The organism is Streptomyces sp. NPDC042102 (genome assembly GCF_055582305.1).
On the sequence record NZ_JBVJDL010000014.1, the window covers coordinates 1 to 57,671 of the forward strand.

30 protein-coding genes and 1 pseudogene are annotated in these 57,671 nt (G+C 74.3%); 21 read left to right on the forward strand and 10 right to left on the reverse strand.

Translation table 11 applies throughout. From position 1 onward, the window contains the following. The 7 genes and pseudogenes from ACZ6KO_RS31580 to ACZ6KO_RS31610 form a co-directional block, all read left to right on the forward strand. On the forward strand, positions 1 to 2,114 hold a 2,114-nt coding region (locus ACZ6KO_RS31580; RefSeq protein WP_469307409.1), incomplete at its 5' end, for an acyltransferase domain-containing protein. Between the two features lie 46 nt (positions 2,115 to 2,160). After that, a pseudogene (locus ACZ6KO_RS31585) lies at positions 2,161 to 7,092 on the forward strand (type I polyketide synthase); the annotation flags it as partial. 59 nt (positions 7,093 to 7,151) lie between these two features. Beyond that, positions 7,152 to 18,461 (forward strand): type I polyketide synthase, encoded by an 11,310-nt coding sequence (locus tag ACZ6KO_RS31590; protein WP_469307410.1) that lies wholly within the window; start codon positions 7,152 to 7,154, stop codon positions 18,459 to 18,461. 31 nt (positions 18,462 to 18,492) lie between these two features. Next, positions 18,493 to 25,398, forward strand: coding sequence for a type I polyketide synthase (locus ACZ6KO_RS31595; RefSeq protein ID WP_469307411.1), 6,906 nt, complete (start codon positions 18,493 to 18,495; stop codon positions 25,396 to 25,398). 235 nt (positions 25,399 to 25,633) lie between these two features. After that, positions 25,634 to 26,020, forward strand: a complete 387-nt coding sequence (locus tag ACZ6KO_RS31600) for a nuclear transport factor 2 family protein (RefSeq protein WP_219667159.1) — start codon at positions 25,634 to 25,636, stop codon at positions 26,018 to 26,020. 66 nt (positions 26,021 to 26,086) lie between these two features. Then, positions 26,087 to 26,869 (forward strand): thioesterase II family protein, encoded by a 783-nt coding sequence (locus ACZ6KO_RS31605; protein WP_469307412.1) that lies wholly within the window; start codon positions 26,087 to 26,089, stop codon positions 26,867 to 26,869. Positions 26,870 to 26,935: 66 nt separating this feature from the next. Further along, positions 26,936 to 27,757, forward strand: coding sequence for a class I SAM-dependent methyltransferase (locus ACZ6KO_RS31610; protein WP_469307413.1), 822 nt, complete (start codon positions 26,936 to 26,938; stop codon positions 27,755 to 27,757). Positions 27,758 to 27,894: 137 nt separating this feature from the next. Here the strand turns inward: ACZ6KO_RS31610 and ACZ6KO_RS31615 are convergent, their stop codons facing one another. Then, complete coding sequence (locus ACZ6KO_RS31615; RefSeq protein WP_469307414.1) at positions 27,895 to 28,140, reverse strand: ferredoxin; 246 nt, start codon at positions 28,138 to 28,140, stop codon at positions 27,895 to 27,897. A 25-nt stretch (positions 28,141 to 28,165) separates the two neighbouring features. Beyond that, positions 28,166 to 29,386: a cytochrome P450 gene (locus ACZ6KO_RS31620; protein WP_469307415.1), complete on the reverse strand. Its 1,221-nt coding sequence runs from the start codon at positions 29,384 to 29,386 to the stop codon at positions 28,166 to 28,168. A 239-nt stretch (positions 29,387 to 29,625) separates the two neighbouring features. Between ACZ6KO_RS31620 and ACZ6KO_RS31625 the strand changes: the two genes are divergently transcribed. Next, positions 29,626 to 30,576 (forward strand): ABC transporter ATP-binding protein, encoded by a 951-nt coding sequence (locus tag ACZ6KO_RS31625; protein ID WP_469307416.1) that lies wholly within the window; start codon positions 29,626 to 29,628, stop codon positions 30,574 to 30,576. Then, positions 30,573 to 32,201 carry an ABC transporter permease gene (locus tag ACZ6KO_RS31630; protein ID WP_469307417.1) on the forward strand — a complete coding sequence of 543 codons (1,629 nt, stop codon included), beginning with the start codon at positions 30,573 to 30,575 and terminating at the stop codon, positions 32,199 to 32,201. Before ACZ6KO_RS31625 ends, ACZ6KO_RS31630 begins: the two co-directional genes overlap by 4 nt. Positions 32,202 to 32,298: 97 nt before the next feature. Here ACZ6KO_RS31630 and ACZ6KO_RS31635 read toward each other — a convergent pair whose 3' ends face one another. Together ACZ6KO_RS31635 and ACZ6KO_RS31640 are read right to left on the reverse strand one after the other, a co-directional pair. Then, entirely contained in the window at positions 32,299 to 32,748 is a 450-nt protein-coding gene (locus ACZ6KO_RS31635; protein WP_469307418.1) for a nuclear transport factor 2 family protein, read from the reverse strand. A gap of 22 nt (positions 32,749 to 32,770) precedes the next feature. Continuing rightward, positions 32,771 to 33,214, reverse strand: coding sequence for a nuclear transport factor 2 family protein (locus ACZ6KO_RS31640; RefSeq protein ID WP_469307419.1), 444 nt, complete (start codon positions 33,212 to 33,214; stop codon positions 32,771 to 32,773). 273 nt (positions 33,215 to 33,487) lie between these two features. Here ACZ6KO_RS31640 and ACZ6KO_RS31645 point away from each other — a divergent pair, with 273 nt between their 5' ends. The 9 genes from ACZ6KO_RS31645 (at position 33,488) to gdhA (ending at position 48,216) form a co-directional block, all read left to right on the forward strand. After that, positions 33,488 to 34,909 carry an NAD(P)/FAD-dependent oxidoreductase gene (locus ACZ6KO_RS31645; protein WP_469307420.1) on the forward strand — a complete coding sequence of 474 codons (1,422 nt, stop codon included), beginning with the start codon at positions 33,488 to 33,490 and terminating at the stop codon, positions 34,907 to 34,909. Positions 34,910 to 34,920: 11 nt separating this feature from the next. Then, positions 34,921 to 35,751 carry a metallophosphoesterase family protein gene (locus tag ACZ6KO_RS31650; protein WP_469307421.1) on the forward strand — a complete coding sequence of 277 codons (831 nt, stop codon included), beginning with the start codon at positions 34,921 to 34,923 and terminating at the stop codon, positions 35,749 to 35,751. A gap of 128 nt (positions 35,752 to 35,879) precedes the next feature. Then, positions 35,880 to 38,993, forward strand: coding sequence for a helix-turn-helix transcriptional regulator (locus ACZ6KO_RS31655; RefSeq protein WP_469307422.1), 3,114 nt, complete (start codon positions 35,880 to 35,882; stop codon positions 38,991 to 38,993). Between the two features lie 91 nt (positions 38,994 to 39,084). After that, positions 39,085 to 41,091, forward strand: coding sequence for an APC family permease (locus tag ACZ6KO_RS31660; RefSeq protein ID WP_469307423.1), 2,007 nt, complete (start codon positions 39,085 to 39,087; stop codon positions 41,089 to 41,091). Positions 41,092 to 41,242: 151 nt separating this feature from the next. Beyond that, a complete protein-coding gene (locus tag ACZ6KO_RS31665; RefSeq protein ID WP_469307424.1) occupies positions 41,243 to 42,004 on the forward strand; it encodes a thioesterase II family protein in 762 nt (253 codons plus the stop codon). Between the two features lie 121 nt (positions 42,005 to 42,125). Continuing rightward, positions 42,126 to 43,754: an acyl-CoA carboxylase subunit beta gene (locus tag ACZ6KO_RS31670; RefSeq protein ID WP_469307425.1), complete on the forward strand. Its 1,629-nt coding sequence runs from the start codon at positions 42,126 to 42,128 to the stop codon at positions 43,752 to 43,754. 25 nt (positions 43,755 to 43,779) lie between these two features. Further along, positions 43,780 to 45,681, forward strand: coding sequence for a 2-oxoacid:acceptor oxidoreductase subunit alpha (locus tag ACZ6KO_RS31675; RefSeq protein ID WP_469307426.1), 1,902 nt, complete (start codon positions 43,780 to 43,782; stop codon positions 45,679 to 45,681). A gap of 40 nt (positions 45,682 to 45,721) precedes the next feature. Further along, entirely contained in the window at positions 45,722 to 46,723 is a 1,002-nt protein-coding gene (locus tag ACZ6KO_RS31680; protein ID WP_469307479.1) for a 2-oxoacid:ferredoxin oxidoreductase subunit beta, read from the forward strand. A 143-nt stretch (positions 46,724 to 46,866) separates the two neighbouring features. Then, positions 46,867 to 48,216, forward strand: coding sequence for an NADP-specific glutamate dehydrogenase (gdhA, locus tag ACZ6KO_RS31685; RefSeq protein ID WP_469307427.1), 1,350 nt, complete (start codon positions 46,867 to 46,869; stop codon positions 48,214 to 48,216). Between the two features lie 5 nt (positions 48,217 to 48,221). On the opposite strand, the gene ACZ6KO_RS31690 is transcribed toward gdhA, so the two are convergent. The 3 genes from ACZ6KO_RS31690 to ACZ6KO_RS31700 all read right to left on the reverse strand — a co-directional run bounded on the left by ACZ6KO_RS31690 (position 48,222) and on the right by ACZ6KO_RS31700 (position 50,782). Next, the gene (locus ACZ6KO_RS31690) at positions 48,222 to 48,941 is read right to left on the reverse strand and encodes a MerR family transcriptional regulator (RefSeq protein ID WP_469307428.1); all 720 of its coding nucleotides are present in this window, start codon (positions 48,939 to 48,941) and stop codon (positions 48,222 to 48,224) included. Between the two features lie 33 nt (positions 48,942 to 48,974). Further along, complete coding sequence (locus ACZ6KO_RS31695) at positions 48,975 to 50,414, reverse strand: serine hydrolase domain-containing protein (RefSeq protein ID WP_469307429.1); 1,440 nt, start codon at positions 50,412 to 50,414, stop codon at positions 48,975 to 48,977. Between the two features lie 149 nt (positions 50,415 to 50,563). Beyond that, on the reverse strand, positions 50,564 to 50,782 hold the full coding sequence (locus ACZ6KO_RS31700; protein ID WP_469307430.1) for a DUF5988 family protein: 219 nt from the start codon (positions 50,780 to 50,782) through the stop codon (positions 50,564 to 50,566). A gap of 191 nt (positions 50,783 to 50,973) precedes the next feature. On the opposite strand from ACZ6KO_RS31700, the gene ACZ6KO_RS31705 reads away from it, so the two are divergent. Beyond that, on the forward strand, positions 50,974 to 52,305 hold the full coding sequence (locus ACZ6KO_RS31705) for an AMP-binding protein (RefSeq protein WP_469307431.1): 1,332 nt from the start codon (positions 50,974 to 50,976) through the stop codon (positions 52,303 to 52,305). 100 nt (positions 52,306 to 52,405) lie between these two features. After that, positions 52,406 to 53,353: an NAD-dependent epimerase/dehydratase family protein gene (locus ACZ6KO_RS31710; RefSeq protein WP_469307432.1), complete on the forward strand. Its 948-nt coding sequence runs from the start codon at positions 52,406 to 52,408 to the stop codon at positions 53,351 to 53,353. Positions 53,354 to 53,394: 41 nt separating this feature from the next. On the opposite strand, the gene ACZ6KO_RS31715 is transcribed toward ACZ6KO_RS31710, so the two are convergent. The 3 genes from ACZ6KO_RS31715 to ACZ6KO_RS31725 form a co-directional block, all read right to left on the reverse strand. Continuing rightward, a complete protein-coding gene (locus ACZ6KO_RS31715) occupies positions 53,395 to 54,159 on the reverse strand; it encodes an SDR family oxidoreductase (RefSeq protein WP_469307433.1) in 765 nt (254 codons plus the stop codon). A 127-nt stretch (positions 54,160 to 54,286) separates the two neighbouring features. After that, positions 54,287 to 55,537: a cytochrome P450 family protein gene (locus tag ACZ6KO_RS31720; protein ID WP_469307434.1), complete on the reverse strand. Its 1,251-nt coding sequence runs from the start codon at positions 55,535 to 55,537 to the stop codon at positions 54,287 to 54,289. Between the two features lie 94 nt (positions 55,538 to 55,631). Then, positions 55,632 to 56,588 (reverse strand): ScbA/BarX family gamma-butyrolactone biosynthesis protein, encoded by a 957-nt coding sequence (locus ACZ6KO_RS31725; RefSeq protein WP_469307435.1) that lies wholly within the window; start codon positions 56,586 to 56,588, stop codon positions 55,632 to 55,634. Between the two features lie 165 nt (positions 56,589 to 56,753). Here ACZ6KO_RS31725 and ACZ6KO_RS31730 point away from each other — a divergent pair, with 165 nt between their 5' ends. Then, positions 56,754 to 57,446 carry a ScbR family autoregulator-binding transcription factor gene (locus tag ACZ6KO_RS31730; RefSeq protein ID WP_469307436.1) on the forward strand — a complete coding sequence of 231 codons (693 nt, stop codon included), beginning with the start codon at positions 56,754 to 56,756 and terminating at the stop codon, positions 57,444 to 57,446. Positions 57,447 to 57,671: the final 225 nt, after the last annotated feature.

Consider the following 57,671-nt stretch of genomic DNA (forward strand, 5'->3'; position numbering starts at 1 on the left):
GTGAGCGGCTGGCGCTGGCCTCGGTGAACGGGCCGAACTCCACGGTCGTCTCCGGTGATCCGGAGGCGCTGGACGAGCTGATGGCGGCCTGCGAGGCGGACGGAGTCCGCGCCCGCCGTATCAATGTGGACTACGCCTCGCACGGTCCGCAGGTGGAGTCGATCCGGGACGAGGTCGTCTCGGCGCTGGCGGGGATCGAGCCGCGGACGGCCGAGGTGCCGTTCTTCTCGACGGTCACGGGTGACTGGGCGGACGGCGCGGAGCTGGACGCCCAGTACTGGTACACCAACCTCCGGCAGACGGTCCGTTTCCAGGAGGCGGTGGAGGGCCTGCTGGAGCGCGGGCACGGGCTGTTCGTCGAGTCCAGTGCGCATCCGGTCCTCACCGTGGGGGTCCAGGAGACCATCGACGCCGCCGGTTCGCAGGCCGTCACGCAGGGCACCCTGCGCCGTGACGAGGGCGGTCCGCAGCGGCTGCTGGCCTCGCTCGCCGAGGCGTGGACCCACGGCGCCACCGTCGCCTGGCAGGCCGTCCACGCGGGCCGGGAGCCCGCCGGCGCCGAGCTGCCGACGTACGCCTTCCAGCGCGAGCGCTACTGGCTGACCGTCACCGGCTCCGGCGGCTCCGGCGACGTCTCCGCCGCTGGCCTGCTGGCCGCCGACCACCCGCTGCTCGGCGCCGCCGTGCGGCTCGCCGAGGGCGGGCAGACCGTCCTCACCGGCCGCCTGTCGCTGCGCAGCCACCCCTGGCTGGCCGACCACACGGTGGCCGGGGCCCGGGTGCTGCCGGGGGCCGCGTTCGTCGAACTCGCCGTCCGCGCGGGCGACGAGGCCGGCTGCGACACCCTCGAGGAGCTCACCCTGGAGGCGCCGCTGATCGTGCCCGACGAGGACCCCGTACAGCTCCAGGTCGTCGTAGGGGCCCCTGAAGGCGCCGCGGCCCACCGCCCCGTGGCCGTGTACGGCCGCCCGGGCACCGGGGACGGCCCCTGGACCCGCCACGCCCAGGGCTTCCTGGCCCGCGCCGAGGAGCCCGCCGAGGGCCGCGCGCTCGCCGCCTGGCCGCCCGCCGGGGCGCGCCGCGTGGACCTCGACGGCTTCTATGAGGGGCTCGCCGGGTCGGGGTACGGGTACGGCCCGGCCTTTCAGGGGTTGGCCGAGGTCTGGCTCGCGGGCGACGGTGTCGGGGTGTACGCCGAGGTGGTGCTGCCGGACGAGCAGCAGGAGGAAGCGGGCCGGTTCGGCCTCCACCCGGCCCTGCTGGACGCCGCGCTGCACGCGCTGGCCGTCAGCGGGCCGGAAGCGGAGGACGGGACGGCCTGGCTGCCGTTCGCGTGGAGCGGAGTGCGCCTGCACGCCGCCGGCGCCTCGCGCGTGCGCGTGCACCTGACCCCGGTCGGCCCCGACGAAGTGGCCCTCCACGTCGCCGACGCCACCGGCGCGCCGGTGGCCTCGGTGGCCTCGTTCGCCTCGCGGCTGGTGTCCGCCGAGGAACTGGCCGGTGCCGCGGCCGCGGCCGGTGGCGCCACGGACGCCACCGCCGCGCCGCGCACCCCGGCCCGCCGGACCGCCGCCTCGCAGGACGCGGCCGAGGCCCGGACGTTCGCCGAGAAGCTGGCCGCGCTCTCCCCGCAGGAGCAGGAGCGCACCGTCACCGACCTCGTACGGACCCGGGTCGCCGCCGTCCTCGGACACAGCGAGACCGAGTCCGTGGAGGCCGACCGGGCCTTCCGCGAGCTCGGGTTCGACTCGCTCACCGCGGTGGAGCTGCGCAACCGGCTCACCGCCGCGACCGGCCTGACGCTGCCCGCCACGCTCGTCTTCAGCCACCCCACCCCCCTCGCCCTGGCCCGGCACCTCCTCGACCAGCTGGGCACCGCCCAGGCGGCCGAGGCGCCCGGGATGCGCGAACTGCTCGCCCTGGAAGCCGTACTGGCGGATGCGGCACCCGGCGACGAGGACCGCGACACCGTCACCAAGCGCCTGGAGGCGCTGCTGTGGAAGTGGCGCGCGACCGGCGGGACCGAGCCGGGCGTGCTCGACGGCGAGGCGCTCGAGTCCGTCACGGACGACGAGATCTTCGCCCTGATCGACAAGGAATTGGGAGCTTCCTGACCTGCTCCTGTCCCATATCCACTGAGGAGTACCGAGCATGTCGACGAGCAACGAAGAGAAGCTCCGCGAATACCTCAAGCGCGTCACGGCGGACCTGAGCCGCACCAGGCAGCAGCTGCGCGACGCGGAGGACGCCGGGCACGAGCCGATCGCCATCGTCTCGATGGCCTGCCGCTTCCCGGGCGGGGTCACCGACCCCGAGGGCTTCTGGAACCTCGTTGCGTCCGGTACGGACGCGATCGGCCCGTTCCCGGCCGACCGCGGCTGGGACACCGACCTGTACGACCCCGACCCGGACACGCCCGGCAAGACCTACGTCCGGGAGGGCGGCTTCCTGACCGGGGCGACCCTCTTCGACCCGGAGCTGTTCGGCATCTCGCCGCGCGAGGCGGCCGCCATGGACCCGCAGCAGCGGCTGTTCCTGGAGACCGCCTGGGAGACCCTGGAGCGCGCGGGCCTGGACCCGCTGTCGCTGAAGGGCACCGACACGGGCGTCTTCGTCGGCGCCGTCGCCTCCGACTACGCCTCCCGGCTGGACGCCCTGCCGGACGGCGTGGAGGGCTACATCGGCACCGGCACCATGGCCAGCGTCCTGTCCGGCCGCGTCGCGTACACCTTCGGCCTGGCCGGTCCGGCCGTCACCGTCGACACCGCCTGCTCCTCCGGCCTGGTGGCCCTGCACCAGGCCGTGCAGTCCCTGCGCCAGGGCGAGTGCTCGCTCGCCCTGGCCGCCGGGGTGGCCGTCATGGCCAGCCCGGCCGCGTTCGTCGAGTTCAGCCGCCAGCGCGCGCTGGCCGCCGACGGCCGCTGCAAGGCCTTCGGCGCCGAGGCCGACGGCACCACCTGGTCCGAGGGCGCGGGCGTGCTGCTCGTCGAGCGGCTCTCCGACGCCCGCCGCAACGGGCACGAGGTCCTCGCGGTCATCCGTGGCTCCGCCCTCAACCAGGACGGCGCCTCCAACGGCCTGACCGCGCCCAGCGAGCCCGCTCAGCAAGAGGTCATCCGCCGGGCCCTGGCCAACGCCCGCCTCACCCCCGGCCAGGTCGACGCCGTCGAGGCGCACGGCACCGGCACCTCCCTCGGCGACCCCATCGAGGCCCAGGCGCTGCTCGCCACGTACGGTCAGGAGCACCCCGCCGAGCGGCCCCTGTGGCTCGGCTCGGTCAAGTCCAACATCGGCCACGGCGGCCCCGTCGCCGGTATCGCCGGCGTCATCAAGATGGTGCAGGCGCTGCGCCACGGCGTCCTGCCCCGGACCCTGCACGCCGAACAGCCCTCCCCGCACATCGACTGGACCTCCGGCGGCGTGCGGCTGCTGACCGAGGCCCGCGAGTGGGCGCGCGGCGAGGAGCCGCGCCGCGCCGGCGTCTCCTCCTTCGGCGTCAGCGGCACCAACGCCCACGTCATCCTGGAGGAGGCCGACGCCGAGGCCGGTGCCGGGCACGAGGTGTTCGCCGCCGACGAGGACGGCACCCCGGTGCCGTGGATCCTCTCCGGCCGCACCGACGCCGCCCTGCGCGACCAGGCCGCCCGCCTGCTCGCCCACGTCCGCGGCGGCGCCGCCCCCGCCTCCACCGGCTTCTCGCTGGCCACCACCCGTACCGCCCACCCGGTGCGCGGCGCCGTCGTCGCCGCCAAGCACGAGGACTTCCTCGCCGGACTCACCGAGCTGGCCTCCGGCGACACCACCGGCGCGACCCCCGCGCCGGGCGCCGACCGCCCCGTGTTCGTCTTCCCCGGCCAGGGCTCGCAGTGGGCCGGCATGGCGGTCGAGCTGTACGCGTCCTCGCCGGTGTTCGCCACGCGCCTGGACGAGTGCGCGGCCGCCCTGGCGCCGTACACCGACTGGTCGCTGCTGGACGTGCTGCGCCAGAAGGACGGCGCGCCCGGCTTCGACCGCGTCGACGTGGTCCAGCCCGCCCTGTGGGCCGTGATGGTGTCACTGGCCGAGCTGTGGCGCTGCCACGGCGTCCGGCCGGCCGCGGTCCTGGGCCACTCGCAGGGCGAGATCGCCGCCGCGGCGGTGGCGGGTGCGCTGTCCCTGGAGGACGCCGCCAAGGTGTCCGCGCTGCGGAGCAAGGCGATCGTCGCGCTGGCGGGCAAGGGCGGCATGGTGTCGGTCGCCGCCACCGCCGACGCCGTGAAGGAACGTATCGCCGCATGGGGCGAGCGGCTCTCCCTCGCCTCCGTCAACGGTCCGAACTCCACCGTCGTCTCCGGCGACCCCGAGGCACTCGACGAGCTGCTGGCCGCCTGCGAGGGCGACGGGGTCCGGGCCCGCCGCATCAACGTCGACTACGCCTCCCACTCCGCCCAGGTCGAAGCCATCCGCGACGAGGTCCTCGGCGCACTGGAGGGCATCGAGCCGCGGACGGCCGAGGTGCCGTTCTTCTCCACCGTCACCGGGGACTGGGCCGAGGGCTCCGAGCTCGACGCCGCGTACTGGTACACCAACCTGCGCACCACCGTCCGCTTCGAGGACGGCGTCCGCGCCCTGCTCGCCTCCGGCCACGGCCTGTTCGTGGAGTCCAGCGCCCACCCGGTGCTGACCATCGGAGTGCAGGAAACCATCGACGACGCTGCCGCCGCCGCGGCCGTCACCCTCGGCACGCTGCGCCGCGACGAGGGCGGCCCGCAGCGCTTCCTCACCTCGCTGGCCGAGGCCTGGACCCGAGGCGCCACCGTCGCGTGGCCCACCGTCTTCCCCGAGGGCGTACGCCGCGTCGAGCTGCCGACGTACGCCTTCCAGCACCGCCCCTACTGGCTGGAGGCCGCACCCGTGGACGCTTCCCGTACCGTCTCGCCGCAGGGCGGCGACGAGGTCGACACCGCCTTCTGGGCGGCCGTGGAGAGCGGGAACCTCGAACCCCTCGGCGTGGGCGCCGACCAGCCGCTCGGCGAGGCCCTGCCGGCCCTCGCCGCCTGGCGCCGCAGCAGCCGCGAGAAGTCGGCCATCGACTCCTGGCGCTACCGCACCGTGTGGACGGTCGCCGAGACCGCCGCCCCCGAACTCACCGGTACCTGGCTGATCGTGGAGCCCGAGGGCGCCGCCGACGAGCTCGCCGCGGCCGCCGCCGAGCAGCTGGCCGCCCACGGCGCCCGCACCGTCCGCATCCCCGTCGACGTGTGGGCCTCCGACCGCTACACCGTCGCCCAGCAGCTGCACGAGGCGCTCGCCGCCGAGGGCGAGGACACCGTCCGCGGCGTCCTGTCCCTGCTCTCCCTGGACGAGCGCCCGCACCCCGACCACCCGGCGCTCCCGCTGGCGCTGGCCGGCACCGTCACCCTGATCCAGGCCGTCCTCCAGGTCCGCGAACTGGCCGAGTTCGACGCGCCCGTGTGGTCGCTGACCCAGGGCGCCGTCTCCGTCGGCGACTCCGACACCCTCACCAGCCCCCTCCAGGCCACCGTCTGGGGCCTGGCCCGCGTCCTGGTCCAGGAGCACCCCCGGCTGTGGGGCGGCATCGTCGACCTGCCGCAGCAGGCCGACGCGGAGGCCTGGGGGCGCCTGGCCGGCGTGCTCGCCGAGCCCGGCGACGAGGACCAGCTCGCCGTCCGCTCCTGGAACGTCCTGGTCCGCCGCCTGGTCCGGGCCCCGCTCGGCGACACCGAGCCCGCCCGCCACTGGGAGCCGGCCGGCACCGCCCTGGTCACCGGCGGCACCGGCGGCCTGGGCGCCCAGACCGCCCGCTGGCTCGCCCGCGCCGGCGCCGAGCACATCCTGCTCGTCAGCCGCAGCGGACAGGAGGCGCCCGGCGCCGCGGAGCTGGTGGCCGAACTCACCGGCCTCGGCGCCCGCGTGACCGTCGCCGCCGCCGACGTCTCCGACCGCGCCGCGCTCGCCGGCGTCCTCGCCGAGATCCCCGCCGACGTACCCCTGACCTCCGTCTTCCACACCGCCGCCGTCCTCGACGACGGCATGGTCGACTCCCTCACCCCCGAGCGGATGGAGCGGGTCCTGGCCGTCAAGGCGCAGGGCGCCCGCCACCTGCACGAACTGACCGAGGGCGCGGACCTGACCGCCTTCGTCCTCTTCTCCTCCTTCGGTGCCGCCTACGGCTCCGCGGGCCTGGGCAACTACACGCCCGGCAACACCTTCCTCGACGCCTTCGCCGAGCAGCGCCGCGCCCAGGGCCTGCCCGCCACCGCCGTGGTCTGGGGCACCTGGGAGGGCAGCGGCATGGCCGACAACGGCGTCGGGGAGCGCGCCCGCCTCCAGGGCGTCTGGGAGCTGCCCGCCGACCTGGCGACCGCCGCGCTCCAGCAGTCCCTCGACCACGAGGAGACCGGCCCCGTCATCATCGACATCCGCTGGGACAGCTTCTCGCTGGGCACCAACACCGAACGCAACAGCCCCCTGTTCGAGATGGTCCCCGAGGCCGCCCGGCTGCTCGCCGAGGCCGAGGAGAGCGCCGCCGCCGAGGCCGCGCAGGCCGACGGCGCCCCCGAGGCCCTGCTGCGCCGGCTCACCGGCATCCCGGCCACCGAGCAGGACCGCATCCTGCTCGACCTGGTCCGCAAGCAGGCCGCCTCCGTGCTCGGCCACGGCACCGCCGGCCCCGAGGCGCTCGCCGCCGTCGGCCCCGAGCGCGCCTTCCGCGAGCTGGGCTTCGACTCCCTCAGCGCGGTCGAGCTGCGCAACCGGCTCGGCGCCGCCACCGGCCTGAGCCTGCCCTCCACCCTGGTCTTCGACCACCCCACGCCCGTCCTGCTCGCCGCCCTGCTGCGCAGCGAACTCCTCGGCGACGAGGACGGCGTGGAACCGCTGCTCGACGAGATCGACCGGCTCGGCAACGCCCTGACCGGGGCCGACGGGGCCACCGCCGAGGAGCGCGCCCGTATCACCGGCCGCCTGCAGGCCCTCCTGACGGCCTGGAACGGCACCGCCGCGGCCGCCGGGCCCGCCGACGCCGACCTCGACGCGGCCTCCGACAGCGAGCTGTTCGACCTGCTCGACGACGAACTGGAGACGCAGTGACCCCGCGCTCGCAGCGCCCGCGCCCTGTTGGCTTCCCGTTCCCGGTAGGTGAGTAGACGTTGAGCACGAGCAATGAGGACAAGCTCCGCGAATATCTGAAGCGGGCCACGGCCGATCTGCGCAACGCGCGGCGGCGCGTGAAGGAACTGGAGGAGCCCGAGCCGATCGCCATCGTGCGCATGGCCTGCCGCTTCCCCGGCGACGTCGGCTCGCCCGAGCAGCTGTGGGACCTGGTCGCCGCCGGCGCGGACGGCATCGGCGGCTTCCCCGAGGACCGCGGCTGGGACCTCGACGCGCTGTACGACCCCGACCCCGACCGGATCGGCACCTCGTACACCAAGGAGGGCGGCTTCCTCCAGGACGTGCCGCGCTTCGACGCGCAGCTGTTCGGGATCTCCCCGCGCGAGGCCCTCGCCATGGACCCGCAGCAGCGGCTGCTGCTGGAGACCTCCTGGGAGGTCCTGGAGCGCGCCGGGTACGACCCGACCTCGCTGAAGGGCAGCCGTACGGGCGTGTTCGTCGGCGCCTCCTCCTCCAGCTACGCCACCGACCTGGACTCCGTCCCGGACGACGTCGAGGGCTACCTCGGCACCGGCAGCGCGGCGGCCGTCGTCTCCGGCCGCCTGGCCTACACCTTCGGCCTGGAGGGCCCGGCCGTCACCGTCGACACCGCCTGCTCCTCCTCCCTGGTCGCCCTCCACCTCGCCGTCCAGGCGCTGCGCGCCGACGAGTGCTCGCTGGCGCTGGCCGCCGGCGTCACCGTGATGTCCACGCCCGGCCTGTTCGTCGAGTTCAGCCGCCAGCGGGGGCTGGCCGCCGACGGCCGCTGCAAGGCCTTCGCCGAGGCAGCCGACGGCACCGGCTTCGCCGAGGGCGTGGGCGTCCTGCTGCTGGAGCGGCTCTCCGACGCCCGCCGGGCCGGCCACGAGGTCCTCGCGGTGATCCGCGGCAGCGCCGTCAACCAGGACGGCGCCAGCAACGGCCTCACCGCCCCCAACGGCCCCTCCCAGGTCCGCGTCATCCAGCAGGCCCTGGCCAACGCCCGCCTGACCCCGCAGGCGATCGACGCGGTCGAGGCGCACGGCACCGGCACCACCCTCGGCGACCCGATCGAGGCCCAGGCCCTGATCGCCACCTACGGCCGGGGCCGCCCCGACGGGCGGCCGCTGTGGCTCGGCTCGGTCAAGTCCAACATCGGCCACACGCAGGCCGCCGCGGGCATGGCGGGCGTCATGAAGATGGTCATGGCCATGCGTCACGGCCTGCTGCCGCGCACCCTGCACGTGGACGCCCCCAGCAGCCAGATCGACTGGTCCGCCGGCACCGTCCGGCTCCTGGAGGACGCCGTCGAGTGGGCCGCGCAGGACGGCGGCCCGCTCCGCGCGGGCGTCTCCGCCTTCGGCGTCGGCGGCACCAACGCCCACGTCATCCTGGAACAGGACCTCGCCCCGGCGACCGCCGAGGCGGACACGACGAGCGAGGCCACCCCCGGCGCGACCGCCGCCGGGCAGGCCGGCTCCGGCGCGACGGCCGCCGACCAGGCTGCCGCCGTACCCGCCGTCCTGGACACTCCGTTCGCCGCCTGGCCGGTCTCCGGCCGGACCGCCGGCGCGCTGCGCGCCCAGGCGGACCGGCTGCGGACCTTCGCCGCCGGCAGCCCCGCCCCCGCCGCCGACATCGCCCACTCCCTCGCCACCACGCGCGCCGCGCTCGAACAGCGCGGGGTCGTCGTCGCCGACGACGGCGCCGGCGCCGCCGGCTTCCTGCCGGGCCTGGCCGCCCTCGCCGACTCCGCCCCCGGGGCCACCTCCGTCGTCCAGGGCAGCACCCTGCCCGGTACCGGCGTGGTCCTGGTCTTCCCCGGGCAGGGGTCGCAGTGGGCGGGCATGGCGGTGGAGCTGTACGACTCCTCACCGGTGTTCGCCGCCCGCCTGGACGCCTGCGCGGCGGCCCTGGCGCCGTACACCGACTGGTCCCTCCTCGACGTCCTGCGCCAGGGCGAGGACGCGCCCGGTTTCGACCGTGTCGACGTGGTCCAGCCCGCGCTGTGGGCCGTGATGGTCTCGCTCGCCGAGCTGTGGCGGGCGGCCGGGGTCGAGCTCGCGGCCGTGATCGGGCACTCGCAGGGTGAGATCGCCGCTGCGGCCGTCGCGGGCGCGCTCTCCCTCGAGGACGCCGCCAAGGTGTCCGCGCTGCGGAGCAGGGCGATCGTCGCGCTGGCCGGCAAGGGCGGCATGGTGTCGGTGGCCGACACGGCGGAGGCGGTGCGGGAACGTATCTCCGGCTGGGGCGAGCGGCTCGCCGTCGCCTCCGTCAACGGTCCGAACTCCACCGTCGTCTCCGGCGACCCCGAGGCGCTCGACGAGCTGATGGCGGCCTGCGAGGCCGACGGGGTGCGGGCCCGCCGCATCAACGTCGACTACGCCTCCCACTCCGCCCAGGTCGAGGCCATCCGCGAGGAGGTGATCGGCTCGCTGGCCGGCATCGCCCCGCGCACCACCCGCGTCCCCTTCTTCTCCACCGTCACCGCCGACTGGGCCGAGGGCTCCGAGCTCGACGCCGCGTACTGGTACACCAACCTGCGGACCACCGTCCGCTTCGAGGACGCCGTACGCGCCCTGCTCGCCGAGGGCCACGGCCTGTTCGTCGAGTCCAGCGCCCACCCCGTGCTGACCGTCGGCGTGCAGGAGACCATCGACACCACCGCCTCCGCCGCCGTCACCCTCGGCACGCTGCGCCGCGACGAGGGCGGCCCGCGCCGCTTCCTGACCTCGCTGGCCGAGGCCTGGGTGCACGGCGCCCGCGTGGACTGGCCGGCCCTGGTCGCCCACCGGGCCCCGCGCGCCGTCGAGCTGCCCACGTACGCCTTCCAGCAGCAGCACTTCTGGCTGGCCGCGCCGGCCGCCGACGAGGAGGCCGCCCCGGTCCTGCCCGCCGACGTCGCCGAGGCCCGCTTCTGGGACGCCGTCGAGCGCGAGGACCTCGAATCCCTCGCCGACACCCTCGACCTGGAGGAACGCCGCTCGCTCGGCGAGCTGCTGCCCGCCCTGTCCTCCTGGCGGCGCCGCCGCCGCGAGCGCTCCACCGTCGACTCCTGGCGCTACCGCGTCGCGTGGGACCGCCTGGCCGACCTCGCCGCCGCGCCCCTGACCGGCACCTGGCTCGTCGTCCTGCCCGCCGGCACCGTCCACGAGTCCCTCGCCGCCGACTGCGCCGCCGCCCTGGCCCGGCACGGCGCCGCCACCGTCACCGTGCGCACCCCCGGCGCCGACCGCGCCGCGCTGGCCGAGCTGATCCGTACGGCCGTCGCCGGCAGCGACGTGACCGGCGTCCTCTCCCTCGCGGGCCTGGGCACCGACGGCGCCCTGCACACCCTCGTCCTGGCGCAGGCGCTCAGCGATGCCGGCCTCGACGCCGCCCGCACCTGGACCGTGACCCGCGGCGCCGTGGCCACCGGCCGCTCCGACGCCGCCCCCGACCCCGCCCAGGCGCAGGTCTGGGGCCTGGGCCGGGTCGTCGCCCTCGAACAGCCGCGCACCTGGGGCGGTCTGGTCGACCTGCCCGAGGCCGTCGACGAGCGGGCCCTGACCCGCCTGGCCCAGCTGCTCGCCGGCGGCGCCGGCGACGAGGACCAGGTCGCGCTGCGCGGCTCCGGCGCCTTCGGCCGCCGGCTGGTCCGCGCCGCCCTCGACGACCGCGAGCCCGCCCGCGACTGGCGCCCGCACGGCACCGTCCTGGTCACCGGCGGCACCGGCGGCGTCGGCGCCCACGTGGCCCGCTGGCTCGCCGCGGCCGGCGCCGAACGCCTGCTGCTGGCCGGCCGCCGCGGCCCCGACGCGCCCGGCGCCGCCGACCTCGTCGCCGAACTGCGCGACCTGGGCGCCGAGGCCGAGGCCGTGGCCTGCGACGTCGCCGACCGCGACGCGGTCGCCGCCCTGCTGGCCGCCGTACCCGCCGACGCCCCCCTCACGGCCGTCGTGCACGCCGCGGGCGTCCCCCAGTCCACCGTGCTGGAGGACGTCACCGCCGAGGAGTACGGGCGGATCCTCGCCGGCAAGGCCGCCGGCGCCACCCACCTCGACGAGCTGCTCGGCGACACCGCCCTCGACGCGTTCGTGCTGTTCTCCTCCAACTCCGGCGTCTGGGGCGCCGCGGGCCACACCGCGTACGCCGCCGCCAACGCGCACCTCGACGCGCTCGCCGAGCGCCGCCGCGCCCGCGGCCTGACCGCCACCTCGGTCGCCTGGGGCGCCTGGGGCGGCGGCGGCATCATGGAAACCGCCGGCGCGCAGGAGTACATGAGCCGCCGCGGCGTCCTGGAGATGGACCCGGTGACCGCCCTGTCCGCGTTCGTGCAGGCCGTCGAGCACGACGAGGCGTTCGTCGCCGTCGCCGACGTCGACTGGACCCGTTTCGCGCCCGGCTTCACCGCCACCCGGCCCAGCCCCCTGCTCACCGGCATCCCCGAGGCCCGCGCCGCCGTGGCCGGCAGCGCCACGCCCGAGCCGGACACCGAGGGCGACGGCCCCGCCGCCGACCTCACCCGCAGGCTGCGCGGGGCCACCCCGGACGAACGCGACACCCTGCTGCTCGACCTGGTCCGCCGCGAGGCCGCCGCCGTGCTCGGGCACGCCTCCCCGGAGGACATCGAGCCCGCCCGCGCGTTCAAGGAGACCGGCTTCGACTCCCTGACCGCCGTCGACCTGCGCAACCGGCTCACCGCGGCCACCGGCCTGACCCTGCCCTCCACCCTGGTCTTCGACCACCCCACCCCGCAGGCGCTGGCCGCGCTGCTGCGCACCGGCCTGCTCGGCGACGAGGACACCACCGACGGCCCGGCCGGCACCCGCGCCGCCTCCGCCGCCGCCTCCGACGAGCCCATCGCCATCGTCTCGATGGCCTGCCGCTACCCCGGCGGCATCGCCTCGCCCGAGGACATGTGGCAGCTCGTCGCCGAGGGCCGCGACGCCATCGGCGGCTTCCCCACCGACCGCGGCTGGAACCTCGACGGCTTCTACGACCCCGACCGCACCCGGTCCGGCACCAGCTACGTCGACGAGGGCGGCTTCGTCGACACCGCCACCCACTTCGACCCGGGCTTCTTCGGCATCTCCCCGCGCGAGGCCCTCACCATGGACCCGCAGCAGCGCCTGCTGCTGGAGACGTCCTGGGAGGTCTTCGAGCGGGCCGGCCTCGACCCCGACACCCTCAAGGGCACCAGCACCGGCGTGTTCATCGGCGCCGGCTACCCCGGCTACGGCCACGATGTGCAGATGCCCGAGGGCTCCGACGGCCAGATGCTCTTCGGCGCCTCGGCCGCCGTCGCCTCCGGCCGCCTGTCGTACACCTTCGGCCTGGAGGGCCCGGCCGTCACCGTCGACACCATGTGCTCCTCCTCGTTGACCGCCCTGCACCTGGCCGTCCGTGCCCTGCGCACGGGCGACTGCTCCATGGCCCTGGCCGGCGGCGCGATGGTGATGTGCTCCCCGGGCGTCTTCGTCGGCTTCAGCCAGCAGGGCGGGCTCTCCCCGTCCGGCCGCTGCAAGGCGTTCTCGCAGGACGCCGACGGCACCGGCTGGTCCGAGGGCGTCGGCGTGATCATGCTGGAGCGGCTGTCCGACGCCCGCGCCAACGGCCACCAGGTCCTCGCCGTCATCCGCGGCAGCGCCGCCAACCAGGACGGCGCCTCCAACGGCCTGTCCGCCCCCAGCGGCCCCGCCCAGCAGCGGGTCATCCGCGCCGCCCTCGCCGACGCCGGCCTGGAGCCCTCCGACATCGACACCGTGGAGGCCCACGGCACCGGCACCACCCTCGGCGACCCGATCGAGGCCCAGGCCCTGCTCGCCACCTACGGCCGGGCGCACACCGCCGACCAGCCGCTGTGGCTCGGCTCCCTCAAGTCCAACATCGGCCACTCCCAGGCCGCCTCGGGCGTCGGCGGCGTCATCAAGACCGTCATGGCGCTGCGCCACGGCGTCCTGCCCAAGACCCTGCACGTCGCCGAGCCCACCCACGAGGTGGACTGGTCCGCCGGCGCGGTCGAACTCCTCACCGAGTCCCGCCCGTGGCCCGAGACCGGCCGCCCGCGGCGCGCCGGCGTCTCCTCCTTCGGCGGCAGCGGCACCAACGTGCACGTCGTCCTGGAGCAGGCCCCCGAGACCGAGGAGCCGGTCCGCACCCCCACCGTCCCGGCCTTCCCGGCCGCCGCCCTGCCGTGGCTCGTCTCCGGACGCGGTACGGGGGCCCTGCGCGGCCAGGCGGAGCGGCTGCGGCAGTTCGCCGCCGACGCCCCCGAGGACCTGACCGGCGCCGACATCGCCCACGCGCTGGCCACCACCCGCGCCGCCCTGGAGCGCCGCGGCGCCGTCCAGGCCGACGACCGCGAGGGCCGCCTCGCCGCGCTCGCCGCGCTGGCCGAGGGCACCCCGGGCGCGGGCGTCATCGAGGGCGCCGTCCTCAAGGGCACCGGCCGTCCCGTGTTCGTCTTCCCCGGCCAGGGCTCCCAGTGGGCCGGCATGGCCGTGGAACTGTACGACTCCGCGCCCGCGTTCGCCGCCCGCCTCGACGACTGCGAGCGCGCCCTGGCGCCGTACACGGACTGGTCGCTGCTGGACGTGCTGCGCCAGAAGGACGGCGCACCCGGCTTCGACCGCGTCGACGTGGTCCAGCCCGCGCTGTGGGCCGTGATGGTCTCGCTGGCCGAGCTGTGGCGGGCGGCGGGTGTCGAGCCCGCGGCCGTGATCGGCCACTCCCAGGGCGAGATCGCCGCGGCCGCCGTCGCGGGCGCGCTCTCCCTCGAGGACGCCGCCAAGGTGTCCGCCCTGCGCGCCAAGGCCCTGCTGGCCCTGGCCGGCCGGGGCGGCATGGTCTCGGTCGCCGACACCGCCGACGCGGTCGGGGAACGTGTCGCCGCGTGGGGCGAGCGGCTGGCGCTCGCGTCCGTCAACGGCCCGAACTCCACCGTCGTCTCGGGCGATCCGCAGGCCCTCGACGAGCTGCTGGCGGCCTGCGAGGCCGACGGGGTGCGGGCCCGCCGCATCAACGTCGACTACGCCTCGCACGGTCCGCAGGTGGAGTCCATCCGCGACGAGGTCGTCTCGGTGCTCGCGGGCATCACCCCGCGCACCGCCGAGATCCCGTTCTTCTCCACCGTCACCGCCGACTGGGCCGAAGGCTCCGAGCTCGACGCCACCTACTGGTACACCAACCTGCGGACCACCGTCCGCTTCCAGGACGCCGTCGCCACCCTGCTGGAGCGCGGCCACAAGGTGTTCGTCGAGACCAGCGCGCACCCGGTCCTGACCGTCGGCGTGCAGGAGACCATCGACGACGCCGGTACGTCCGCCGTCACCCAGGGCACCCTGCGCCGCGACGAGGGCGGCCCGCAGCGCTTCCTCGCCTCCCTCGCCGAGGCCTGGACCCGCGGTGTCACCGTCGACTGGGACGCCGTCCACGCCGGTCACCCCACCCGGCGCGTGGACCTGCCCACGTACGCCTTCCAGAACGAGTCCTTCTGGCCGGACCCGCTGCCGCCGTACTCCGGCGACGCCACCGGGTTCGGACTCGCCGACGCCGGACACCCCATGCTCGGCGCCGCCGTCGCCCTCGCGGGCGGCGAAGGGCTGCTCTTCACCGGCCGGATCGCCCCGGACACCCAGTCCTGGCTCGCCGACCACGCCGTCTCCGGCACCCCGATCCTGCCCGGCACCGCCTTCGTCGAACTGGCCGTCCGCGCCGGCGACGAGGCCGGCTGCGGACAGCTGGAGGAGCTCACCCTGGAGGCCCCGCTGGTCCTCCCCGAGCGCGGCGGCGTCCACCTCCAGGTGCTCGTCGGCCCCGACACCGGCTCCGGCCGCCGTACGGTGACCATCCACTCCCGGGCCGAGGACGCGCCCGCCGGCCGGCCCTGGACCCGGCACGCCAGCGGCGACCTCGCCGAGGGCGGCCGCGCGGCCGGCCGCGACCTGACGGCCTGGCCGCCCGCGGGCGCCGAGCCCGTCGACCTCGACGGCTTCTACGCCGCCGCGGCCGAGACCGGCTACCAGTTCGGCCCCGCCTTCCAGGGCCTGCGCGCCGCCTGGCGCGAGACGGCCACCGGCGACGTGTTCGCCGAGGTCGCCCTGCCCGACGGCCACCAGGGCGACGCCCCGAAGTACCTCCTGCACCCGGCCCTGCTCGACGCCGCCCTGCACGCCATGCGGCTCGGCGACTTCATCGAGCTGACCGGCCGGGCCCGGCTGCCCTTCGCCTGGAGCGGCGTCACGCTGCACGCGGCCGGCGCCGGCACCCTGCGCGTCCGCGTCAGCGCCGCCGGCACCGACACCGTCGCGGTGGACGTCGCCGACGCCGCCGGTGCGCCCGTCGCCACCGTCGGCGCGCTCGTCCTGCGCCCCGTCGACACCGCCGCGCTGCGGCCGGGCGCGGGCGAGGGCACCGACGGCCTGTTCCGCCTGGAGTGGACCGGGCTGCCCGGCGGCGCCGACCCCGCGGCCGCCGGGAACTGGGCGGTGCTCGGCACCGACCCGGCCGGGCTCGCCGCCGCCCTGGAGCGCTCCGGCGCCGTGGTCGACCGCCACGAGAACCTCGCGGCCCTCGCCGCCGATACCGCCGACGCCGCCGCGCTCCCGCAGACCGTCGTCCTGCCGTACGAGGGAGCCGGCGCCACCCTCGCGCAGACCCACGCCGCCGCGGCAGGGCTGCTGGCCACCCTTCAGGAATGGGTGGCCGAGGAGCGGTTCGCCGGATCCCGGCTGGTCGTCGTGACCCGCGGCGCGGTGGGCACCCGTACCGGCGAGGACGTCACCGACCTCGCCCACGCCCCCGCCTGGGGCCTGCTGCGCTCGGCGCAGGCCGAGAACCCGGGCCGGCTGCTGATCGCGGACCTCGACGGAACGCGGGAGTCGGCCGCCGCCCTGCGCGGCGCCGTGGCCGGCGCCCTCGTCCACGACGAGCCGCAGACCGCGCTGCGGGCCGGCACCGCCCTGGTGCCCCGCCTGGTGCGGGCCGGTACGGCCGCCTCCCTGGCCGCGCCGGCCGAGGGCCCCTGGGTCCTGGAGACCACCGCCGCCGGCACCCTCGACAACCTGGCCCTGCTGCCGCGGCCCGAGGCCGCCGAGGCACTGCCCGAGGGCGGCGTCCGTATCGCTGTGCACGCGGCCGGCCTCAACTTCCGTGACGTGCTGGTCTCCCTGGGGATGTACCCCGGCGGTGGCTTCATGGGCTGCGAGGCGGCCGGCGTGGTCGTCGAGACCGGCCCCGGGGTGACGCACCTGGCGGTCGGGGACCGGGTCATGGGCATGGTCCCGCAGTCCTTCGGTCCGCTGGCCGTCGCCGACGCGCAGATGGTGGCCCGCATCCCCGACGGCTGGACCTTCGAGCAGGCCGCCGCCGCCCCGACCGCCTTCCTCACCGCGTACTACGCGCTGGTGGACCTGGCCGGGCTGCGGGCGGGCGAGCGGATCGCGATCCACGCCGCCGCGGGCGGGGTGGGTTCGGCGGCCGTGCAGATCGCCCGGCACCTGGGTGCCGAGGTGTTCGGTACGGCGAGCGAGGGCAAGTGGGAGGCTCTGCGGGCCGCCGGGCTGGACGAGGCGCACCTGGCGTCCTCGCGGGACGCCTCCTTCGAGGAGCGGTTCCTGGCCACCACCGGCGGCGAGGGCGTCGACGTCGTCCTGGACTGCCTGGCCGGCGAGCTGGTCGACGCCTCGCTGCGGCTGCTGCCGCGCGGCGGCCGGTTCGTCGAACTCGGCGCCACCGACGTACGCGACCCCGAGCAGGTCGCCCAGGACCACCCCGGCGTCGGCTACCGCCGCTTCGACCTCGCCGAGGCGGGTCCGGAGCGCACGGCGGCCATGCTCGCCGAACTCGTGGAGCTCTTCGAGTCCGGTGCGCTGACGCCGCTGCCGACGCGCAGCTGGGACATCCGGCGGGCGCCGGAGGCCTTCCGGTTCATGAGCCAGGCCAAGCACACCGGCAAGCTCGTGCTGACCGTCCCGCAGGCCTGGGACCCGGCCGGCACCGTCCTGATCACCGGCGGCACCGGCACCCTCGGCGCCCTGTTGGCCAGGCACCTGGTCACCGAGCACGGCGTACGGCACCTGCTGCTGACCGGCCGCCGCGGCCCGGACGCCCCGGGCGCGGCCGAACTCGTCGCCGAGATCGCCGAGTTGGGCGGCTCGGCGGAGGTCGTGGCCTGCGACGCCGCCGACCGCGAGGCGCTGGCCGCCCTGCTGGCCGCCGTACCGGCCGACCGGCCGCTCACCGGGGTCGTGCACGCCGCCGGCGTCGTCGACGACGGCGTCTTCGCCTCGCTCACCCCCGAGCGGATGGAGCGCGCCATGCGCCCCAAGGTGGACGCCGCGTGGAACCTCCACGAGCTGACCCGCGACCTGGACCCGCGCCACTTCGTCCTGTACTCCTCGGCGGCCGGTGTGACCGGCAACTCCGGCCAGGCCAACTACGCCGCCGCCAACACCTACCTGGACGCGCTCGCCCACCACCGGCGCGCCCAGGGCCTGCCCGCCACCTCGCTCGCCTGGGGCATGTGGCACCAGATCAGCGACCTGACCGCCGGCCTGGACGACACCGACCTCGCCCGCTTCAGCCGCGGCGGCGTCACCCCGCTCACCGCCGAGCAGGGCCTGGCCCTGTTCGACGCGGCGGTCGACCAGGACGAGGTGCTGGCCGTCCCCGTCCGCCTCGACCCGGCCGCCCTGCGCGACTCCGCGGGCGGCGCGGCCCTGCCCGCCCTCTACCGCGCGCTGGTCCGTACCCCGGTCCGGCGGGCGGCGGGCACGACGGCCGCCACGGCCGAACCGGACGGCGCCGCGCTGACCCGAAAGCTCGCCGGCCTCACCGCCGAACGCTGCCACGAGGTCCTGCTCGACGTCGTCCGCACCAACGTGGCCGCCGTCCTCGGGCACAGCAGCCCCGGCGCCGTCGAGGCCGACCGGGCCTTCAAGGAGCTCGGCTTCGACTCGCTGACCGCGGTCGAGCTGCGCAACCGCCTCGGCGGCGCCACCGGCCTGCGCCTGCCGGCGACGCTCGTCTTCGACCACCCCACCCCGGCCGAGCTCGCCGGCCACCTGCGGGCCGAACTCGCCCCGGAGGCCGAGGCGGCCGCCGCGGCCGGCACCGGCGCGGGGGTCGCGGACAGCGGGCTCGACGAGGCACACATCAGGCGGGCGCTGGCCACCGTCCCGCTGGCCCGGCTGCGCGAGGCGGGCGTGCTGGACACGCTGCTGCGCCTGGCCGGCAGCGCGGCCGCGCAGCCGGCCTCGGCCGACGACGCCGGGGCACGGGAGGACTCGATCGCCACGATGGACCTCGACGATCTCGTTTCCCTGGCCCTGGACGGCGACACCCACTGACCCCGCGAAGCCTCAGATCCGGAGATCATCCATGAGTACCCCCTCGGAAAAGGTCGTCGAAGCGCTGCGGGCGTCGCTGACGGAGACGGAACGGCTGCGCCGGCAGAACCAGCAGCTGGCCGCCGCCCCGCACGAGCCCATCGCCGTCGTCGCCATGAGCTGCCGCTTCCCCGGTGGCATCGAATCCCCGGAAGACCTCTGGGAGTTCGTCGCCAAGGAGGGGGACGCCGTCTCCGGGTTCCCCGACAACCGGGGCTGGGACCTCGGCGACACGGGCACCGTGCGGGAAGCCGCCTTCGTGCCCGACGTCGACGAGTTCGACGCCGCCTTCTTCGGGATCTCGCCCCGCGAGGCCCTGGCCATGGACCCCCAGCAGCGCCTGCTGCTGGAGGCTTCCTGGGAGACCCTGGAACGCGGCGGGTTCGACCCGCACACGCTCAAGGGCAGCCGGACCGGCGTCTACATCGGCGCCTCCCAGCCCTCGTACGCCCAGAGCCTCGGCGACGAGGCCGAGGGCGCCGAGGGGCACCTGGTCACCGGGTCCGTGGCCAGCGTCATCTCCGGCCGGATCTCCTACACGTACGGCTTCGAGGGACCGGCGGTCACCATCGACACCGCCTGCTCCTCCTCCCTGGTCGCCGTGCACCTCGCGGTCCAGGCGCTGCGCCAGGGCGAGTGCTCGCTCGCCCTGGCCGGCGGGGTCACCGTCATGGCCTCCCCGGGTCTCTTCGTGGGCTTCAGCGCCCAGGGCGTCATGGCGTTCAGCGGCCGCTGCAAGGCCTTCGCCGCCTCCGCCGACGGCACCTCCTTCTCCGAGGGCGTCGGCCTGGTCCTGCTGGAGAAGCTCTCCGACGCCCGCCGCCACGGCCACGAGGTCCTCGCCGTGATCCGCGGTACGGCCACCAACCAGGACGGCGCCTCCAACGGGCTGACCGCCCCCAGCGGCAAGGCCCAGCAGAAGGTCATTCGCCAGGCCCTCGCCAACGCCCGCCTCACCGCCGACGAGGTCGACGCGGTCGAGGCGCACGGCACCGGCACCACCCTCGGCGACCCCATCGAGGCCCACGCCCTGCTGGCCACGTACGGCCAGGGCCGCCCCGAGGGGCAGCCGCTGTGGCTGGGCTCCATCAAGTCCAACATCGGTCACACCCAGGCGGCGGCGGGCGTCGGCGGCATCATCAAGACCGTCATGTCGCTGCGGCACGGCGTCCTGCCCAGGACCCTCCACGTCGACGCGCCCTCGCCGCACATCGACTGGTCCGCCGGGGACGTCGAACTGCTCCTGGCGTCCCGTGCCTGGCCCGAGACCGGCCACCCGCGCCGGGCCGCCGTGTCCTCCTTCGGCCTCAGCGGCACCAACGCGCACGCCATCCTGGAGGCCGCGCCCGAGCCGGACGGGCCGCAGGACACCGCACCGGAGCCGGCGGAGGGCACCGGGCCCGCCGCCGTCATCGGCACCGGCGCCCCGCTCGCCTGGGTCCTCTCCGGCAAGGGCCGGGCGGCGCTGGAGGCCCAGACCGCCCGGCTGCGCGCGTACGTCCGCTCCGACGACGCGCTCCGGCCGCAGGACGTCGGCCTGGCGCTGGCCACCACCCGCTCCGCCTTCGAGCACCGCGCCGTGGTGCTCGGTTCCTCCCGCGAGGAACTCCTCGCCGCCCTGGACGCCCCGGCGGCGACCGGGATCGCGGACACCGGCGGCAAGACGGTGTTCGTCTTCCCCGGTCAGGGTTCGCAGTGGGCGGGGATGGCGGTGGAACTCCTCGATTCGTCGCCGGTGTTCGCGGCGCGGTTCGCGGAGGTGGCGGGTGCGGTCGAGGCGTATGTGGACTGGTCGGTGGAGTCCGTGGTGCGGGGGAGTGAGGGTGCTCCGGAGCTGACCCGTATCGAGGTGCTCCAGCCGGTGCTGTTCACGGTGATGGTCGCGTTGGCCGAGCTGTGGCGGGCGGCGGGTGTGGTGCCGGACGCGGTGGTGGGTCATTCGCAGGGTGAGATCGCGGCGGCGGCGGTGTCGGGTGCGCTGTCGCTCGAGGATGCGGCGAAGGTCGTGGTGCTGCGGTCGCAGTTGTTCGCGGACGAGCTGGTGGGCCGGGGTGCGGTGGCGTCGGTGTCGCTGGGTGCGGACGCGGTGCGGGCGCGGATCGCGCCGTACGGGGACGCGTTGTCGATCGCGGGGATCAACGGTCCGGGCACGGTGACCGTGGCCGGTGAGGTGGCTCCGCTGGAGGAGCTGGTCGCCGTACTGGAGGCGGAGGGTGTCCGGGCGAAGGTGATTCCCTCGACGGTGGCCTCGCACTGTGCGCAGGTGGACCGGCTCAAGGAGCGGATCCTGGACCTGCTGGCCTTCGTACGCCCGCGTGAGGGCTCGGTGCCGCTCTACTCCACCGTCACCGGCGAAGCCCTGGAAGGACCGGAGCTGACCGCCGCCTACTGGTACGAGAACTGCCGGCAGCCCGTGTCCTTCGAACCCGTCGTCCGCACCCTCCTCGCCGAGGGATTCCGGGCGTTCATCGAGTCCAGCGCCCACCCGGTCCTCACCTACGGCCTCACCGAGACCGCCGACGCGGCAGGCGCCGACATCCTCGCCACCGGCACCCTGCGCCGCGACGAGGGCGGCCTCGCCCGCTTCACGGCCTCGCTCGCCACGGCCTGGACCCGCGGCGTCCGCGTCGACTGGACCGCCCTGTACGCGGGCCGGGACGCCCGCACCACGGCTCTGCCCACGTACGCCTTCCAGCGCCAGAGCTACTGGCTGAAGCCCGCCGCGATCCGCCCCGAGGCCCCCGCCGCCGCCCCCACCGCCGACGAGACGGAGGCCCGGTTCTGGGCCGCCGTCGAGGCGGAGGACCTGGAGTCCCTGGCCGGCACCCTCGACCTGGAGGAGCGCCGCGCGCTCGGCGAGCTGCTGCCCGCCCTCGCCGACTGGCGCCGCAGGCACCGCGCCCACGCCACCGTCGACTCCTGGCGCTACAAGGTCAGCTGGGCCCCGCTGACCGCCACCGGATCCACCGGAGCGCTGGACGGCACCTGGCTGATCGTCACCCCGGCGGGCGCGGCGGCCGGCTCCACCGCCGGCACGGTCGCGGCCGGCCTCGCCGCCCACGGCGCCGGCACCGTCGTGCTGGAGACCGACCCCACCGCCGGGCGCGCCGAGATCGCGGCCCGGCTCGCCGAGACCACGGCCGCCCTGCCGGGCCTCGGCGGTGTCCTCTCCCTCCTCGGCCTCGACGAAGCCCACGGGGCCACGGCCACCCACGTCCTCGTCCAGGCCCTCGCCGACGCGGGGATCACCGCCCGGCACTGGGCCGCCACCCGCGGCGCCGTCGCCGCCGGCCGGGCCGACACCCCCGCCGTACCGGCCCAGGCCCGCGTCTGGGGCCTCGGCCGGGTCGTCGCCCTCGAACAGCCCGGCAGCTGGGGCGGCCTGGTCGACCTGCCGCCCGCCCTCGACGACCGGGCCGTGGCCCGGCTCGCCCGGCTGCTCTCCGGCGGCTACGGCGACGAGGACCAGGTCGCGATCCGCACCAGCGGCATCCTCGGCCGGCGGCTGGTGCGTGCGCCGCTGGGTGACCGGGAGCCGGTGCGTTCCTGGACGCCGCGCGGCACGGTGCTGGTCACTGGCGGTACGGGTGGGGTGGGTGCGCAGGTGGCCCGCCGTATGGCGGCCACCGGTGCGGAGCACGTCGTCCTGACCAGCCGGCGTGGGCCGGCGGCTCCGGGTGCGGCCGAACTGGCGGAGGAGATACGGGAGCTGGGCGCCGAGGTCACCGTCGCGGCCTGTGACATGGCCGACCGCGCGCAGGTCGAGGCGCTGCTCGCGGCGATCCCGGCCGAGCGGCCGCTGACCGCCGTCGTCCACGCCGTCGGCGTCCCGCAGTACACGCTCGCCGGGGAGACCCCGGCCGAGGAGTTCGAGCAGCTCTCCGCCGCCAAGGTGGCGGGCGCGGACCACCTCGACGCCCTCCTCGACGGCACCGATCTGGACGCCTTCGTGCTGTTCTCCTCCAACTCCGGTGTCTGGGGCGCGGCGCGGCACACCGCGTACGCCTCCGCCAACGCCTACCTCGACGCGCTCGCCGAGCGGCGCCGCGCCCGCGGCCTGACCGCGACCTCGCTGGCCTGGGGCGCCTGGGGCGGCGGCGGCATGATGGAACTCGACGGCGCCGAGGAGTACATGCGCCGCCGCGGCGTCATCGAGATGGACCCCGGACTCGCCCTGAACGCCATGGTCCAGGCCGTCGAGCACGACGAGACCTTCGTGGCCGTCGCCGACGTGGACTGGGCGCGCTTCGCCCCCGGCTTCACCTCCGAGCGCACCAGCGCCCTCATCGACGCCCTGGTGCCGAAGGCCCCCGTGGCCGAGGCGGCCCCGGCCACCGACGACGCGGCCTCCGACCTGGTCCGCACCCTGCGCGCGGCCACCCCGGCCGAGCGCACCGCCCGGCTGACCGACCTCGTCCGGGCTCAGGCAGCCGCGGTCCTCGGCCACGCCGACGGCGCGGCGATCGAGTCCTCGCGCGCCTTCAAGGAGCTCGGCTTCGACTCCCTCACCGTCGTCGAACTGCGCAACCGGCTCACCGCCGCCACCGGCCTGACCCTCCCGGCGACCCTGGTCTACGACCACCCCACGCCCGCCGCGCTCGCCCGCTTCCTCGGCGCCGAACTGCTCGGCGCCCCGGAGGAGCCCGCGGCCACCGCCACCGGCGGCGCCGGTACGGGCGCGGGGACGGACGAGGACCCCGTGGTCATCGTCGGCATGAGCTGCCGGCTGCCCGGCGGCATCGAGACGCCCGAGCAGTTGTGGCGGGCGATCTCCGAGGGCGAGGACCTCGTCGGCGACCTGCCCCGCGACCGCGGCTGGCGCCTGGCCGAGCCCACGGACGCGACGGACGCGACGGAGGCGAGCGACCCCGCCGAGTCCTTCCAGGCCGTCAAGACCCTCGGCCAGGCCGGACTGCTGCGCGGCATCGGCGAGTTCGACGCCGCCTTCTTCGGCATCTCCGAGGCCGAGGCCCTGGTCCTGGACCCGCAGCAGCGGATCCTGCTGGAGACCGCGTGGGAGGCGTTCGAGCGCGCCGGGGTCGACCCGCGCGGGGTCACCGACGAGCAGATCGGCATCTACCTCGGCGTCGGCTACCAGGGCTTCCTGCCCACCGAGCGGATCCCCGAGGAGAGCGAGCCGCACTTCGGCAGCGGCATCGCGCCCGCCATCGCCTCCGGCCGCGTCGCCTACGCCCTCGACATCCACGGCCCGACCCTGACCGTCGACACCGGCTGCTCCTCCTCCGGCGTCGCCCTGCACCTGGCCGTCCAGTCGGTGCGGCGCGGCGAGAGCGCCATGGCCCTGGCCGGCGGTGTCACCGTGCTGTCCGCGCCGGTCGCCTGGCACCACATGGGCGGCGCGGCGGCCGACGGCCGCTGCAAGCCGTACTCCGAGGACGCCGACGGCACCGGCTGGGGCGAGGGCGCCGCCATGGTGGTCGTCGAACGGCTCTCGCGGGCCCGGAGCCTGGGCCACCGCGTGCTCGCGGTCGTCCGCGGCTCCGCCGTCAACCACCACGGCGCGGGCAACGGCCTGACCGCCCCCAGCGGCCTGTCCCAGCAGCGCCTGATCCGCCAGGCGCTGGCCGACGCGGGCCTGGCCGGCCCGGACGTCGACGCCGTCGAGGGCCACGGCACCGGCACCCCGCTCGGCGACGCGATCGAGGCCGAGGCGCTGCTCGCCACGTACGGCCAGGACCGCCCCGAGGACCGGCCGCTGCTGCTGTCCACGGTGAAGTCCAACATCGGCCACCCGCAGTCCGCCTCCGGAGTCGCCGGGATCATCAAGACGGTCCTGTCGCTGGAGCACGCCCGGATCCCGCAGATGCTGCACGTCAAGGAGCCCACCAGCCGCGTCGACTGGTCGGCCGGCGCCGTCCGGCTGGTCACCGAGCCCACCACGTGGCCCGAGACGGGACGGCCGCGCCGGGCCGGCGTCTCCTCGCTCGGCGCCAGCGGCACCCAGGCCCACTTCATCCTGGAAGAGCCGCCCGCCGCCGCCGTCGCCACCGTCGGCAGCGTGCGGCGGGACGGCCCGGTCGCGGTCCCGCTGTCCGGCCGGACCGGGGCCGCCCTGCGCGCCCAGGCGGCGCGGCTGAGTGCCGCGCTCGCCGAGGACCCCGCCCTCGACCCCGCCGACATCGGCTACACCCTGGCCACCGGCCGGGCGGCCTTCGAGCACCGCGCCGTGGTGCTCGCCGAGGGCCGCGAGGATCTGGCCGCGGCGCTGGCCGCCGCGGCGGAGGGCGGGGACGACGACCGGGTGGTCACCGCCGGCCACGCGCGGATCGCCTTCACCGGCGCCGTACGCGGGATCGCCGACGGTCTGTACGCCGCACAGCCGGTGTTCGCCGAGGCGTGGGACGAGGTCCGCACGCACCTCGGCGTGCACCTGGCGAGCCCGTTCCCGCCGGCGGCCGAGGCCTTCGCGGAGGAGGTGGCCCTGTTCCGCCTCTCCGCGCACTGGGGCCTGGCCCCGCAGGCCCTGACGGTCTCCGGACCGGGCCTCGCGGCCGCGGCGCACGCCGCCGGATCCCTGTCCCTGGACGAGGCGGCCCGGCTCCTGGCCGCGTACGCCGAAGACGACCCGCAGTCCTTCGAGCGGACCCTGCGCACGGTGGACCTCACCGCGCCGTCCGTCCCCCTGCTCGACGCGGCCACCGGCGAACCCCTGGGCGCCCTGGACGCCCCGGCCACCTGGTCGGCGGCGGTCGCGGCGGGGGACGCGGGTACGGACGCCCCGGCCGACGCCGCCCGGTACGCGCTCGCGCAGGCCGCGGCTTTCCACGTCGGCGGCGCGCCCGTCGACTGGGCCGCCGTGTACGGCGCCGACGCCGCCCGCCACGTGGACCTGCCGACGTACCCGTTCCAGCGCGAACGCTTCTGGATATTCGGCTGACCCACCCCCACGGGCCGTACCGCGCCCCCGATCCAGCCTCGCCGGCGTTTGAGGCGCGGGGTGTGGGGCGGAGCCCCGCGGGCCGAGGGGCACCGGCCTCACGACGTCGACCGGCACCGCCGGGACACGCTGCCGCCCCACAACGCCCGCCCCGCCGGGCAGCCTTTGGCGTCGCTTTAAGACACGCCCCTACCGTCGCACGCGCGTACGTCACTCACGACTGGAAGGACCCCTCATGCTCGACGAGCAGAAGCGCAAGGAGATCGTCGCGGAGTACTTCCGCAAGGTGAACGAGGGCGACATCGACGCCATCCTCACCCACTTCACCGAGGACGCCCGGATCGAGGACCCGGTCGGCCGCGAGCCCCGCGTCGGCCGCGCCGCCCAGCGCGAGTACTTCCACAGCAACGTCGCCGCCGAGGTCACCGTCAACCCCGGCCACGCCTCCGTCGGCCAGGACGGCAAGCAGGTCGCCGTACCGGTCGCCGCGACGATGACCAACATCCTCGACCCGAACCGCACCCGGACGAACATCAACGCGGTCGACGTCTTCACCATCAACGCCGACGGCCTGATCGAGGACATGCGCGTCTTCTGGGGCATGAGCGACATCGGCGTCTGAACCCTGCCGCCCCGCCGCCCCGGCGTGCACACCCACAGGCGACCACGAACCAGGAGAGGTACGGACATGACCACCCCGGACGAGCACAGCGACCTGTGGATCCGGCGATACCACCCCGCGCCCGAGCAGCCGTACCGCCTGGTGGTGCTGCCGCACGCCGGCGGCAGCGCGTCGTTCTTCTTCCCCTTCGCCAAGAACCTGGCCGGCCGGGCCGAGGTGCTGGCCGTGCAGTACCCCGGCCGCCAGGACCGGCGCGCCGAGCCGACCCTGGACAACGTGCCCGATCTGGTGGAGGCCATCCACCGGGCGCTGCGGCCGTGGTCGGACAAGCCCTTCGCGCTGTTCGGCCACAGCATGGGCGCGGTGCTCTCCTTCGAACTGGCCCAGCGCTACGAGGCCGAGGGCGCTCCGCTGCTCGGCCTGATCGCCTCCGGGCGCCGCTCGCCGCTGGTCCACCGCGAGGAGAACGTGCACACGCGCGGCGACGACGCCCTGATCGCCGAGATCCGGGCGCTGGCCGGCACCGACGCGGGCCTGCTGGCCGACGAGGAGCTGCTGCGCATGGTCCTGCCGGCCATCCGCAGCGACTACAAGGCCATCGAGACCTACCGCTTCCGGCCGCAGGAGCCCGGCCCGGTGCTGCGCTGCCCCGTCAGCGTGCTCACCGGTGAGTCGGACCCCCGCGTCAGCCTGGAGGAGGCGCGCCGCTGGCAGGAGCTGACCAGTGGCGCCTTCAGCTTCCGCAGCTTCCCCGGCGGGCACTTCTACCTCACCCCGCAGGCGGCCGGCGTGACGGAGGCGGTCGCGGAGGACCTCGCCGCGTTCACCGCGGTCCCGGCGGTGCGCTGACCGCGCCCCCACGCGCCGGGCCGCCCGCCCGTACCCCGACCGAAACGTTCCGAGATGGGTGTCCCCATGCAGACCAAGGTGCAGTTCACCGCGGAGACGAGAAACCTGCTCGTCGCCCTCTACTCGCGGGCCCACGACGCCAAGTCGGGCCGTCCGATCCTGGGCGACCGCCTCGCCGTCCGCGCGGTCGAGTCCATCGAGGACTACGACGAGCTGAAGACCCAGCTGAAGATGCGCGACGACGACGCGATCTCGCTCGCGATCCGCGGCAAGGAGGTGGACCGCTGGGTGCAGGACTTCCTGCGGCGCAACCCGCGCTCCGTCGTCCTCCACCTCGGTGCCGGCCTCGACGGCCGCGTCTTCCGCATCGACCCGTCGGCCGACGTCGAGTGGTACGACCTGGACCTGCCCGAGGTCGCGCAGCTCTACCGGGACCTGTTCCCCGAGCGCGACCACCACCACGTCATCGGCGCCTCCGCCCTGGACCCGGACTGGCTGGAGGAGATCCCGGCCGACCGCCCGGTCCTCGTCGTCGCCGAGGGCGTCCTGGTGTACTTCACCGAGGACCAGGTGCGCGACCTCATCACCCGGATCACCGGCCGTTTCCCCACGGGCGAGCTGCTCTTCGACGCGTACACGCCGTTCTCGGTGAAGGCGATGAACAAGCACTGGACGGTCAAGGCGACCGGCCACCGCTTCGTGTGGGGCCTGGAGGACCCCAAGTCCCTGGAGCAGTGGGACCCGCGGATCGAGCACAGGATGGAGTGGACCTTCACCGACTCCCCCTACGTGTCGCACATGCCGTGGACCTCGCGGATCATGTGCAAGATCATGAACGCCATCCCGGTGCTGCGGAAGTACAACCGCGTGATGCGCTACACCTTCTGATCCGCCCGCAGGCCGCAGCCCGATGGCTGCCGCCCGCAAGGCGCAAGGCGCAAGGCGCAAGGCGCAAGGCGCAAGAGGCAGGGCCCGGGAGCCGTATCGGCTCCCGGGCCCTGCCTCTTTCCCACGTCCTCACGTCCTCACAGCTCGGGCGCGATCACCGTCCCGGTGCCCACCTCGGTCAGGCGGATGGCCTCCACCGGGCAGTTCAGGGCGGCGTCCAGCAGCCGGTCGTCGGCCGGCGCCGACGCGCACCGGGCCTGCGCCTTGCCCTCCACCAGCGTGAAGAAGGCCGGCGCGGCGTGCACGCACATGCCCGTGCCGGTGCAGGCGGCCCGGTCCACGCTGATCTGCCAGCGCGTCCGCTCCAGGGTCTCGGTCGTCATCGTGTTTCCTTTCTGTCCTGTTCGTTCACCAGCGGACCGGCAGTGCCAGGGGTCCCCGTACCAGCAGGCTGGCGCGCCAGGCGATGGCGTCGTCCTCGATCCCCAGCTCCAGCGTGGGGAACCGGTCCAGCAGGGCCTGGACGGCCACGGCGAGTTCCATCCGCGCCAGCTGCGCCCCGACGCAGAAGTGGACACCGTGTCCGAATCCCATGTGATGGTTGTCCTCACGGGTCAGGTCCAGCCGGTCCGGGTGCGCGAAGACCGTGGCGTCGCGGTTGGCCGAGTGGATGTGGACGTACACCGCCTCGCCCTCGCGGATCGTCGTCCCGCCGATCTCCAGCTCCTCCGTGGCGATCATCGCCGCGTGGTGGCCGGTGCCGAGCGGGATGTAGCGCATCAGCTCGTCCACCGCCCGGGGCAGCAGCTCCGGCCGTTCGCGCAGCAGGGCCAGCTGCCGTGGGTGGCGCAGCAGCGTGTAGACGAAGTTGGTGATCTGGTTGGCGGTCGTCTCGTGGCCCCCGGCCAGCAGGACGACGGTCAGCGAGACCAGCTCCTGCTCGGAGAGGCGGTCGCCCTCGTCCCGCGCCTGGACCAGCGCGCTCAGCATGTCGTCGGTGGGCCGTGCCCGCCGCTGCCCGATGAGCTCCATGATGTAGAAGCAGAGTTCGTTGATGCGGGCGGTGAACTCGTGGTGCGGCAGGGTGTCGCCCTGCATCAGGGCGTCCGCGCCGCGCCGGAAGATCTCGCGGTCCTTGTACGGGACGCCCAGCAGCTCGCAGATGACCCGCGTCGGCAGTGGCCAGGAATAGTGGGTGACCAGGTCACCGGGGGAGCCGGCGGAGGCGAGGTTTCCGGCCAGCTCCGCCGCGATCTCCTCGACGCGCGGCCGCAGCTGCTCCACCCGCCGCTTGGTGAAGGCCTTGGTGAGCAGCCGTCGCAGTCGTGAATGGTTGGGCGGGTCCATGTACATGATGCCCTCGGGCCCCACCTGCATCTCCTGCCGGCGCGGCACATCGGCGTTGACCACCGCCGCGCGGCTGAGCCGGGGGTCGGCGAGGGCGGCCCGGACGTCCTCGTAGCGGGTGACCAGCCAGGCGTCCCCGCCGTACGGGAGGGTGATCCGGCTGACCGGTTCCTGTCTGCGCAAGTCCTCGAGAATCGGCTCGATCTCGAGCCCGCGGATCGGGGTGAAGGGGAAATTCCGTAAGGCGGCAACCATCTGGGGGTCGATGGTGACGGTAGACATGACACTCCCTCATCTTTTCCGTGTGCCCTACAACGGTCGGGAAGCGCCAAGGGCGGGTCAACCCCTACCCGATACCCGTACGCACCCCTGAATCCGACCCTCCGCATGCCCTGACATTGCTCCCGCAAGGGGCCGCGCGGAATCCTGGCCGGGGCCGCAACAGGGCCGCGGTGCCGTCGTCTTCGGAGTCGCACGGACGACGAATCCGATGAACACGACATCGTGAAAGGTGGTGTGCGGTGGCGCTCAGCGAGAACGCAATCGCCGCAGCAGGACTCATCAAGACCTTCGGCAGGTTCCGCGCCCTCGACGGGCTCGACCTGACGGTCCGCAGGGGTGAGGTGCACGGCTTCCTGGGCCCCAACGGGGCCGGCAAGTCCACCACCATCCGCGCCCTGCTGGGCCTGCTGAAGCTGGACGGCGGCAAGGCCACCCTCCTCGGCAAGAACCCCTGGGCCGACGCCGTCGAGGTGCACCAACGGCTCGCCTACGTGCCCGGCGACGTGAGCCTGTGGCGCAACCTCACCGGCGGCGAGGCGATCGACACCCTCGGCGCCCTGCGCGGCGGGCTCGACAAGGACCGCCGGGGGCAGCTGATCGAGCGCTTCCAGCTCGACCCGAGCAAGAAGGGCCGCACCTACTCCAAGGGCAACCGGCAGAAGGTCGCGCTCGTCGCCGCCTTCGCCTCCGACGCGGAGCTGCTCATCCTCGACGAGCCGACCTCCGGCCTCGACCCGCTGATGGAGGCCGTCTTCCAGCAGAGCGTCGCCGAGGTCAAGGCCCAGGGCCGCACGGTCCTGCTCTCCTCGCACATCCTCAGCGAGGTCGAGACCCTCTGCGACCGCGTCTCCATCATCCGCAAGGGCCGCACCGTGGAGTCCGGCACCCTCGCCGAGCTGCGCCACCTCACGCGCACCTCGCTCGCCGTCGAGTCCGAGCACCCGGTCACCGGCGTGGAGTCCCTGGCCGGCGTCCACAACGTCCGCGCCGAGGGCAGCCGGCTGACCTTCGACGTCGACAACGGCCAGCTCGGCGCCGTGCTCGCGCACGTCACCCCCTTCGGCGTGCGCGCGCTCACCAGCACCCCGCCCACCCTGGAGGAGCTCTTCATGCGCCACTACGGCGACCAGGGCGACGAGGCCACGGCCGCGAAGGCCGGGCGCGCCACGGCGGGAGCGGGCGCGCGATGAGCCAGTACGCCAACACCCGGCCACTGCTGAAGCTGGCGGTCCGCAGAGACCGTATCCAGCTGTCGGTGTGGCTCTACGGCACCGCGGCGCTCGCCTACAGCGCCGCGAGCAGCGTCGGCAAGACGTACAAGGACGAGGCGGCGCGCACCGAGGCCGTCAAGCTGCTCACCGACAACCCGGCGCTGCTGCTGACCCGCGGCGCGCCCGTCGGCACCGGCGAGGGCACCCTCGCCATGGTGCAGTCCTTCACGTTCCTGTGCGTGCTGGCCGCGCTCATGAGCACCTTCGCCGTCGTACGGCACACCCGGCAGAACGAGGAGAGCGGCCGCGCCGAGCTCGTCGGCGCCGCCCCGGTCGGCCGGCAGGCGGGCCTCGCGGCCGCCCTGCTGCTCGCCCTGCAGGCCAACATAGGCCTGTTCATCTTCCTCGGGATCGTCCTGCCGCTGGCGGGCCTGGCCGTCGGATCCTCGCTGCTGGCGGCCGCCGCCGTCGCCGCGACCGGTCTCGCCTTCGCGGGCGTGGCCGCGATCGCCGCCCAGCTGGCCGGCACCGCGCGCGGTGCCAACTCGCTGGCCGGCGCGGTCGTCGGCGCCGCGTTCCTGATCCGCGGCATCGCCGACGCCGGGGGAGAGGTCAACGCCTCGGGCACGGCCGTGGAGAGCTCCTGGCTCGCGTGGCTCTCGCCGATCGGCTGGGCCCAGCAGGCCGCCCCCTTCGGGGCGGACAACTGGTGGGTCCTCGCGGTCCCGCTGGTCTTCTTCGGCCTGGCCGCCGCGTTCGCGCTGCGCCTGTCCGAGGGCCGGGACCTCGGTGCCGGCGTCCTCCAGGACAAGCCCGGTCCGGCCGCCGCCGCTCCCGGCCTGCTGGGCGCGTACGGACTGGCCCGGCGGCTGCACCGCGGCGCGCTCATCGGCTGGGCGCTGGGGATCGCCGTGCTCGGCGCCGTCATCGGCGGCATGGGCAAGTCCGCGGGCGAAGCGCTGGGGGACAACGCCGCCCTCACCGAGACCCTCGGCAGGATCGGCGGCTCCGGCGGCGACCCGGTGGACACGTTCTTCGCGTCCATGATGGTCATGGTCGGCGCGATCACGGCCGGCTTCGTGGTGCAGGCGCTGCTGCGGCTGCGCGCCGAGGAGACCTCCGGGCGCCTGGAGTCCCTGCTCGCCACCGCCATCGGGCGCGGCCGCTGGGTCGCCAGCCACGTGGTCGTCGCGGTCGCCGGCTCGCTGGTCCTGCTGCTCGTCGCCGGACTCGCCGCGGGCCTGACGTACGGCGCCGCCGCGGGCGACGTCGGCGGCGGGGTCGCCGACCTCGTGGGCGCCGCCCTGGTCCAGGCGCCCGCGGTCCTGGTGATCGCCGGTGTCGTGGTGCTGGTCTTCGGCATCCTGCCCGGGGCCACCTCCGGCGCCGCATGGGGCGCGCTCGCCCTGTGCCTGGTCGTCGGCCAGCTCGGCGGCCTGCTGAAGCTCCCCCAGGCGGTGCGCGACATCTCGCCGTTCAGCCACCTGCCGGCGCTGCCGGCGGTGGACGCCGAGGTGCTGCCGCTGGTGGCGCTGACCGTCGTGGCCGCGGGCCTGCTGTGGGCGGGCACCGCCCTGTTCGGACGGCGTGACCTGGCCGCCTGACCGGCCGCACCCGTCATGCGTGAGCCGTCCGCACCGGAAACTCCTTCCGGTACGGACGGCTCACGTGCGTGCGCGCGTACGTGCGCGGGGGCGGGCGCTACTCCTGGCCCGGGTCCAGCAGCGACAGGTCCGACTTGCCCCAGTACACCCACACGGCCTCGATCAGACCGTGGGAACCGGTCCGGAAGATGCTCGTGAGCGCGAACTTGATGCGCTTGCGGAACGGATCGGCCGGCTTGTCCAGATAGCCGTGCTTCGTCAGCGCCGGCCCCAGCGGCAGGTAATTCATGTAGACGGACACCGGAATGGCCACGTGCAGCCCGTCCTGGGCGGCGACCGGAACCCCCGCCACGTCCACCGTCTTCGCTTCCGCGGCCCGCTGGAAATGCACCCGCAATGCGTCGTGCCCGATCATCGGGACCGAACCGACCGGGTCCTCGAAACGGACGTCCTTCGTGTACAGCTCGAGCATGCGGTCCACATTCCCGCTGCTCATGCGCCGGCAGTGCTCCAGCGCGAGTTCCTTGCGCGTCGCCTCGTCCAGCATTCTCCTCAGTCCTCCCCCGGCGTCATGCCGCGTCGACGAGGGAGACGTCGCTCGCCCCCCAGTAGGCCCTCATGTCCTCGATCAGCCCGTCCTCGCCGGCCCGGACGACCATCACGAAGCGGAACAGCATCCGCTGGCGCGCCGGATCGGCGGGCGTGGGCAGCACGCCGTGCCGGGTCAGCACCGGTCCCAGCGGCAGGTAGTCCATGGTCGCGGCCACCGGCACGGCGGCGTGCCGGCCGTCCTGGGCCGCCACCGGCGTGCCGGGCACCTCCACGGTGTTGCTGGTCACGGCGCCCCGCGCGTGCGCGCGCAGGGCCGCGTGGCCGCGCTGCACGCCGGCGCCCACCGGGTCCTCGAAACGGACGTCCGGCGAGTACAGCCGCAGCAGCCCCTCCACGTCGCCCGCGTTGACCCGTCGGGTGTGTTCCAGAATCAGGTCCTTCAGCGCCGCCTCGTCCAGCATGAATTCTCTCCTTTCGGCAGGCTTCTCCATGGTGGCCGCGGCCTCGCGCGTCCCGCCATAGCCGCCGGATTTCATAGGGGTTGATAGGGGTTCAGGCGCTTGCCGGTGAGTGCTAGCGTCGCGGGGATCGCGAATTCGTGCAGGCCCGGGGATTCCTTTGATTTCCGGATTCCTGGATTTCCGTCGATCCCCGGGATCGCCGGGATCATCGCGGTTCCGGTAATTTCCGCACCTGTGCGCAAGACGTCTGACGGACGGAAGGGTCACGCACTCATGACCGCAGAAACACGCGCCGTAGTCCTCGGCGGCGGCCTCGCCGGGATGCTGGCATCCGCGGTGCTCGCACGGCACGTGGACCGCGTCACCGTGGTGGAACGGGACGTCTTCCCCGACGGGCCCGAACTGCGCAAGGGCGTGCCCCAGGCCCGCCACGCCCACCTGCTCTGGTCCGGCGGCGCCCGCGCCATCGAGTCCCTGCTCCCGGGCACCCTGAAGGCCCTGGCCGACGCCGGCGCCCACCGCCTGCACCTGCCGCGCGACATCGTCTGGTACACGCCGTACGGCTGGCAGACCCGCTTCCCCGGCAGCCAGTTCATGATCACCGCCAGCCGCGCGCTGCTCGACTGGGTCGTGCGCGAGCAGACCCTGGCGAACCCGAGGATCGAGGTCCTCCAGCAGACCGACGCCACCGGCCTGACCGGATCCGCCGAGCGCGTCACCGGAGTGCGCGTCCGCACCAAGGACGGCCAGGAGAGCGAGCTGGCCGCCGACTTCGTCGTCGACACCGGCGGCCGCCCCTCGCAGACCCTCAAGTGGCTGCCCGCCCTCGGCCTGCCCGAGGTCGAGGAGGACGTCGTCGACACCGGCATCGCCTACGCCACCCGCATCTACGCCGCCCCCGCCGGCACCCCCTCGACCTTCCCCATGGTCAACGTCGCCGCCGCCCCCGGCACCGGCCGGCCCGGCCAGAACGGCGCGCTCGTCCCCATCGAGGGCGGCCGCTGGCTCGTCACGCTCGCCGGTACCCGCGGCGGCGAACCGCCCACCGACGACGACGCGTTCCTCGGCTTCGCCCGGAACCTGCGCCACCCCGTCATCGCCGACCTCCTGGAGCGTGCCGAACCCCTCGGCCCGGTCCAGGGCTCCCGCTCCACCGTCAACCGCCGCCGCTACTACGAGCGGCTGGCGACCTGGCCCGCCGGGCTGCTGGTGATGGGCGACGCGCTGGCCGCCTTCAACCCCGTCTACGGTCACGGCATGAGCTGCGCGGCCCTCAGCGCCCGAGCCCTGGACACCGAACTGACCCGGCACGGCCTGGCGGAGGGCACCGCCGACGCCGCCCGGCACGCCGTCGCCAAGGTCGTCGACGACCCGTGGCTGCTGGCCACCACCCAGGACATCTGCTACCCGGGGACCCGCAACCACGCCAAGGACCCGCGGATCACCCCGCGCGCCCAGGACGCGCAGGCCTTCGCCGACCTGCTCGGCACCGCCGCACTCCACGACCCGGTCGTCAGCGCGGCCGCCATGCAGGTCACCGCGCTCGCCGCGCCGGTCTCCAGCCTGGAGTCCCCGCACCTGGTCGCCGCCCTGCGCAAGGCCGGGCAGCGCACCGAGCTCGACGGACCGCCGTTCTCCGACGCCGAGCGGGCCGTCCTGGAGGGCGACGCCGCCCCCGCGCTCACCGGCGCGTAGGCACCCGGCGGATGCCGCACGGCAGTCTGCTGGCCATCAGCGACCTCCACGTCGCCCACCCCGCCAACCGGCGCGTGGTCGAGGCCCTGCGCCCCGGCTCCGACGCCGACTGGCTCATCGTGGCGGGCGACGTGGCGGAGCTGGTGGCCGACGTCGAGGCCACCCTGGAGCTGCTCGCCGGGCGGTTCGCCCAGGTCGTCTGGGCGCCCGGCAACCACGAGCTGTGGACCCCGTACGACGACCCGGTCCAGCTGCGCGGCGAGGCCCGCTACCGGTACCTGGTCGACCTGTGCCGGAGCCTGGGCGTCCGTACGCCCGAGGACCCCTACCCGGTGTGGAACGGCCCGGGCGGCCCGCTGGTCGTGGCCCCCCTGTTCCTGCTCTACGACTACTCCTTCCGCCCCGAGGGCGCCCGCGACCGGGCCGAGGCCCTCGAACGGGCCCACCGGGCCGGCGTCGTGTGCAACGACGAGTTCCTGCTCCACCCCGACCCCTACCCCAGCCGCGAGGCCTGGTGCGCGGCCCGGGTCGAGGCCGCCGAACAGCGCCTGGCCGCGTGCGACGCGGACCTCCCGCTGGTCCTGGTCAACCACTTCCCGCTGCTGCGGGCCCCGACCGAGCGGCTGCGCCACCCCGAGTTCGCCCCCTGGTGCGGCACCGTGCGCACCGCCGACTGGCACCGGCGCTTCCCCACCCGGGCGGTCGTCCACGGGCACCTGCACATCCCCGCCACCACCTGGCACGACGGAGTCCGCTTCGAGGAGGTCTCGCTCGGCTACCCCCGCGAGTGGTCCCGGCCCGGGATTCCGCTCCCCGCCCCCCGGGTGGTGTTCGCGGGCTGAACGGCCGGATCCAGGGGCGACAGTTCCTGCCGGGCAACTTGTGGACACCCTCATCGCCCCCTGCTTCCCCCCTGCTCAAGGCATCGTTTGCAGCGGCTGAGGCACAGCGATGCGAACGGGGGCGGACGATGAGGCTCATTGGCCGGAACGAGGTCTACGCGCAGCTGGACGCGGCACTCGGAACGTGTACGACCGCGAACGCGGGCGTCGTCCTCCTGGAGGGGGCCGTCGGCTGCGGCAAGACGGAGATGCTCGTCCACGTGGCCGAGACCGCCGCCCGGCGCGGCGCGCTCGTACTGCGCGGCGCCGGCAGCGTCCACGACCGCGACGTGCCGTACGGGGTCCTGCGCCAGCTGACCGCCGGACTGCCCGAGGACATCGTCCCCGGCGCCCACCAGGGCGAGCTCAGCGGCGCCGAGTTCACCCGCGCGCTGTGCGCCGCCACCGCGCGGGGCCCGGTCGTGGTGTGCGTCGACGACCTGCACCTGACGGACACGGCCTCCCTCGACAGGCTCCTGGACGCGGCCCGTACCGTGCGCAGCGCACCGCTGCTGCTCGTGCTGGCCGACACGCCGCAGGAGCACGCCGGCAGCCCGCTGGCCCGCACCGAGTTCCTGCGCCACCCCGGCTTCACCCGTGTCACGCTGGGCCGGCTGGACCCGGCGGGCACCGCCGAACTGACCACCCTCCTGACCGGCACCCCGGCCGACGCGGCCACGACGGCCCCCCTCCACGCGGCCACGGGCGGCAACCCCCTCCTCCTGCGCGCCCTCCTGAGCGAACGGACCGCGACGCCCCCGGCGCCGACGGACCACCGACCGGCCGTGCCCGCCCCGGCCGGGGCCGACACCCCCACGGCCGGCGTCCCCACCGTCGGCACGCTCACCGCCGGCGTTCCGGGCCGGGACACCCCCACGGCCGGCGTCTTGGGCCGGGGCACCCCCACTGCCGGCGACCCCACCGCCGGTGTCTCCACTGCCGGTGTCCCCACCGCCGGCGTTCCGGGCCGGGGTACCCCCACCGCCGGCGTTCCGGGCCGGGGTACCCCCACCGCCGGCGTTCCGGGCCGGGGTACCCCCACCGCCGGCGTCCCCACCGCCGGCGTCCCCACCGCCGGCGGCCCCGGCCCGGACGTCCCCGCCGCGGGTGGCGTGCTGCCCGGGCTCGAGCCCGTCCCCGGGGGGCCCTTCGCCCAGGCCGCGCTGACCTGTCTGCACCGGGGCGGGGTCGTCTCGCGCCGGCTGGCCACCGCGCTCGCCGTGCTCGGGGAGGACGCCGAGCCCGAGGCGGCCGCGCGGCTCGCCGTCGTGAGCGCCACCGCCGCGGCGCGCGCCACCGGGGCCCTGGAGGCCGCCGGGCTGACCGAGGGCGGTCTGCTGCGCCACCCGGCCGTCGTCGCCGCCGTCCTCGACGCCACCCCCCGTACCGAACTCGCCCGGCTGCGCGCGGACGCCGCCGCCGTGCTGCACGAGGCGGGCGCCCGCGCCGTGGCCGTCGCCGGCCAGCTGCTCGCCGCCCGCGCCGCCGGCGCCGGACCCGCCGAACTCCCCGGCGGCGCCTGGCCGTCCCGGGTGCTGCGCGACGCCGCCCTCCAGGTGCTCGTCACCACCGAGGACTGCGAGCGGGCCGCCGCCTTCCTCGAACTGGCCCGCACCCTGTGCACCGACGACCAGGCCGGCTGGGAGATCGACCTCCAGATGGCCGCCGTCACCTGGCGCCGGCACCCCGCCGCCGCCGAACGCCACCTGGACGCCCCGCTGGCGGCCCTGCGCGCCGGCGCCCTCGGGGCCGCCCGCGCCGGCCGGCTCGCCCGGCTGCTGGTCGCCCAGGGCCGGATCGAGGACGCCGCCCTCGCCCTCGAGCACGCGGCCGACCCGCGCGCCGCCGCCCGCGCCACCCGCGAGGACCCGCTGCGCGAGCTGTTCGCCCTGCCGCCCACCGGGGCCTCGTCCCCCGTATCCGCCGCCGCCCCCGCCGCGGCCGCGGCCACGGCCGCCGAGAGCGCCGGTCGCGGCGCCACCGCCGAGCTGCGTTCCTCCGCGGCCCTGTGGACCCACCCCGACCACGACGGCGACGAGCAGGCCGCCGAGCGCCTGCTCAAGGGCACCCCGCTCGCGCACGCCACCTTCGACCCGATCGTCCAGGCCGTCCGCACCCTCGTGCACACCGACCGGCCCGACCGGGCCGCCGTCTGGTGCCAGCGCCTCCAGGCCGCAGCGCCCCACACCGGCTGGCGCTCCGTCTTCGGCCTCGTCCACTCCGAGGCGCTGCTGCGCCTGGGCGACCTGGCCGGCGCCGCCCGCGAGGCCGAGGCCGCCGCCGACGGCGTCGCCGACCGCGGCGGGCTGTTCCTCTTCGGCCCGCTCGCCACCCTCATCACCGCCCAGACCGCCATGGGCCAGTACGACGCCGTGGCCCGCCGGCTGCAGATGCCCGTACCCGAGGAACTCTTCTCCAGCGTCTACGCCCTGGGCTACCTGCGGGCGCGCGGCCACTACTACCTGGCCACCCACCGCCACCGGGCCGCCCTCGGCGAGTTCCTCGACGCCGGCCGGCTCGCCCAGAGCTGGGGCCTGGACCGGCCCCGCCAGCTGCCCTGGCGCACCGACGCCGCCGAGGCCCTGCTCCGGCTGGGCGAACACCGGCAGGCCGAGCGGTTCGTCGTGGAACAGCTCGCCGGAGCCGGCGTCCGCAGCCCGCGCGTGCGCGGTGTCTCCCTGCGGCTGCGCGCCGCCACCACCGAACTGCGCCAGCGCCCCAAGCTGCTGACCCGCGCCGTCGACGAACTGCGCCGCTCCGGCGACCGGCTGGAACTCGCCAAGGCCCTCGCCGACCTCGGCCGCGCCCTGCTGCTGCTCGGCGAGGGCACCCGCGCCGGCATGGTCACCCGCCGTGCCTGGCACCTGGCCGCCGACTGCGGAGCCCTGCCGCTGTGCGAGCAGATCCTGCCCGGCCAGTCCGGCCCCGAGCAGCGCCCGGCCCCCGCGCACCGCTCCGCCGCCGACCCCGCCCCGGCCGAGACCGAGCAGCTCAGCGAGTCCGAGCGGCGGGTGGCGGCCCTGGCCGCGTACGGCTACACCAACCGGGAGATCTCCGGGAAGCTCTACATCACCGTCAGCACCGTCGAGCAGCACCTCACCCGGGCCTACCGCAAGCTGGGCATCTCCCGCCGCCAGGACCTGCCCATGGACCTCCAGTTCGAGTCCCTCGAAGGCGCCTTCCCCGGCTCGGTACCGGCGTGACCATTCCAGCCGCGGGCCCCGACAACAGGGGTCGGTCCGGGGGCCGGCAGGGGGAGGGGCACGGTGGTGCGCGTCCCTAGGGTCGGTCGTCGTGTCCACGATTCCTGACCTGACCAAGCGGGTGCTGCTGGGACGCGCACTGCGCAGCGAGCAACAGCACGGCCAGCTGCTGCCCAAGAGAATCGCGTTGCCGATCTTCGCCAGCGACGCCCTCTCCTCCGTCGCCTACGCGCCGCAGGAGATCATGCTCACCCTGGGAGTCGCGGGCCTCGCGGCCTACCACTTCACCCCCTGGATCGCGGCCGGCGTCGTGCTGGTGCTGCTCACCGTGGTGGCCTCGTACCGGCAGAACGTGCGCGCCTACACCAGCGGCGGCGGCGACTTCGAGGTCGCCACCACCAACCTCGGCGAGCGCTCCGGCCTCGTCGTGGCCGCCGCCCTGCTGTGCGACTACGTCCTGACCGTCGCGGTGTCGGTCTCGGCCGCCGTCGAGAACCTCGGCGCCACCCTGCCCTTCCTCGCCGCGCACAAGGTCGAGGCGGCGGTCTGCGTCGTCGTGCTGATCTCCCTCATGAACCTGCGCGGCGTCCGCGAGTCGGGCGCCGCCTTCGCCATCCCCACGTACGCCTTCATGCTCGCCGTCCTCGGCATGGTCGTCTGGGGCGGCGTACGCCTGCTCACCGGCGAGGAACTGCGCGCCGAGACCGCCGGCCTGTCGGTCGAGGGCGAGAGCGCGGGCATCGCCGGCTTCGCCCTGGTCTTCCTCATCCTGCGCGCCTTCTCCTCCGGCTGCACCGCCCTGACCGGCGTCGAGGCCATCAGCAACGGCGTCCCCGCCTTCCGCAGGCCCAAGGGCGAGAACGCCGCGACCACCCTGGTCCTGCTCGGCGTCATCGGCATCACCATGTTCGCCGGGGTCACCGCCCTGGCCTACGCCACCGACGCCAAGTTCGCCGACCCGGCGCACGGCAGCCGGCTGATCGACCCGGCCACGGGCGAGCAGGTCACCGAGGTCCACCCGGTCATCGCGCAGGTCGCCAAGTCCGTCTTCGAGGGCTTCTCGCCGGCCTTCTACTTCGTCACCGTGATGACCGGCATCATCCTGGTCCTCGCCGCGAACACCGCCTTCAACGGCTTCCCCGTGCTCGGCTCGATCCTGGCCCAGGGCCGCTTCATGCCCCGCCAGCTGCACACCCGCGGCGACCGGCTCGCCTTCAGCAACGGCATCGTCATCCTCGCCGCCGCCGCGGGCCTGCTCATCTACGCCTACGACGCCGCCGTCACCCAGCTGATCCCGCTCTACACCGTCGGCGTGTTCGTCTCCTTCACCATCAGCCAGATCGGCATGGTCCGGCACTGGAACCGGCTGCTGCCCGCCACCGTCGACGCCCGCGGCCGTACGGCGATGCGCCGCGCCCGCGCCATCAACGCCGTCGGCGCCTTCATCACCGGCCTGGTGCTCGCGGTCGTCCTCGCCACCAAGTTCGTCTCCGGCGCCTGGCTGGTCTGCCTGGCGATGGCCGGGCTGTACGCCCTCATGCGGGTCATCCGCCGCCACTACGACCGGGTCGCCGAGGAACTCGAACCCGACAAGGAGGCGCCGGTCGCGGGGCTGCCCGGCCGCGTGCACGTCATCGTCCTGGTGTCCCAGCTGCACAAGCCCACCATCCGGGCCGTCGAGTACGCCCACGCGCTGCGCCCCGACACCCTCCAGGCGGTCACCGTGTCGGTCGACGCCGAAGCCGCCGCCGCACTGCGCGCCGCCTGGGAGGACTCCGGGATGCCGGTGCCGCTGGCCGCGCTCGAATCGCCGTACCGGGAGATCACCCGCCCGGTCCTCGACCACGTGCACCGCTTCCGCGCCGACCATCCCGACGACGTGGTCGCCGTGTTCATCCCCGAGTACGTCGTGGGCCGTTGGTGGGAGAACCTGCTGCACAACCAGAGCGCCCTGCGCCTGAAGGCACGGCTGCTGTTCCAGCCCGGTGTGATGGTCGCCAGCATTCCCTGGCAGCTGGCCTCCTCCGAACGCGCCGGCCGCCGCCCGGAACGCGCCGCCCCCGGCGCCGTCCGCAAGTCCCGCCCGCACCGGCACTGACCGCACCGGCACCGGCCCGGGCGGCGAGCGGGGCGGCCGCAACGGGTGGCCGCAAGGGGTGGCCAGGGGCCCGGACAGGGGTGTGCCGGCGACCGGCGCGCGCCCTAGCGTCGGGCACGAGTCACGTGCAGCGAGCGATGTGGGGGAAACCGTGGTCCGTCGGCCCTGGGACGTTGAATGCCCGGACGCACCCGTACGCCTGTTCTGCCTGCCCTGGGCGGGCGGCAGCGCGGTGGTCTACCAGCGCACCTGGCCCCGCGCCCTGGCGCCCGACGTCGATGTCCACGCCGTCGAACTGCCCGGCCGGGGAGCCGAGTTCGGTGAACCGCTGGTCCGCCGCGCCGAACCGCTGCTGGACCTGCTGACGGCGCGCACCGCCCCGCTCGTCGACCGCCCGTACGCGATCTTCGGGCACAGCATGGGCGCCATGCTCGGACTCGAACTCACCCGCCGGCTCGTCGCCGCCGGGCACCCCGAGCCGGTCCGGATGTTCCTCTCCGGCAGCGGGGTCCCCGGCCGCCGCCCGCGCGACCACGGCCGGCCCCTGCACGAGCTGCCCGAGAACGAGTTCCGCGAGTGGCTGCGCAAGACCGGCGGCACCCCCGCCGAGGTCTTCCGCAACCCCGAACTGCTCGACCTCGTATCCCCGCTGCTGCGCGCCGACTTCGAGCTGTGCGACGCCTACCGCCACACCCCCGCGCCGACGCTCCGCTGCCCAGTGACCGCGATCGGCGGCGACAGCGACCCCTACGTGCCGGTCACCGCGCTCGCCGAGTGGGCCGAGATCACCACCGGCCCCTTCGACCGGCTGGTGCTGGGCGGCGGCCACTTCGCGTTCCAGGACCACCTGGACCGGGTGCACGCCTTCGTGGGCGCCGCGCTGCGCAGCGCCGTCCGCGGCCTCACCCACTGACCCGCCCCCGCGGCCGCCGCCCCTGAGGAGACCCGGATCCAAGCCCGGCTTTAGGCGGCCCCCCGACCCTCGTGGCGCGCCAGCCACCCCCTGGCGCGCCCTCGTCGAAAGGTGGCCTCCCTTGAGCATCGTCGAGGACCGGCCCGTGCGGGCGGCGGCGCCCCCGGCGCCTCCGGCCCCGCAGCCGCCCGTCCGCACCTCCACCCTGCGGGAACGCACGGCCGAACTGAACGCCCTGCGCGAGCGCGTGGCCGACGGCCCCGGCGAGCGCGCCACCGCCGCGCAGCACGCCAAGGGCAAACTGACCGCCCGCGAGCGCATCGCCCTCCTCTTCGACGAGGGCTCCTTCACCGAGATCGAGGGGCTGCGCCGGCACCGGGCCACCGGCTTCGGGCTGGAGGACAGGAAGCCGCACACCGACGGTGTCGTCATCGGCTGGGGCACCGTCGACGGGCGCACCGTCTTCGTCTACGCCCACGACTTCCGGATCTTCGGCGGCGCGCTGGGCGAGGCCCACGCAGAGAAGATCCACAAGGTGATGGACCTGGCCGAGGCCGCCGGGGCCCCGGTCGTGGGTCTGTGTGACGGCGCCGGCGCCCGGATCCAGGAGGGCGTCACCGCGCTCGCCGGCTATGGCGGCATCTTCCAGCGCAACGTCCGCAATTCCGGCGTCATCCCGCAGATCTCGGTCATGCTCGGCCCCTGCGCGGGCGGCGCCTCGTACAGCCCCGCGCTCACGGACTTCGTCTTCATGGTCCGGGAGACCTCGCAGATGTTCATCACCGGCCCGGACGTCGTACGGGCGGTGACCGGTGAGGAGATCAGCCAGAACGGCCTCGGCGGCGCCGACGTGCACGCGACGGCCTCGGGGGTGGCGCACTTCGCGTACGACGACGAGGAGAGCTGCCTGGAGGACGTCCGCCACCTGCTCTCCCTGCTCCCCGCCAACAACCGCGAGCTGCCGCCCGCCGAGGAGTGCGGCGACCCCGCCGACCGCCGCTGCGAACGCCTGCTCGACCTGGTCCCCTCCCAGCCCCAGCAGTCCTACGACATGCGCGCGGTCATCGAGGAGGTCGTCGACCACGGCGAGTACGTCGAGGTGCACCGGCAGTGGGCGCAGAACGTGCTCTGCGCGCTGGCCCGCCTCGACGGCCAGGTCGTCGGCATCGTCGCCAACCAGCCCGCCGCCCTCGCCGGGGTCCTGGACATCCACGCCTCCGAGAAGGCCGCGCGGTTCGTGCAGTTCTGCGACGCCTTCTCCATCCCGCTGGTCACCCTGGTCGACGTGCCCGGCTTCCTGCCCGGCGTGGACCAGGAGCACGGCGGGGTGATCCGGCACGGCGCCAAGCTCCTCTACGCCTACTGCAACGCCACCGTGCCGCGCATCTCGCTGGTGCTGCGCAAGGCCTACGGCGGCGCGTACATCGTCATGGACTCCCGCTCCATCGGCGCCGACATCGCCCTGGCCTGGCCGTCCAACGAGATCGCCGTCATGGGCGCCGAGGGCGCGGCGAACGTCGTCTTCCGCCGCGAGATCGCGGCCGCCGACGATCCCGACGCGATGCGTGCCCAGAAGATCAAGGAATACACGACCGAGCTCATGCACCCCTACTACGCCGCCGAGCGCGGCCTCGTCGACGACGTCATCGACCCGGCCGACACCCGCGTCCGGCTGATCCGGGCGCTCGCCATGCTGCGGACCAAGCACGTGCCGCTGCCGGAGCGCAAGCACGGGAACGCGCCGCTGTGACCACCAAGGAGTAGTGAGTACCCCCATGTCCGTTGTCAGCGACACCGCACCCGTGGATCGCCGGGCCGGAGCCAAGGAGGTCCGCCGGCTCGACCACGTCGTCATCCGGTTCGCGGGTGACTCGGGTGACGGTATGCAGCTCACCGGTGACCGGTTCACGTCGGAGACGGCTTCCTTCGGGAACGACCTCTCCACGCTGCCGAACTTCCCGGCCGAGATCCGGGCGCCCGCCGGCACCCTGCCGGGCGTGTCCTCGTTCCAGCTGCACTTCGCCGACCACGACATCCTGACCCCCGGTGACGCCCCGGACGTCCTGGTGGCCATGAACCCGGCCGCACTGAAGGCGAACATCGCCGACGTGCCGCGCGGCGCGGAGATCATCGTCAACACGGACGAGTTCACCCGGCGGGCCATGGCCAAGGTCGGCTACCTCGCGTCCCCGCTGGACGACGGCACCCTCGACGCCTTCCGTCTCCACCCCGTCCCGCTCACCACCATGACGGTCGAGGCGCTGAAGGATTTCGGGTTGTCGCGGAAGGAGGCCGAGCGGAGCAAGAACATGTTCGCGCTGGGTCTGCTGTCGTGGATGTACCACCGGCCGACGGAGGGCACGGAGAGTTTCCTGCGGCGGAAGTTCGCGAAGAAGCCCGACATCGCGGAGGCGAACGTGGCCGCGTTCCGCGCGGGCTGGAACTTCGGCGAGACCACCGAGGACTTCGCGGTCTCCTACGAGGTCGCCCCCGCCACGCAGGCCTTCCCCACCGGCACCTACCGCAACATCTCCGGCAACCTGGCCCTGTCCTACGGCCTGATCGCCGCGAGCCGCCAGGCCGACCTGCCCCTCTACCTGGGCTCCTACCCCATCACCCCGGCCTCCGACATCCTGCACGAGCTGAGCCGGCACAAGAACTTCGGCGTGCGCACCTTCCAGGCCGAGGACGAGATCGCCGGCATCGGTGCCGCGCTCGGCGCGGCCTTCGGCGGGTCCCTTGCCGTGACCACCACCTCCGGGCCGGGTGTGGCGCTGAAGTCGGAGACGATCGGGCTGGCGGTCTCGCTGGAGCTGCCGCTGCTGGTCGTGGACATCCAGCGCGGCGGCCCCTCGACCGGGCTGCCGACCAAGACCGAGCAGGCCGACCTGCTCCAGGCGATGTACGGGCGCAACGGTGAGGCGCCGGTGCCGGTGGTGGCCCCGCGCACCCCGGCGGACTGTTTCGAGGCGGCGCTGGAGGCGGCGCGGATCGCGCTGGTCTACCGCACGCCGGTGTTCCTGCTCTCCGACGGCTACCTCGCCAACGGTTCCGAGCCCTGGCGGATCCCCGATCCCGAGGAGCTGCCCGACCTGCGGGTGCCCTTCGCCGACGGTCCCAACCACACCCTCGCGGACGGCACGGAGGTGTTCTGGCCGTACAAGCGTGATCCGCGGACCCTGGCACGGCCGTGGGCGGTACCGGGGACGGCGGGTCTGGAACACCGGATCGGCGGGATCGAGAAGCAGGACGGCACGGGCAACATCTCCTACGACCCGGCCAACCACGACTTCATGGTCCGCACCCGGCAGGCCAAGATCGACGGGATCGAGGTCCCCGACCTCGACGTCGACGACCCCGACCACGCCACCACCCTCGTCCTGGGCTGGGGCTCCACCTACGGCCCCATCACCGCCGCCGTCCGTGCCCTCCGCGACCGGGGCGAGCGCGTGGCCCAGGCCCACCTGCGCCACCTCAACCCCTTCCCGCGGAACCTGGGCGACGTGCTCGGCCGCTACGAGCGGGTGTTCGTCCCGGAGATGAACCTGGGCCAGCTCGCGCACCTGCTGCGCGCCCGCTACCTCGTGGACGTCCTCTCCTTCACCCAGGTCAACGGGATGCCGTTCAAGGCCGCTCAGCTGGCCGACGCCGTCATGGAGGCCGACCGTGCCCGCTGAACTCCTGTCGCTGGTGCCGAAGACGGCGGCCAGGCAGTCGATGAAGGACTTCAAGTCGGACCAGGAGGTCCGCTGGTGCCCCGGCTGCGGCGACTACGCCGTCCTGGCCGCCGTCCAGGGCTTCATGCCCGAACTCGGCCTCGCCCGCGAGAACATCGTCTTCGTCTCCGGCATCGGCTGCTCCTCCCGCTTCCCGTACTACATGAACACCTACGGGATGCACTCCATCCACGGCCGCGCCCCCGCCATCGCCACCGGCCTCGCCACCTCCCGCCGCGACCTCTCCGTCTGGGTCATCACCGGCGACGGCGACGCCCTCTCCATCGGCGGCAACCACCTCATCCACGCCCTCCGCCGCAACGTCAACCTCAAGATCCTCCTCTTCAACAACCGGATCTACGGCCTCACCAAGGGCCAGTACTCCCCCACCTCCGAAATCGGCAAGATCACCAAATCCACCCCCATGGGCTCCCTCGACGCCCCCTTCAACCCCGTCTCCCTCGCCCTGGGCGCCGAAGCCTCCTTCGTCGCCCGCACCATCGACTCCGACCGCAAACACCTCACCGAGGTCCTGCGCGCCGCCGCCGACCACAACGGCACCGCCCTCGTCGAGATCTACCAGAACTGCAACATCTTCAACGACGGCGCCTTCGAGGCCCTCAAGGACCAGAACCAGGCCCAGGAAGCCGTCATCCGCCTCGAACACGGCCAACCGATCCGCTTCGGCGCCGACCGCCACCAGGGCGTCGTCCGCGACCACACCACCGGAGACCTCCAGGTCGTCGACGTCACCCCCGACAACGAAGACCGGATCCTGGTCCACGACGCCCACGCCACCTCCCCGACCACCGCCTTCGCCCTCTCCCGCCTCGCCGACCCCGACACCCTCCACCGCACCCCCATCGGCGTCTTCCGCAGCACCGAGCGGCCCGTCTACGACACACTGATGACTGATCAACTCGAGGCCGCCGTCGCCCGCCACGGCGAGGGCGACCTCCCCACCCTGCTCACCGGGAACGACCACTGGACCGTCGCCGGCTGACCCCGGCGGCCGTCCGGCCCGTACCACCCGGCGGCGCCCGGCTCCTCGGGCGCCGCCCCAGTCCCGCCCGACCGTCGGGATGGACGCTGTACGACATCGCGGTGACGCGCGCGAACACCCGACACCACCAGGAGGGACACATCGTGAAGGACCCCAAGGACAGGCTGGACTCGCTGCGTGCCGAGATCGAGCGCCGCAACCCGGCGCAGCCGGAGTTCCACCAGGCGGTACGGGAAGTGCTGGAGACCCTGGCCCCCGTCTTCGCGGCCCGTCCCGAGTACGCCGTCCCCGGCCTCGTCGAGCGGCTGACCGAGCCCGAGCGCCAGATCATCTTCCGGGTGCCGTGGCAGGACGACCGCGGTACCGTCCACGTCAACCGGGGTTTCCGGGTGGAGTTCAACAGCGCCCTGGGCCCGTACAAGGGCGGCCTGCGCTTCCACCCCTCCGTGGACATCGGCGTGGTGAAGTTCCTCGGCTTCGAGCAGATCTTCAAGAACGCCCTCACCGGGCTCGGCATCGGCGGAGGCAAGGGCGGCAGCGACTTCGACCCGCGCGGCAGGTCCGACGCCGAGGTCATGCGGTTCTGCCAGTCGTTCATGACCGAGCTGTACCGGCACATCGGCGAGCACACCGACGTCCCGGCCGGGGACATCGGCGTGGGCGGCCGCGAGATCGGCTACCTCTTCGGCCAGTACCGGCGGATCACCAACCGCTGGGAGGCCGGCGTCCTGACCGGCAAGGGCACCGGGTGGGGCGGCTCCGCGATCCGGCCGCAGGCCACCGGCTACGGCAGCGTGCTGTTCGCGGCCGAGATGCTCCGGCGCGACGGCCTGGAGCTGGACGGCCGCTCCGCGGTGGTCTCCGGGTCGGGCAACGTCGCCCTCTACACGATCGAGAAGCTCCAGCGGCTGGGCGCGTACCCCCTGACCTGCTCGGACTCCGAGGGCTACGTCGTCGACGAGAAGGGCATCGACCTCGACCTGCTCAAGCAGATCAAGGAGGTCGAGCGGGGCCGGGTCAGCGAGTACGCGGCCCGGCGCGGCTCCTCCGCCCGCTTCGTGCCGGGCGGCCGGGTCTGGGAGGTGGCCGGTGAGGTCGCCTTCCCGTCCGCGACCCAGAACGAACTCGGCGCCGACGACGCCCGCGCGCTGATCGCGGGCGGCGTCAAGGCGGTCTCCGAGGGCGCCAACATGCCCACCACGCCGGAGGCCGTACGCCTGCTCCAGGAGGCCGGTGTCGCCTTCGGGCCGGGCAAGGCCGCCAACGCCGGCGGTGTCGCGGTCAGCGCGCTGGAGATGAGCCAGAACGCCGCGCGCAGCGCGTGGAGCGCCGAGCGCGTGGAGGAGGAGCTCGCGGGCATCATGCGCGACATCCACACCGTCTGCTCCGACACGGCGGAGCGCTACGGCGCGCCGGGCGACTACGTGACCGGCGCCAACATCGCCGGCTTCGAGCGGGTCGCCGACGCGATGCTCGCCCAGGGCATCATCTAGGGCATCTAGCCCCTCATGAGCTGGGCGAGGCTGTCCCAGGCCGGGGACGAGGCCCCGGCCTGGGTCAGCGCGGCCAGCCGGGCGATCCGCGGATCGTCGACGGGCTCGGCGTCGGACCGGCTGTGGCGGCCGGCGAACCACGTCAGGGTGCGCTCGGCGAGTGCGGGCAGGCGGGGGTCGTCCGGCGACCAGTCGTACGCGGCGTCGGTCTCCCGGTAGAGGGCGCGGAACTCGGGGTCGCGGATCAGCTCGCGCTTCTCCGCGAACCACTGGTCGACATCCTCGGGTGAGGTGGGGTGCAGCAGGATCCAGCCGTCGCGTTCCAGGCGTACCTGGCGCTCGCTGATCCCGAGCTCGCGCAGCTCGTCGAGATAGCCGACGACCTCCGGGGAGACGAACAGCCGGTCGCCGCCGCGCAGCTGGGCGAGTTCCGCACGGGATCGCCGCAGCTGCGCGATGCGGTCCCGGATGCCGTGGTCGATCTCGGTGATGGCCGCGGTGAGCGTCTCCGGGCCGGCGTCCAGCAGGTCCTTGACGCGGGCCAGCGGCACGCCCGCGGTCGCCAGCGTCCTGATCTTGACCAGGGTGAGGGCGTGCTGGGCGTCGTAGCGCCGGTAGCCGGACGCGTCGCGGTCGGGCTCGGCGAGCAGGCCGCGCTCGTGGTAGTGGCGGATGGCCTTGGTGGTCACCCCGGCGTAGTCCGCGAGCTGGCCTATCGTAAGCATGGTGGCCATCCTGCCACTTGACGGTCCACCAGGTCAGACCCGGCGGGTCAGCCGGCCGCCGCCGTTGCGGAAGCGCGCCTGGCCGTCGCGGACGTCGTGGTAGGACACCAGCAGCATGCGCAGGTACCCGTCGAACGCCTCCAGGGGGTACCCGGCCGGTGCGAACAGGCCGGGCCGGATCGGCACGAGGCGCTGCGGCGGGGCAGAGGTCGTCCCGCCGACGAACTCCGTGAAGATCCGTTCCTGCGAGGCGTCCGCCGGCTCGTACGTCGTCCGCTCCTCGAGCTGGCCGTCGACGACGCTGACGTCGATGCGGAGCTGGTCGGAGCGGTACGTGCCCACGTACGGGGTGAGGTCGACGTCCTCGGCCGGCTCGGTGATCAGCGCGGGGACCTGGACGCCGAGGTGTTCGCCGAGCAGCCATTGCAGGAGCTGGTCCTGGAGCATGATCGCGCCCGGGTTGTTGCCGAACGCGGTGAAGACCAGGTCGTGCTCCGGCAGGACGCACAGAATGGACACGCCGCCCGGCGAGGCGCCCGACATGGCCAGGACGGTCGTGTCGCCGAACGCGTACCGCACCCAGCCCAGGCCGATCGGCGGGGTGTTCGGGGTGCCCATGTCGAACGCGACCTGCTGCATCAGTGCGGTCGACTCGGCCGACAGGACGCGGGTCCCGGACGGGGAGAGGCCGCCGGCTAGGTGGGTGCGTCCGAAGGCGAGCAGGTCGGCAGCGGTGCCGATCGGCGTGCCGCCGGCCGGCCCCCAGGTCTCGGGCAGCGTGAACATGTTGGTGGGCCTGGCCGTCATGCTCTCCGGGTCCAGGAAATGGCCGACCGCCGTGCTGCGCAGGATGGCCTCCTCGGCCGAGGTGCTGGAGTCCGTCATGCCGACCGGCGCGTAGACGTCACGCTCGAGCAGCTCGGGGAAGGGCAGGCCGGTCACCACTTCCAGCAGGCGGCCCGCCACGATCATGCCGCCGTTGGAGTAGCTGAGCTGCTCGCCGGGCTCGAACAGGACGCCGCAGTTGTCCGCCAGGCCGTCGACGTAGGTCTTCAGGGCGTCGCGGCCCTTGGCGTCGGGGAAGAACAGGTCCGCGTCGATGCCGCTGGTGTGCGAGATCAGGTGCCGGACCAGGATCTTGTCCGCCGCGCCCGGCGCGGTCAGGGCCAGTTCGGGCAGGTACGTCACCACCGGCGTGTCCAGGTCCAGGCACCCGCGGTCGACCTGCTGGAGGACCAGCGTGGTGGTCAGGACCTTGGTGACCGAGCCGAAGAGGAATCCGGTGTCGTCGAGCATCGGCGCGCCGGTGGCGGCGTTCGCGGTGCCGTGGGCGACGACGATCTGCTCGCCGGCGTGGTGGACGCCGGCGACGAACCCCGGGACGTGATGGGACTCGCAGAAGGCGGCGGCCTGCTCGCGGAGGTGGGCTTCGACGGTGCTCAGGGCGTGGGTGCTCGGTGCGTTGGTGGTCATGCCGACCATCGTCGAACCCTGCCCCTGGGGCAAGGTCAAGCCCGGCCGCGCGGGGCGTCGTACCCCGTCCCGGGGAACGACGAAGCCGCCCGGTGCGCTGTGCACCCGGGCGGCTGTGCGGTGTCCGGCGGCGCCGTTGCCGCGCGCGGTCACTCGGCGACGTACGTGTACCCGCTCCACTGGTAGACCATGAGCTCGAGCTCTTCCTCGGTGATGGTGCCGTCCGTGGGCTCGAAGTGCTCGTACCGGTTGCCCCAGAGCACCTTGACCTTGTCATTGGTGTCCGCCACGTAGCGGACCCGCTGGTCGGGGCTCAGTTCGTGGGCGGGTCCGCCGTGCAGGATCACGTTGGGGGTCTTCGTGGACATGGGGCCTCTCCCTTTTCGGCGCGGATACGGAGGCAGCGACCTCACTGCGCGGCCAGGATCGGCCCCCCTGCTAAAGCCGCTCTAAACGGCGCCGTCCGCCCGTTGTGGGGTCGCGGAGCGCCGGGCTGGGGTGGCGCCCCCGGGGCCCGGTCGGGCAGCCTGGTGGCAAGGACCACGAAAGGGGAGCAGCGGTGCTCACGGCACTCGAGGGCGCGTACGGGGACCGGCGGGACGCCGTCGAGATCGCCGGCCGCGCCGCCTCGTACGAGGAGCTGCTCGCCGCCGCCCGCGCGGTGGCCGCCGACATCGCGGGCCGCCCCGCCGTGGCCGTCACCGCCACCGCCACCCTGGAGACGGTCGCCGCCGTCGTCGGCGGCCTGCTGGCCGGCGTCCCCGTGGTGCCGCTGCCGCCCGACGCCGGCCCCGCCGAGCGCGAGCACATCCTGCGCGACTCCGGGGCGCACCCCATCGAGGCCGACTTCGCCCGGCGCGCCGACTTCAGCGGCCCCGTGCCCGCCCCCGAGGACCCCGCCCTCATCCTCTACACCTCGGGCACCACCGGCGCCCCCAAGGGCGTCGTCCTCACCGGCGCCGCCGTCGCCGCCGACCTCGACGCGCTCGCCGGCGCCTGGCGGTGGACCGCCGAGGACACCCTGGTCCACGGCCTCCCGCTGTTCCACGTCCACGGCCTGGTCCTCGGCGTGCTCGGCGCGCTGCGCACCGGCAGCCGCCTGGTGCACACCGGCCGCCCCACGCCCCAGGCCTATGCCGCGGCCGGCGGCAGCCTCTACTTCGGGGTGCCCACCGTCTGGTCCCGGATCGCCGCCGACCCGCGGGCCGCGGCCGCCCTCGCCCCGGCCCGGCTGCTGGTCTCCGGCAGTGCCCCGCTGCCCGCCCCCGTCTTCCGCGACCTGGAGCGGCTCACCGGCCACCGCCCCGTCGAGCGGTACGGCATGACGGAGACCCTCATCACCGTCAGCGGCCGCGCCGGCGGCGAGGTCCGGCCCGGCACCGTCGGCACCCCGCTGCCCGGCGTCCGGACCCGGATCGCCGCCGAGGAGGGCGCCGAGATCGGCGAACTCCAGCTGACCGGGCCCACCCTGTTCGCCGGCTACCTCGGCCGCCCCGAGGCCACCGCCGCCGCGTACACCGAGGACGGCTGGTTCCGTACGGGTGACATCGCGGCGATCGGCGAGGACGGCGTGCACCGCATCGTCGGCCGCGCCTCCATCGACCTCATCAAGTCCGGCGGATACCGGATCGGCGCCGGCGAGATCGAGAACGCCCTCCTGGACCACCCCAAGGTCGGCGAGGCCGCCGTGGTGGGCGTGCCCGACCCCGACCTCGGCCAGCGCATCGTCGCCTTCGTCGTCGCCGAAGGCGTCACCGGCCCGGAACTGACCGACTTCGTCGCCGCCCACCTCTCGGTGCACAAGCGGCCGCGTGAGGTCCGCTTCGTCGACGCGCTGCCGCGCAACGCCATGGGCAAGCCGCAGAAGAGGCTGCTGCTGGAAGGGATGTGAACCCGGCGGTCCGCACGGCACAGCCGCCCCATCCGCCCCATCCGTCTCACCTTGCGAGAACAGCCCCTGAAACAAGGGGAGTTGGGCGTACCGTGACCCGGTGCCCACCCTCCTGATCACCGGCGCGGCCGGATTCGTCGGCAGCCATGTCGCCCGTGAGGCCGCCCGGCAGGGGCTGGCCACCCGGCTGATGACCCACCGGCGCACCGTGCCCGCAGGCGCGGCCGGCCCGAGCGTACGGGGCGACCTGACCGACCCCGGCTCCCTGCGCGGCAGCTGCGACGGCGTCGACGTCCTGGTGCACTGCGCCGCGCAGATCGGCGGTACCTCCGAGGCCAACGAAGCGGTCAACGTCCGCGGCACCGCCGCCCTGCTGGAGGAGGCCGCCCGCGCCGGGGTCTCCCGCGTGGTCCATCTCAGCACGGCCTCGGTCTACGGGCGCGGCACGTACGTCAACAGCCGCCCCGAGGACCTCGTCCGCAACCCCGGCTCACCCACCTCGCACACCCGGGCCCTGGCCGAGGACGCCGTCCTCGCGGCCGGCGGCACCGTCCTGCGCCCCCATCTGGTCCTCGGCGAGGGCGACACCTGGGTGGTGCCGGGCCTGGCCCGGCTGCTGCACGCCCTGCCCGGGTCGGTCGCGGGCTGGCCGGCCCGGCTCTCCCTCATCGGCGCGCCCGCCCTCGCCCGCCTGCTGCTGGGCGTGGCCCTGGCGCCGGCCGCCCGCCTGAGGGCGTCCGTCTACCACGCCGCCCACCCGGAGCCCGTCACCGTGGCCACCCTGCTGGGCCTGGTCGCCGAGTGCGCCGGCCTGCCGCTGCCGGCCGGCCGGATCGCCGAGGAGCACGCCCGGGAGCTGCTGACCCGGGCCGGCCTGTCGCCGCGGTCCCTGGACATGTTCACCACCGACCACTGGTTCGACGGCGCGCCCCTGTGGGCCGACCTCGGCGCCGAACCCGGACCGGGCCTGGCCGCCGAGGGCTTCGCCGGGGCCGCGCCCTGGTACGCGCGGATCGTGCGGGAGGCCGTCGGGCGGGCCGTTCCGTAGGCCGGTCGGCGGGTCGTTCCGCAGGCCGTTCGGCGGGCCGGTCAGCGGGCCGTCCAGCCGCCGTCCACGGCAAGGGTGGCGCCCACGACGAACGAGGCCTGGTCGCTGAGCAGCCACGCGGCCGCCCGCGCGATCTCCGCCGGATCGGCCGTCCGGGGCAGCGGGGCCATCGCGTGCAGCTGCTCCTCCAGGCCCGGGTTCAGCTCGAACCACTGGGCCATCATCTCGCTGCGCGTGGTGCCGGGCGCGATCGCGTTGACCCGGATGCCCTGGGCGGCGTACGCGGAGGCCGCCTTCGTCAGACCGATGACCGCGTGCTTGGAGGCGATGTACGGCGCCGCGGCCGGGGTGGTCACCAGACCCGCCACGCTGCTGTTGTTCACGATCGCCCCGCCCGCCGGCAGCATGGCCGCGATCTCGTGCTTCATGCAGTTCCAGGTGCCGCGGACGTTGGTGTCCATGATGGTCTCGAAGTCCGCGTCGTCCGTCAGGTGCAGCGGCACCGGCACGGTCGACGTGCCCGCGTTGTTGAACGCGGCGTCCAGTCCGCCGAGCGACTCCACCGCCCGCGCGACCGCGGCCGCGGCCTCCTCCGGCCGCGCGACGTCGGCGGCGGCGTAGTCGGCGACGAAGCCCTCCGCGGTCAGCTCGGCGGCCAGCGCCGCCAGCTCGTCCTTGCGGCGGGCCACCAGGAACACCGAGGCCCCGCTCTCGCACAGGACCCGTGCGGCGGCCGCGCCGATGCCGCTGCTCGCGCCGGTGATCAGGGCCCGCTTGCCGGCCAGGAGGCCGTCGATCTTCACCATGCCGGAAAGATGCCACGTCAGAGCACCGGCCGGTACGGCGGCGCCTCGCATCTGGCTTGATCCGCGGTGTCGTGTGCCGTACCGGCCGGAGGAGAGGCGAAGTGCCGTCCGGACCGACGACTTGACTTCAGTGGCCGGAAACCGCCCCCACCGGTGTGCGCAGCAGGACCGGCAGCGCGAGGTGCCCGTTGGAGATGAACGACTCCTGCGGCCGCAGTTCGGCGACCGGGACCGCGAGCGCCAGATCGGGGAACCGCCCGAAGAGCGCGGGCAGCGCGACGGCGACCTCCAGCCGGGCCAGCTGCGCGCCCAGGCAGAAGTGCGCCCCGTATCCGAAGGAGACGTGGTCCCCCCGGGTCGCGCGGGTCAGGTCGAAGCGGGCGGCGTCCGGCCCGTGGTGCGCGGGGTCGCGGCCGGCGCCCATGAACGACAGGACGATGGCGTCGCCCTGCGGGATCGTCACCTCGTCGTCGATCTCGATGTCCTCGACGGCGTACCGCAGGATGCTGTGGGCCCCTGAGGCCTCCAGACGCAGCGTCTCCTCGACGGCGTCCGCCCAGGACGCCCGGCCGTCGCGGACCATGGCCAGCTGCTCGGGGTGGCCGAGCAGGGCGGTGACCGCGTTGTCGATCAGGTTCACCGTGGGCTCGTAGCCGGCCGAGTACATGAGGATGAGGTTGTCGAGGAGCTCCTTCTCGCTCAGGTCGGCCGTGCCCGCGTCGCGGGCGGCGATCAGCCCGGACGTCAGGTCGTCGCCGGGGTTCTCCCGCTTGTGCGCGACGAGTTCGCTCATGCTGCGGTAGAGGTCCATCGCGTTGGCCATGGCCTCCTCGGCGGTCGAGGAGGTGGCGAAGAAGCCCTTGATGATCCGGTGCAGGGCCGGGCGGGACTCCTCGGGGATCCCGAAGAGCTCGGCCACCACCTGGTGCGACAGGACGTGCGCGAACTCCTCGCGCAGGTCGACCGGGCCGGGCGGCAGGGCCTCCAGGGCGTCGAGCAACTGCGCGGTCATGGCCTCGATGCGCGGGCGGAGCGTGGCCACCCGGCGCGTGGTGAACTCGCCGGCCACCGGCTTGCGCAGCCGTTTGTGGTCGTCACCGTAGGCCGTGACCATGTTCTGGACCGAGACCCAGATGGCGAGCGGCCACTCCTGGGAGATCTCGCCGTCGATCCAGGCCGGCCAGTGCCGGTACGCGTCCTTCGAGACCCGCGGGTCCACCAGAAGGCGTCTGACCGTGTCGAAGCCCGTGACCGACCATGCTTCCACTCCGCCCGGCAGCTCGACCTTGACGGCCTGGCCGCGGGAACGGATCTCCTCCACCTCGCCGTGGATGTCCCGGCCGAGCGGATCGATGCGGAACGGGCACTGCTGAGTCACAGGTATATCCCCCCTCAAGGAAGCCGTGACCCGGCCTCGCGGACGGGCACGGCGTGCTGTGGTCGTGCGCTCGTGCTCATGCTGTGGCGTGCACTCAGTCGGAGGGTGAAATTCCGCTGATGAGCGCGAAGAACACCCGCTGGTCCTGTTGATGGCCGGTGACATGCAGCGTATGCGAGCCGTCTCCGGCGGCACCGGCCGGCCGGGCCTCGATCATGACCGGAGCGCCGTACTCCGCGTAGCGGTCGTAGACCACGCTCAGCGAGGTCGGGTAGAACCCGCCGCCCGTGGTCGCCGCGGTGGCGGCGATGGCGGCCTGGTGGGTCGCCTCCAGCAGCACCATGCCCGGCAGGTGGTCGCCGGTCCGGGCGAACAGCGTCGGATTGCTCAGGTCCGCCCGCAGCAGCCAGCAGCGCGGGTGGTCGGTGGGCGCCAGGACCACGTTGACCGGGTCGGTCCGCCCCACGGAGGCCGGCGCCACCGGGTCGAGCAGCTCCCGCGCGGGCACGGTCCCCAGCCGTGCGCCGCGCAGCCGCCGGTAGGCCGCCGGGGAGGTGCAGGTGAGGCTGCCGAAGCCGGTCGCCAGGAGCCGGCCGCCCCGGGTGATGGCCATGTGACAGGTCATCCGGGTGAGCTGGACGCCACGGCGGCGGATGGCGGAGCAGGTGACGTCCACCAGGAGCGGGAGGTCGTCCTGCCCGGTATGTGCGACATCGGGTTCGATCGTGTAGTTGAGGTCCCACATCAGGAAGTGGTGGTCCAGCGGGACGTTGTACTCGGCGTGCGCGATCAGCCGGCCGGCCTGGCGGATGGTCTCCGCGATCAGTGACGGCGCGTGCCGGCCGTGGAGCGGCGTGTGGAACGGATGGAATTCGGGCCATTGCAGAGTGAGCGTGAAGCGGTCGTCATCCGTCTGCGTCCAGTCCGAAAGGAGTATGTCGGACCTGATCGTGCGGTGGACGAGCTCACCGGCCTTCTGCCGTGGTAAATCGCGGGCCCCCTGGTCATGCGGACGCTGGATCGTGCCGTCCATGGCTGTACCGAACGACATGGTTCCCCCCTCTGGATGCACATGACGTTTTCGGACCTTCACGGTCCGAACGAGAGGGAAGATACGTGCTGCCTGGTATAATTTACAATGACTATTGTGTAGGACAAGCTCTCGCCCCCACCGACTCACAGCCGTGAATCGGAGCAAACCAGCACAGGAGCATGCGTGACTCAGCAGGAGCGGTCTGCGAGGACCCGGCGGCTCATCGTCGAGGCCGCTGGTGCAGTCTTTGCCGAAAAGGGGTTCAACGGGGCCACCATCGCCGACGTCTATCAGCGGGTGGGGCTGACCAAGGGCGCCTTCTACTACTACTTCACGGGCAAGGAGGATCTGGCCCGGGCGGTGCTCGACAGCCAGACGGGCGGCGTTCTCGTCTTCCCGCTGGTGCCGCGCACGACCCGGTTGCAGGAGCTGGTCGACGGCGGCATGGTGTTCGCGCACCAGATCCGCAGCGACACCACGGTGCAGGGCAGCCTGCGGCTCTCGCTGGAGCGGGGCGCGCACGAGCTGGACCGGCGCCGTCCCTACGAGGACTGGATCGCCCACAACCGGATGGCGCTCTCCCGCGCCAAGGACGCCGGTGAGCTGCACAGTCATGTGGATCCGGAGACGGTCGCGCAGCTCTTCGTCGGCGCCTTCTCCGGCATCCAGGTGCTGTCGGAGGTGATCAGCGGCTGGTCCGATCTGGAGGAGCGCATCTCGGTCATGCTCCAGCACATCCTGCCGACCATCGCGCTGCCGGGCCCGCTGGCCCAGCTCGACATGAGCCCCACGCGGGGGCAGCGGGTCCTGGTCGAACTCCAGCAGATCCAGCAGGAAGCGGACGAGGCGGCGGAACTCGCCGCACAGATCGCCTAGCCGTCCCCCACCTCCCTCCACCCTCGACCCCCACCCTCAACCCCCCACCCCACGCCGGCCACCTGGCCCGATGATCCCCACGCGGTCACCGGGCCAGGTGGCCGACGTGCGTCCGCCGCCCGGGCATCAGAACTTCCGATGACAGTTGCATACCTTCTTGCACGTTTGTTTCCATCGGTTCTGTCTTCGCGGGAGGCCCCGCGCCCAGAAACGAATCGGCTCATG

What these genes read in the sequence shown, in the direction of transcription:
- ACZ6KO_RS31595 (WP_469307411.1), top strand. Translation starts at nt 18,493, where the DNA reads ATGAGTACCCCCTCGGAAAAGGTCGTCGAAGCGCTGCGGGCGTCGCTG.
- ACZ6KO_RS31600 (WP_219667159.1), top strand. Translation starts at nt 25,634, where the DNA reads ATGCTCGACGAGCAGAAGCGCAAGGAGATCGTCGCGGAGTACTTCCGC.
- ACZ6KO_RS31605 (WP_469307412.1), top strand. Translation starts at nt 26,087, where the DNA reads ATGACCACCCCGGACGAGCACAGCGACCTGTGGATCCGGCGATACCAC.
- ACZ6KO_RS31610 (WP_469307413.1), top strand. Translation starts at nt 26,936, where the DNA reads ATGCAGACCAAGGTGCAGTTCACCGCGGAGACGAGAAACCTGCTCGTC.
- ACZ6KO_RS31615 (WP_469307414.1), bottom strand. Translation starts at nt 28,140, where the DNA reads ATGACGACCGAGACCCTGGAGCGGACGCGCTGGCAGATCAGCGTGGAC.
- ACZ6KO_RS31620 (WP_469307415.1), bottom strand. Translation starts at nt 29,386, where the DNA reads ATGTCTACCGTCACCATCGACCCCCAGATGGTTGCCGCCTTACGGAAT.
- ACZ6KO_RS31630 (WP_469307417.1), top strand. Translation starts at nt 30,573, where the DNA reads ATGAGCCAGTACGCCAACACCCGGCCACTGCTGAAGCTGGCGGTCCGC.
- ACZ6KO_RS31635 (WP_469307418.1), bottom strand. Translation starts at nt 32,748, where the DNA reads ATGCTGGACGAGGCGACGCGCAAGGAACTCGCGCTGGAGCACTGCCGG.
- ACZ6KO_RS31640 (WP_469307419.1), bottom strand. Translation starts at nt 33,214, where the DNA reads ATGCTGGACGAGGCGGCGCTGAAGGACCTGATTCTGGAACACACCCGA.
- ACZ6KO_RS31645 (WP_469307420.1), top strand. Translation starts at nt 33,488, where the DNA reads ATGACCGCAGAAACACGCGCCGTAGTCCTCGGCGGCGGCCTCGCCGGG.
- ACZ6KO_RS31650 (WP_469307421.1), top strand. Translation starts at nt 34,921, where the DNA reads ATGCCGCACGGCAGTCTGCTGGCCATCAGCGACCTCCACGTCGCCCAC.
- ACZ6KO_RS31655 (WP_469307422.1), top strand. Translation starts at nt 35,880, where the DNA reads ATGAGGCTCATTGGCCGGAACGAGGTCTACGCGCAGCTGGACGCGGCA.
- ACZ6KO_RS31675 (WP_469307426.1), top strand. Translation starts at nt 43,780, where the DNA reads ATGTCCGTTGTCAGCGACACCGCACCCGTGGATCGCCGGGCCGGAGCC.
- ACZ6KO_RS31680 (WP_469307479.1), top strand. Translation starts at nt 45,722, where the DNA reads ATGAAGGACTTCAAGTCGGACCAGGAGGTCCGCTGGTGCCCCGGCTGC.
- ACZ6KO_RS31690 (WP_469307428.1), bottom strand. Translation starts at nt 48,941, where the DNA reads ATGCTTACGATAGGCCAGCTCGCGGACTACGCCGGGGTGACCACCAAG.
- ACZ6KO_RS31695 (WP_469307429.1), bottom strand. Translation starts at nt 50,414, where the DNA reads ATGACCACCAACGCACCGAGCACCCACGCCCTGAGCACCGTCGAAGCC.
- ACZ6KO_RS31700 (WP_469307430.1), bottom strand. Translation starts at nt 50,782, where the DNA reads ATGTCCACGAAGACCCCCAACGTGATCCTGCACGGCGGACCCGCCCAC.
- ACZ6KO_RS31715 (WP_469307433.1), bottom strand. Translation starts at nt 54,159, where the DNA reads ATGGTGAAGATCGACGGCCTCCTGGCCGGCAAGCGGGCCCTGATCACC.
- ACZ6KO_RS31725 (WP_469307435.1), bottom strand. Translation starts at nt 56,588, where the DNA reads ATGTCGTTCGGTACAGCCATGGACGGCACGATCCAGCGTCCGCATGAC.